The 56,827-nt window shown below is 66.2% G+C and carries 53 protein-coding genes, 1 tRNA gene and 1 pseudogene (2 of these 55 cut by a window edge); 23 read left to right on the top strand and 32 right to left on the bottom strand.

Annotation, left to right across the window (positions count from 1 at the left end; translation table 11 throughout):
- Positions 1-663 carry the 5' portion of a YncE family protein gene (locus tag ACJH6I_RS23205; protein ID WP_205848780.1) on the bottom strand. Its footprint begins 309 nt before the window's first position, so only the first 663 of its 972 coding nucleotides appear in the window; the start codon lies at positions 661-663; its stop codon lies off the left edge, out of view.
- A gap of 537 nt (positions 664-1,200) precedes the next feature.
- Positions 1,201-2,550, bottom strand: a complete 1,350-nt coding sequence (locus ACJH6I_RS23200; RefSeq protein ID WP_212812784.1) for a cation:dicarboxylate symporter family transporter — start codon at positions 2,548-2,550, stop codon at positions 1,201-1,203.
- A gap of 144 nt (positions 2,551-2,694) precedes the next feature.
- Here ACJH6I_RS23200 and ACJH6I_RS23195 point away from each other — a divergent pair, with 144 nt between their 5' ends.
- From ACJH6I_RS23195 to ACJH6I_RS23165, 7 genes are all read left to right on the top strand, one after another.
- Positions 2,695-4,257, top strand: a complete 1,563-nt coding sequence (locus ACJH6I_RS23195) for an ATP-binding protein (protein WP_406784549.1) — start codon at positions 2,695-2,697, stop codon at positions 4,255-4,257.
- Positions 4,254-4,943 carry a response regulator gene (locus ACJH6I_RS23190; protein ID WP_406776261.1) on the top strand — a complete coding sequence of 230 codons (690 nt, stop codon included), beginning with the start codon at positions 4,254-4,256 and terminating at the stop codon, positions 4,941-4,943. The genes ACJH6I_RS23195 and ACJH6I_RS23190 overlap by 4 nt, the downstream gene beginning before the upstream one ends.
- 27 nt (positions 4,944-4,970) lie before the next feature.
- Entirely contained in the window at positions 4,971-5,699 is a 729-nt protein-coding gene (locus ACJH6I_RS23185; protein WP_406784548.1) for a DUF3060 domain-containing protein, read from the top strand.
- Between the two features lie 68 nt (positions 5,700-5,767).
- On the top strand, positions 5,768-6,331 hold the full coding sequence (locus ACJH6I_RS23180) for a hypothetical protein (RefSeq protein WP_061004407.1): 564 nt from the start codon (positions 5,768-5,770) through the stop codon (positions 6,329-6,331).
- 32 nt (positions 6,332-6,363) lie between these two features.
- Positions 6,364-7,665, top strand: a complete 1,302-nt coding sequence (locus ACJH6I_RS23175; RefSeq protein WP_133425677.1) for a peroxidase — start codon at positions 6,364-6,366, stop codon at positions 7,663-7,665.
- Positions 7,662-8,666 (top strand): hypothetical protein, encoded by a 1,005-nt coding sequence (locus ACJH6I_RS23170; protein WP_212812812.1) that lies wholly within the window; start codon positions 7,662-7,664, stop codon positions 8,664-8,666. The genes ACJH6I_RS23175 and ACJH6I_RS23170 overlap by 4 nt, the downstream gene beginning before the upstream one ends.
- Complete coding sequence (locus ACJH6I_RS23165; RefSeq protein ID WP_212812814.1) at positions 8,663-9,505, top strand: bile acid:sodium symporter family protein; 843 nt, start codon at positions 8,663-8,665, stop codon at positions 9,503-9,505. The genes ACJH6I_RS23170 and ACJH6I_RS23165 overlap by 4 nt, the downstream gene beginning before the upstream one ends.
- A gap of 4 nt (positions 9,506-9,509) precedes the next feature.
- Here the strand turns inward: ACJH6I_RS23165 and ACJH6I_RS23160 are convergent, their stop codons facing one another.
- Positions 9,510-11,720 (bottom strand): AAA family ATPase, encoded by a 2,211-nt coding sequence (locus ACJH6I_RS23160; protein ID WP_244872652.1) that lies wholly within the window; start codon positions 11,718-11,720, stop codon positions 9,510-9,512.
- Positions 11,721-11,820: 100 nt separating this feature from the next.
- Here ACJH6I_RS23160 and ACJH6I_RS23155 point away from each other — a divergent pair, with 100 nt between their 5' ends.
- On the top strand, positions 11,821-12,297 hold the full coding sequence (locus ACJH6I_RS23155) for a hypothetical protein (RefSeq protein WP_406784547.1): 477 nt from the start codon (positions 11,821-11,823) through the stop codon (positions 12,295-12,297).
- Positions 12,298-12,373: 76 nt separating this feature from the next.
- Here the strand turns inward: ACJH6I_RS23155 and ACJH6I_RS23150 are convergent, their stop codons facing one another.
- A complete protein-coding gene (locus ACJH6I_RS23150) occupies positions 12,374-13,795 on the bottom strand; it encodes a DUF1254 domain-containing protein (RefSeq protein ID WP_406784546.1) in 1,422 nt (473 codons plus the stop codon).
- A 223-nt stretch (positions 13,796-14,018) separates the two neighbouring features.
- Here ACJH6I_RS23150 and ACJH6I_RS23145 point away from each other — a divergent pair, with 223 nt between their 5' ends.
- Genes ACJH6I_RS23145 through ACJH6I_RS23135 form a run of 3 tightly spaced genes read left to right on the top strand, consistent with a single transcriptional unit; the run spans position 14,019 to position 17,645 of the window.
- The gene (locus ACJH6I_RS23145; RefSeq protein WP_406784545.1) at positions 14,019-15,005 is read left to right on the top strand and encodes a chemotaxis protein CheB; all 987 of its coding nucleotides are present in this window, start codon (positions 14,019-14,021) and stop codon (positions 15,003-15,005) included.
- Entirely contained in the window at positions 15,002-15,757 is a 756-nt protein-coding gene (locus ACJH6I_RS23140; RefSeq protein ID WP_244872653.1) for an STAS domain-containing protein, read from the top strand. The genes ACJH6I_RS23145 and ACJH6I_RS23140 overlap by 4 nt, the downstream gene beginning before the upstream one ends.
- Before the next feature lie 46 nt (positions 15,758-15,803).
- Complete coding sequence (locus ACJH6I_RS23135) at positions 15,804-17,645, top strand: CheR family methyltransferase (protein ID WP_212814955.1); 1,842 nt, start codon at positions 15,804-15,806, stop codon at positions 17,643-17,645.
- Here ACJH6I_RS23135 and ACJH6I_RS23130 read toward each other — a convergent pair.
- Together ACJH6I_RS23130 and ACJH6I_RS23125 are read right to left on the bottom strand one after the other, a co-directional pair.
- A complete protein-coding gene (locus ACJH6I_RS23130) occupies positions 17,642-17,809 on the bottom strand; it encodes an ANTAR domain-containing protein (RefSeq protein ID WP_406784556.1) in 168 nt (55 codons plus the stop codon). The two genes, ACJH6I_RS23135 and ACJH6I_RS23130, sit on opposite strands and share 4 nt — an antisense overlap.
- A 45-nt stretch (positions 17,810-17,854) precedes the next feature.
- Positions 17,855-18,061: pseudogene (locus ACJH6I_RS23125) on the bottom strand (GAF domain-containing protein); the annotation flags it as partial.
- A 31-nt stretch (positions 18,062-18,092) separates the two neighbouring features.
- On the opposite strand from ACJH6I_RS23125, the gene ACJH6I_RS23120 reads away from it, so the two are divergent.
- On the top strand, positions 18,093-18,278 hold the full coding sequence (locus ACJH6I_RS23120; protein ID WP_406784544.1) for a hypothetical protein: 186 nt from the start codon (positions 18,093-18,095) through the stop codon (positions 18,276-18,278).
- A 116-nt stretch (positions 18,279-18,394) separates the two neighbouring features.
- Here the strand turns inward: ACJH6I_RS23120 and ACJH6I_RS23115 are convergent, their stop codons facing one another.
- From ACJH6I_RS23115 to ACJH6I_RS23050, 14 genes are all read right to left on the bottom strand, one after another.
- Entirely contained in the window at positions 18,395-19,660 is a 1,266-nt protein-coding gene (locus tag ACJH6I_RS23115) for an MCE family protein (RefSeq protein ID WP_406784543.1), read from the bottom strand.
- A 234-nt stretch (positions 19,661-19,894) separates the two neighbouring features.
- Positions 19,895-20,734, bottom strand: a complete 840-nt coding sequence (locus ACJH6I_RS23110; RefSeq protein WP_406784542.1) for a glycosyltransferase family 2 protein — start codon at positions 20,732-20,734, stop codon at positions 19,895-19,897.
- A 68-nt stretch (positions 20,735-20,802) separates the two neighbouring features.
- A complete protein-coding gene (locus ACJH6I_RS23105; RefSeq protein ID WP_406784541.1) occupies positions 20,803-21,945 on the bottom strand; it encodes a zinc-binding dehydrogenase in 1,143 nt (380 codons plus the stop codon).
- Between the two features lie 128 nt (positions 21,946-22,073).
- Complete coding sequence (locus ACJH6I_RS23100) at positions 22,074-22,559, bottom strand: MarR family transcriptional regulator (protein WP_318986689.1); 486 nt, start codon at positions 22,557-22,559, stop codon at positions 22,074-22,076.
- A 327-nt stretch (positions 22,560-22,886) separates the two neighbouring features.
- Entirely contained in the window at positions 22,887-23,309 is a 423-nt protein-coding gene (locus tag ACJH6I_RS23095; RefSeq protein WP_406784540.1) for a hypothetical protein, read from the bottom strand.
- A gap of 552 nt (positions 23,310-23,861) precedes the next feature.
- The gene (locus ACJH6I_RS23090; protein ID WP_318986691.1) at positions 23,862-25,298 is read right to left on the bottom strand and encodes a hypothetical protein; all 1,437 of its coding nucleotides are present in this window, start codon (positions 25,296-25,298) and stop codon (positions 23,862-23,864) included.
- 319 nt (positions 25,299-25,617) lie between these two features.
- Entirely contained in the window at positions 25,618-26,247 is a 630-nt protein-coding gene (locus tag ACJH6I_RS23085) for a cutinase family protein (protein WP_406784539.1), read from the bottom strand.
- 536 nt (positions 26,248-26,783) lie between these two features.
- Complete coding sequence (locus tag ACJH6I_RS23080; RefSeq protein ID WP_406784538.1) at positions 26,784-27,599, bottom strand: mycofactocin-coupled SDR family oxidoreductase; 816 nt, start codon at positions 27,597-27,599, stop codon at positions 26,784-26,786.
- A gap of 147 nt (positions 27,600-27,746) precedes the next feature.
- Positions 27,747-28,322, bottom strand: a complete 576-nt coding sequence (locus ACJH6I_RS23075) for a hypothetical protein (RefSeq protein WP_406784537.1) — start codon at positions 28,320-28,322, stop codon at positions 27,747-27,749.
- Position 28,323: 1 nt separating this feature from the next.
- Positions 28,324-29,439, bottom strand: coding sequence for a hypothetical protein (locus tag ACJH6I_RS23070; RefSeq protein WP_406784536.1), 1,116 nt, complete (start codon positions 29,437-29,439; stop codon positions 28,324-28,326).
- Positions 29,440-29,520: 81 nt separating this feature from the next.
- Positions 29,521-29,829, bottom strand: coding sequence for a WXG100 family type VII secretion target (locus ACJH6I_RS23065; RefSeq protein ID WP_406784535.1), 309 nt, complete (start codon positions 29,827-29,829; stop codon positions 29,521-29,523).
- A 359-nt stretch (positions 29,830-30,188) separates the two neighbouring features.
- Positions 30,189-30,830, bottom strand: coding sequence for a hypothetical protein (locus tag ACJH6I_RS23060; protein WP_212812835.1), 642 nt, complete (start codon positions 30,828-30,830; stop codon positions 30,189-30,191).
- 4 nt (positions 30,831-30,834) lie between these two features.
- The gene (locus ACJH6I_RS23055) at positions 30,835-32,445 is read right to left on the bottom strand and encodes a hypothetical protein (protein WP_212812837.1); all 1,611 of its coding nucleotides are present in this window, start codon (positions 32,443-32,445) and stop codon (positions 30,835-30,837) included.
- A 131-nt stretch (positions 32,446-32,576) separates the two neighbouring features.
- A tRNA-Leu gene (locus tag ACJH6I_RS23050) sits at positions 32,577-32,650 on the bottom strand.
- A gap of 158 nt (positions 32,651-32,808) precedes the next feature.
- On the opposite strand from ACJH6I_RS23050, the gene ACJH6I_RS23045 reads away from it, so the two are divergent.
- From ACJH6I_RS23045 to ACJH6I_RS23035, 3 genes are read left to right on the top strand one after another with little or no spacing between them, the layout of a single operon-like run.
- Complete coding sequence (locus ACJH6I_RS23045; protein ID WP_212812839.1) at positions 32,809-33,285, top strand: XRE family transcriptional regulator; 477 nt, start codon at positions 32,809-32,811, stop codon at positions 33,283-33,285.
- A 2-nt stretch (positions 33,286-33,287) separates the two neighbouring features.
- A complete protein-coding gene (locus ACJH6I_RS23040; RefSeq protein ID WP_212812841.1) occupies positions 33,288-33,806 on the top strand; it encodes a hypothetical protein in 519 nt (172 codons plus the stop codon).
- A gap of 8 nt (positions 33,807-33,814) precedes the next feature.
- Positions 33,815-34,948: an MAB_1171c family putative transporter gene (locus tag ACJH6I_RS23035; RefSeq protein WP_244872981.1), complete on the top strand. Its 1,134-nt coding sequence runs from the start codon at positions 33,815-33,817 to the stop codon at positions 34,946-34,948.
- Position 34,949: 1 nt separating this feature from the next.
- Here ACJH6I_RS23035 and ACJH6I_RS23030 read toward each other — a convergent pair whose 3' ends face one another.
- The 7 genes from ACJH6I_RS23030 to ACJH6I_RS23000 form a co-directional block, all read right to left on the bottom strand.
- Positions 34,950-35,846 carry an alpha/beta hydrolase gene (locus tag ACJH6I_RS23030; protein WP_318986694.1) on the bottom strand — a complete coding sequence of 299 codons (897 nt, stop codon included), beginning with the start codon at positions 35,844-35,846 and terminating at the stop codon, positions 34,950-34,952.
- Positions 35,847-36,000: 154 nt separating this feature from the next.
- On the bottom strand, positions 36,001-36,912 hold the full coding sequence (locus ACJH6I_RS23025) for an EAL domain-containing protein (protein ID WP_318986695.1): 912 nt from the start codon (positions 36,910-36,912) through the stop codon (positions 36,001-36,003).
- A gap of 47 nt (positions 36,913-36,959) precedes the next feature.
- Positions 36,960-38,171: a sigma-70 family RNA polymerase sigma factor gene (locus ACJH6I_RS23020; protein ID WP_318986696.1), complete on the bottom strand. Its 1,212-nt coding sequence runs from the start codon at positions 38,169-38,171 to the stop codon at positions 36,960-36,962.
- 14 nt (positions 38,172-38,185) lie between these two features.
- Complete coding sequence (locus ACJH6I_RS23015; RefSeq protein WP_318986697.1) at positions 38,186-38,569, bottom strand: YciI family protein; 384 nt, start codon at positions 38,567-38,569, stop codon at positions 38,186-38,188.
- A 186-nt stretch (positions 38,570-38,755) separates the two neighbouring features.
- Complete coding sequence (locus tag ACJH6I_RS23010; RefSeq protein ID WP_406784534.1) at positions 38,756-39,772, bottom strand: diiron oxygenase; 1,017 nt, start codon at positions 39,770-39,772, stop codon at positions 38,756-38,758.
- A 178-nt stretch (positions 39,773-39,950) separates the two neighbouring features.
- Positions 39,951-41,270, bottom strand: a complete 1,320-nt coding sequence (locus tag ACJH6I_RS23005; protein ID WP_406784533.1) for an acetyl-CoA hydrolase/transferase family protein — start codon at positions 41,268-41,270, stop codon at positions 39,951-39,953.
- 7 nt (positions 41,271-41,277) lie between these two features.
- Entirely contained in the window at positions 41,278-42,924 is a 1,647-nt protein-coding gene (locus tag ACJH6I_RS23000) for an acyl-CoA synthetase (protein WP_318986700.1), read from the bottom strand.
- A gap of 333 nt (positions 42,925-43,257) precedes the next feature.
- Here ACJH6I_RS23000 and ACJH6I_RS22995 point away from each other — a divergent pair, with 333 nt between their 5' ends.
- From ACJH6I_RS22995 to ACJH6I_RS22965, 7 genes are read left to right on the top strand one after another with little or no spacing between them, the layout of a single operon-like run.
- Positions 43,258-43,353, top strand: a complete 96-nt coding sequence (locus ACJH6I_RS22995; RefSeq protein WP_318986701.1) for a potassium-transporting ATPase — start codon at positions 43,258-43,260, stop codon at positions 43,351-43,353.
- Positions 43,350-43,439, top strand: a complete 90-nt coding sequence (locus tag ACJH6I_RS22990) for a K+-transporting ATPase subunit F (protein ID WP_020099126.1) — start codon at positions 43,350-43,352, stop codon at positions 43,437-43,439. Before ACJH6I_RS22995 ends, ACJH6I_RS22990 begins: the two co-directional genes overlap by 4 nt.
- Positions 43,439-45,109 (top strand): potassium-transporting ATPase subunit KdpA, encoded by a 1,671-nt coding sequence (gene kdpA, locus ACJH6I_RS22985; protein ID WP_318986702.1) that lies wholly within the window; start codon positions 43,439-43,441, stop codon positions 45,107-45,109. Before ACJH6I_RS22990 ends, kdpA begins: the two co-directional genes overlap by 1 nt.
- Complete coding sequence (gene kdpB / locus ACJH6I_RS22980) at positions 45,109-47,223, top strand: potassium-transporting ATPase subunit KdpB (protein WP_318986703.1); 2,115 nt, start codon at positions 45,109-45,111, stop codon at positions 47,221-47,223. The genes kdpA and kdpB overlap by 1 nt, the downstream gene beginning before the upstream one ends.
- Positions 47,224-47,225: 2 nt before the next feature.
- Positions 47,226-48,113, top strand: a complete 888-nt coding sequence (locus ACJH6I_RS22975) for a potassium-transporting ATPase subunit C (RefSeq protein ID WP_318986704.1) — start codon at positions 47,226-47,228, stop codon at positions 48,111-48,113.
- Positions 48,113-50,641, top strand: coding sequence for a sensor histidine kinase KdpD (locus tag ACJH6I_RS22970; protein ID WP_318986705.1), 2,529 nt, complete (start codon positions 48,113-48,115; stop codon positions 50,639-50,641). The genes ACJH6I_RS22975 and ACJH6I_RS22970 overlap by 1 nt, the downstream gene beginning before the upstream one ends.
- Positions 50,638-51,318 carry a response regulator gene (locus ACJH6I_RS22965; protein ID WP_020099121.1) on the top strand — a complete coding sequence of 227 codons (681 nt, stop codon included), beginning with the start codon at positions 50,638-50,640 and terminating at the stop codon, positions 51,316-51,318. Before ACJH6I_RS22970 ends, ACJH6I_RS22965 begins: the two co-directional genes overlap by 4 nt.
- A 1-nt stretch (position 51,319) precedes the next feature.
- On the opposite strand, the gene ACJH6I_RS22960 is transcribed toward ACJH6I_RS22965, so the two are convergent.
- Positions 51,320-52,147 carry a methyltransferase domain-containing protein gene (locus tag ACJH6I_RS22960; RefSeq protein WP_318986706.1) on the bottom strand — a complete coding sequence of 276 codons (828 nt, stop codon included), beginning with the start codon at positions 52,145-52,147 and terminating at the stop codon, positions 51,320-51,322.
- Between the two features lie 257 nt (positions 52,148-52,404).
- Between ACJH6I_RS22960 and ACJH6I_RS22955 the strand changes: the two genes are divergently transcribed.
- Complete coding sequence (locus tag ACJH6I_RS22955; RefSeq protein WP_318986707.1) at positions 52,405-53,160, top strand: cutinase family protein; 756 nt, start codon at positions 52,405-52,407, stop codon at positions 53,158-53,160.
- Between the two features lie 345 nt (positions 53,161-53,505).
- On the opposite strand, the gene ACJH6I_RS22950 is transcribed toward ACJH6I_RS22955, so the two are convergent.
- The 4 genes in view from ACJH6I_RS22950 to eno are tightly spaced (at most 23 nt apart) and all read right to left on the bottom strand, a layout consistent with a single transcriptional unit that may run on beyond the window.
- Positions 53,506-54,486 carry a Ppx/GppA phosphatase family protein gene (locus tag ACJH6I_RS22950; protein WP_318986708.1) on the bottom strand — a complete coding sequence of 327 codons (981 nt, stop codon included), beginning with the start codon at positions 54,484-54,486 and terminating at the stop codon, positions 53,506-53,508.
- A complete protein-coding gene (locus tag ACJH6I_RS22945; RefSeq protein WP_020099117.1) occupies positions 54,483-54,974 on the bottom strand; it encodes a DUF501 domain-containing protein in 492 nt (163 codons plus the stop codon). The genes ACJH6I_RS22950 and ACJH6I_RS22945 overlap by 4 nt, the downstream gene beginning before the upstream one ends.
- Positions 54,967-55,662: a septum formation initiator family protein gene (locus tag ACJH6I_RS22940; RefSeq protein WP_318986709.1), complete on the bottom strand. Its 696-nt coding sequence runs from the start codon at positions 55,660-55,662 to the stop codon at positions 54,967-54,969. The genes ACJH6I_RS22945 and ACJH6I_RS22940 overlap by 8 nt, the downstream gene beginning before the upstream one ends.
- Positions 55,663-55,685: 23 nt before the next feature.
- On the bottom strand, positions 55,686-56,827 hold the 3' portion of the coding sequence (eno, locus tag ACJH6I_RS22935; protein WP_406784532.1) for a phosphopyruvate hydratase. Its footprint extends 148 nt past the window's final position; 1,142 of the gene's 1,290 nt are visible here — the last part of the coding sequence; its start codon lies off the right edge, out of view; the stop codon is at positions 55,686-55,688.

Genomic DNA, 56,827 nt, shown 5'->3' with positions numbered 1-56,827 from the left:
GAAGCGACCGGTCACGCGGCCGGCGGCCAGGTCGACTACGTGAACCTCACCGCGCGCGGTCAGGTCCGAGGTCAGCACGTAGGCGGTGTTGTCGGGGCCGAGCGCCAGGCTGCGGATCGGGGCACCGATGACGATGGTGTTCCGGATGCGCGCGGTCTCGGTGTCGACGACGACCAGCTGGCTGCCCATCTCGTCGGTGGTGGCGACGTACAGCCGGCGACCGGTGTGGTCGACCGCGAGGGCGTCGATGCTGATGGCGGCGCCGGTGGCGATCTCGATGGTGCCGACGCGGTCGGCGGTGATGTCGATGACGGCGACGTCGATGTAGGTGTCGCCGGCGCGGCCCGCGAACACGCGCTTGCCGTCGGGGCTGACGGCCAGGGCGCTCACGCCCGAGGCCAGCGGGTAGGCGGCCAGCTCGGCGCCGGTGGCGACGTCGATGACGGCGACGCCGTCGAACTCGGCACCGGACACGGCGACGTACGCCCGGTCAGCGGTGGCGACGACCGCGAACGGCTCACCGTCGACGGCGATGTCGCGGATGCTGCGGGTGCGCGGCTCGATCAGCGACACCATGTTGTCGGCGTAGCTGGTAGCGACCAACTGCCCCGCGCTCTCGGCGATGTCGGCGATGGTGCCGCGGCCAACCTGCGCGATGTCCATGGTTCCGCGCAGCGCCTGGGCGCCTGCCCGCTTCGCTTTTGCACGAGCGTTATTATTTGCCACGATCTTCGGTACCTCCGCCAGCGCGGCAACGCGCCGGTAGTCGATTGCCCGTCCGGGTGCGCCCGGATGAGCGCTGCTTTCAAGAAGTGTAGTGATCCCCACCGACATTCCGGACGGCTTCAGCGACGCCTCGTCACGAATTGATCAGAAGCTCTTAGGAGTTACTTATGTTGTGAATTGTTATGCACTTGTTATCAATGGCGATCGATGCTCCCACCTGCGTAAACAACGTCTGAATTCAAATTGAGCAAACATAGGCCCGCCTCATTCCTGAGGGTTTCCAAGCAGGGTTTCCCGGCATTCCCTGGCAAAGTGAGCGAAACATCACACCGCGACACGAACGCATAGAATCTCATCCGCCTCACCCGCACGATAGAACCCAGGTTCCACTTCTGTTCATCAAGATCGCAACAGCGTCGAGGCCCGCCTGAGCGGGCCTCGAGATTCGCTGTTATCGACGAATTCACATTTTGTTCATGATGTGAGGGCGGTCACACCGGCGTTGCCGGACGGGTGCTCGACACTCGAGTCGAGCATCGTCAGTTCGTCGAACGGATCGGCGCCGTGCAACACGGCCGCGGCCTTTGCCCGGTCGAGTGTCCCGGTCCACGATCCGATCAGCACCGTGGCGACGGCGTTACCCGAGAAGTTGGTGACGGCCCGCGCCTCCGACATGAACCGGTCGATGCCGACGATCAGCCCGACGCCGTCCAGCAGGTCCGGCCGGTGGCTCTGCAGGCCGCCGGCCAGCGTCGCCAGACCCGCGCCCGTGACGCCGGCAGCACCCTTGGAGGCGACGATCATGAAGGCCAGCAGCGCCAACTGCTCCCCGATCGCCATCGGCCGCCCCATGGCGTCGGCGATGAACAGCGCCGCCATGGTCAGGTAGATCGCGGTCCCGTCGAGGTTGAACGAGTAGCCGGTCGGCACCACGACGCCGACGGTGCTGCGGTCCACGCCCAGGTGCTCCATCTTGGCGATCAGCCGAGGCAGCGCCGACTCCGACGACGAGGTCGAGAAGATCAGCAGGTACTCGCGGGCCAGGTAGCGGACCAGCCGGAAGATCGACATCCGGGTCACCGACCACAGCAGCACCCCGAGCACACCGAAGACGAAGACGACGCAGGTCACGTAGAACCCGAGCATCAGGGTCAGCAGCTGGGTGACGGCGCGCCACCCCGTCTGGCCCACGACGCCGGCCATGGCACCGAACGCGCCGATCGGCGCCAGCCACAGGATCATGATCAGCACGCGGAACACCAGCTTCTGCAGGTGCTGGACGCCCCGCAGGATGGGTTCGCCGGCTGTACCCATGGCCTGGACCGCGAAGCCGACGAGCAGGGCGATGAACAGGGCCTGCAACACGTTTCCGCTGGTCAGTGCCGACAGCAGGGTCTCCGGGATGATGTGCGAGACGAAGTCCATGAGACCGCCGGCCTCGTGCGCCTTCTGGGCCAGTTTCGCGCCCTGACCGGTCGCCTGTGCCGACAGGTGCAGGCCCGATCCCGGGCTCAGCAGGTTGCCGACGACCAGGCCGATCGCCAGCGCCACCGTCGACATGGCGAGGAAGTAGCCGAGCGAGAGGCCGCCGATCTTGCCGACCGTCGCGGCTTTGCGCACCGACCCGATGCCCAGCACGATCGTGCAGAAGATGACCGGGGTGATCATCATCTTGATCAGGTTGACGAACAGGGTGCCGAGGACCGCGATGTCCTTGCCCACCCCGGGTGCGATCAGGCCGACGGCCACACCGCCGACGACGGCGACGAGCACGGCGATGTACAGCCAATGGGTGCGGTCGCGACGGGGCGCTTGATCAGTCATGTCGGGCAGTCCTCCGGCCTCGTTGTCGAAAACTTCTGCAAGGATGTTTGTCCAGAACGTGAGGCACGTCACGCATATGTTCATTTCGTTCACGGAAGTTCACGCGGGGACGCGGGAGCAGGCGGATTACAGAAGGACGCAGTGATGCGCAGTTGGCCGGCCGCGCCGCGCTGGTCCCTGGCCGGCCAGATCGTCGCGCTGCAGATCGCGATCATCATCGTGGTGGTGGCGGCCGGTAGCGCCCTGGCCGTGGTGCAGTCCCGCCGCACCAACGATGCCGCGGCCAAACAGCTGCTCACCGGCATCGTCACGGCACTGGCCGACGCGCCGTCGACGGCTGCCGCCATCCGGGCGGGCAACGCCACGGAAGTCCTGCAGCCGGTCACCGAAACCGTTCGGGCCCAGACCGGCATCGCCTTCATCACCGTCATGGCGCCCGACGGGACCCGGTTCACCCACACCGACCCGCGTCAGATCGGCGGCCACTACCTGGGCACCATGGAGCAGGCCCTGAAAGGCCGGACGCACACCGAGTTCTACACCGGGACCCTGGGCCGGTCGGTGCGCACCATCACCCCGGTGCGGGACAGCTCCGGGCAGGTGCTCGGTCTGGTCGCCGCCGGCATCACCGAGACCACGCTGACCGCGCAGTGGCGCCATCAGATCCCGATGATCGTGGCGATCGGCCTTGCCGCCCTTGCCCTTTCGCTACTCGGCGCGTGGCTCATCCGGCGCCGGCTGCTCCGTCAGACCCACGGGCTGCGGCCGGACCAGTTGCGGGTGATGTACGAACACCACGACGCCGTCCTGCATTCGGTGTCCGAAGGCCTGCTGGTGTTGGAGAACGGGCGCGTGGCGCTGGCCAACGACGAGGCGCGCCGGCTGCTCGCCCTGCCGCCGGGCGCGGTGTCGAGGTCCGATCTGCCGGACTTCCTGCGCGCGGCCGATCCCGGGGTGCGCGACGAGGTCCACGTAACCGACGACCGAGTGCTGGTGGTCAGCCGGTCACCGGTGTCCGGCGCCTCGGGTTCGGAAGTCGTGACGATCCGGGACCGCACCGAATTGCAAAGCACCCTGGGCGAACTCAGCTCGTTGAAGGTCCTCACCGACTCGCTGCGGGCACAGGCGCACGAAGCGGCGAACAAGCTGCACACGGTGATCACCATGGTCGAGATGGGCCGCCCGTCCGACGCCGTGACCTTCGCCACCGACGAACTGGAGCTGTCCCAGCGACTCGTCGACCGGCTGTCGAGCGAGGTCCGCGAACCCGCCCTCGTGGCACTGCTGCTGGGCAAGAACGCGCAGGCCCACGAACGCGGTATCGAGTTCACCGTCACCGCGGACTCGCAATTACCTTCCGACACTTCACAACTACCGTTGAGTGGTCCGGAAATGGTGACGGTGCTGGGCAACCTGATCGACAACGCGATGGACGCGTGCGATCGTGACGAGCCGTGGGTCGAGGTGACGGTGCGGTGGGAGCCGGGCGCCGACCTACTGATGCGCGTGGCCGACAGCGGCACCGGCATGGACCCGGCGACATTCGAAAACGCCATGCGCCGTGGCTATTCGACGAAATCGGCGCCCGGGCACGGACTCGGGCTCGCCTTGGTGGCGCAGGTGGTCAAGCGGCACGGGGGCACGCTGTCGTCCGATGTCAGCTACGGTTCGGTGGTGTCGGTGACGATCCCGGCGGCAGTCGCGTGACCACCGTACTGATCGTCGACGACGATCCCCTGATCGCCGAAGCCCACCGCACGTATGTCGAACGGCTGGAAGGTTTTTCCGTCGCGGCGGTGGCCCACACCGCGCGCGAGGCCATCCAGGCCGCGACGCGGGCGACCACGACCGACGCGCCCATCGACCTGGTCCTGCTGGACCTCGGACTGCCCGATGCCAGCGGCATCAGCCTGGCGTCGGCGCTGTCCGGGCTGCGGCCCGCTCCGGACATCATCGCCATCACCTCCGAGCGCGATCTGGAGATGGTGCGCGCGGCCGTCGCGCACGGGGCGTTGGCGTATCTGTTGAAGCCGTTCACCTTCGCGGCGTTCCGTGATCGGCTGGAGCGCTACGCACGGTACCGGACAGCGCTCCCGGCCGGAGTCGACGCGGCCAGTCAGGCCGAGGTGGACCGCGCCCTCGCCGAATTACGCACCGGCGCAGACAAATCCGCGGCCCCGAAAGGTGCGGCGACACTGACCAACGACGACATCGCCCGCGCCGTTCGGGACAGTCCCGACGGCCTGACGGCCGACGAGGCCGCCAAGGCGGTCGGGGTGGCCAGGGTGACCGCGTGGCGCTATCTGGAGCGCCTGGCCGACGACGGAACCGTCACGCGCCGAAGCGAATACGGCGGCACAGGCCGGCCCAAGACCCGCTACCTGTGGCGTTGACTTCGCCGGGTGTGACAGCATCGGATCATGAGTCGCGACGACGATCCAGAAGCCCGCATCCGCGAGCTCGAGCGCGCGATGAACGACCGGCCCCGGGCGTCGGAGTTGACCGAGCCCGGCCAGCAGTGGCACCCGCCCACACCGGTGGCAGGGCAGCCGTACGCCGCCCAGTACCACCGGCCCCAAAAGACCTGGCCGCCGCAACCGTTGCCGCCGGGGGTGCCGAGCACCGCGGCACGCCGCATGATCCTGGGCGTCGTCGTCCTCGCCGTCATCGTCGGCCCGGTGGTGGCCGCGATCATCTTCGTCACCAACTTGACCGGCAAGAAACACACGACGTTTCTCCCACCTTCCCCTGGCCGCCAGCCCAGCGTCTCGGTCGCCGTCCCGACCCCGCCGCAACCGGGCGACGAATCGTCGGTGGTCGTCAACGGCACCACGGTGATGTCGGGCCCCGGTCTCGTCGAATTGCCGCCGCAGTCCGACGATCCCAACCGGCCCATTCAGGTCGCGGGGGTGCGCGGCCACCGCACCGTGGCGTGCAACGACCGCAAGATCACCATCAGCGGGGTGTCCAACAGCGTCACCATCACCGGGCACTGCTCGACCGTCGAGGTCTCCGGCATAGAGAACACCGTGACCGTCGACTCCGCCGACAAGATCGTCACGTCTGGCATGGACAACCACGTGACGTACCACTCGGGAAATCCGGAAGTTCCTGATCCGGGTCGGTCCAACACCGTCAGCCGGGGCTGAACCGGCTGCGTCAATTTCCCCCGAATCGGGGGACGACGGGTGCCCGCCGCGTCCATAATCTCGTTGCCATGGCGCACAACGGAAATGACGATTGGACCCAACCCGCAGCTCTGGCCATCCCGAAGGAGGGCTACTTCGAGCTCACGCGCGGTCGCTACGGGCCGGTCTTCCCACGTACCCCGGCGTGCTACGGCTTCAACATCATCGCCAAGGTGCTCGACGGCCATGAGCAGGCGATCCGCGACTACGGCAAGCAGCTCGAGGCCGCGGTCGCGGCGCAGCCCGACGTGCTGGCCCCGCTGAAGCTGCACTACCTGCGGTGGAACCTGTTCGACGTCGGTTCGGGCCTGCACTTCCAGTACCAGGGCATCTTCGACACCGACTTCGACAAGTACACCGAGGACGCCGTCAAGCTGTTCAGCTCGACGGGCATCACCACGGCGTTCACCCATCTGGAGGGCTTCCCGGCGGACTGGAAGACCAACCCCGAGGCGTTCATCATGTTCGTCCGCGAGCACCAGGTGCCGAGCTTCCTGGAGTACGGCGAATACCCGTATGTGACGGCGGTGGAGATCAAAAAGGCCCTGCGGCTCAAGGCCGCGTTCTCTGACATGTTGGACCAGATGCAGTGACAGCACTCGAGTTCGACGATATTCAGCACATCATGCTGACCGGGACACCGCACCTCACCGGTCGGTACGAGTTCCTGTCGTTCGACACCCCCGAGGCCGGGCAGGCCTGGCTGGCCGAGATGGTCCCGCTCGTGCAGTCGGCCAGCGATGTCCGCGAGACGGTCAACGTATTCAAGCGGTGGGTGAACCTGGCGTTCACCTGGAACGGCTTGCGTGCGTTGGGACTTGACGCGCAGACGCTTGCCACTTTCCCGGCCGAGTTCCGCGAAGGCATGGCCGCCCGCGCCGACATCCTGGGTGATACCGGCGCGGCCGCGCCGGAGCACTGGGTGGGCGGGCTCGCGGGTGACGACCTGCACGCCATCGTCATCCTGTTCGCGCGGGACGAGGAGGAGCGGGTGCGGTGCGTCGGCGAGCACGACGCGCTGTTGGCCCGGTGCCCCGGCGTGCGGTCGCTGTCGCATCTCGATCTGGCGGCCACGGCGCCGTTCGAGTACGACCACGATCACTTCGGCTACCGCGATCCGGTGTCACAACCGCAGATGGCCGGTTCCGGCGAGACGATGATCCCCGGCGCCGGTGGAGCGCTGGCCGCGGGCGAGTTTCTCCTCGGATATCCGGACGAGGAAGGACTGGTGGCGAATCAGCCTGCCCTCGAAGTGCTTTCCCGCAACGGCAGCTACATGGCATACCGCCGGTTGGAGGAGCATGTCGGGACCTTCCGCGACTATCTGAAGCAGCATGCCGAGGACGCCGAGGGCCAGGAGCTGCTGGCCGCCAAGTTCATGGGCAGGTGGCGCAGCGGCGCACCGCTGGTCCTGGCGCCCGAGCACGACGATCCGGAACTCGGCGCAGACCCGATGCGCAACAACGATTTCGACTACGCGACGATGGATCCGCACGGCTACAAGTGCCCGGTCGGCTCGCACGCACGTCGGCTCAACCCGCGCGACACCGAACCGAATCCCAATCGACGCAGGATGATCCGGCGCAGCGGCACCTACGGCCCGGCACTCCCTGAAGGCGCCGCCGACGACGGTGTCGAGCGCGGTGTGGGGATGTTCCTGATCTGCGCCAGCCTGGTGCGGCAATTCGAGTTCGCCCAGAACGTGTGGATCAACGACACCGCGTTCCAAGAGCTCGGCAACGAACACGACCCCATCTGCGGAACCCAGGACGGCACGCTCGACTTCACGATCCCGAAGCGACCGATCCGCAAGGTACACAAAGGATTACCGGCATTCACCACGCTGCGCGGCGGGGCATACTTCTTCCTGCCCGGCCTGACCGCACTGCGTTACCTGTCAACACTCGGACAGCAAGGAGCATCATGAGTTCATACGCCCGCACCTACAACCAGGCCCACATCACCCGTCCCCACAACGGCAACCGCCGCGTCAGCATCTACTGGTCGTGGAGCTACCCGTGGGAGGCCCAGCGGGACCCGGCGCTGCTGTACAACCGGTTCTCCACCATGACCGAGGTGCGCGCGGCGACGTGGCCGGCGTACGAAGGCGCCGAATACAGCGCGCGGGAGTTCCTGCAGGGCGTCGACGGCACGCTGGAGTTGTTCCACCGCTCCTCCCTGTCCTTTCAGGATGTGGCCGGTGCGGCGACCGGCCATCCCGTGGCGGTGTTCCAGCGTGTCGATCAGGCCGGCTACCGGCTGCCGATCGACGAACGCATCCTGAACGACACCGACACCCTGATGATCTTCGGACTGGACCACCTGCTCGGCGACGAGGAAGCCACCCCGGAAGAGGTGGCCGCGATCCAGCAGTGGCTGAAGCGCGAAGGCACGTGCCTGATGCTGGCCCCGCACCACGACGTCGGCTTCACCGACGACAAAGAGCAGCAGCAGATGGAGTACCTGCATCACGGTGACCCGCTGACGCCGCGCGTCCAGAATTTCAGCGGATTCGCGCGGTCGTTGCTGAAGGGGCTGAACATCCCGGTGCACAACACGTGGGGTCTGCGCCCGGCGACGGTCGAGGGCACCAAACAGATTGTGCCGCTCACCGCTTTCCGCGATCTGGATTCGGCAGGCCTGCTGCGCGACGTGACCACCCTGGCGCTGCACCCGCACCTGCCGCACTACCAGCTCACCGCCCCGGAGAGTGCCGATCTTCGGGTGCTGGGCCGCCAGTTGATCGACCAGACCCGGCCGCACCCGTTCACCCTGGCGGGCAACACCGAGTTCAACGCGCTGATCCACATGCCGCCGACCGGTGAGCGCGCCGGCGACATCGTGCTGGTCGACTCGACGCACTTCACCACCCTGTTCGGTGCCAGCGACAGCCTGAAGTCGTTCTGGCGCAACCTGGTGACGATGTGACGCTGACCGATCTGGCGGCGCGCGGTTCCAACATCGCCGTCGTCCTGTTCGTGGTGTCCAGCACCCTGGGTGTGGGGCTGAGCCTGACCCCGGCCCAGATTCTGGCGCCACTCAAGGACATTCGGGTGGTGAGCCTGACCCTGGTCGCCAATTTCGTTGCGGCGCCATTGGTTGCGCTCGCGCTGTGGCGGCTGCTCGACCTCGACGAGCCGCTGGGCGTGGGCCTGCTGCTGTGCGGCCTGGCCGCGGGCGCACCGTTCCTGATCAAGCTCGCCGAGTTCGCCAAGGCCGACACCGGGTTGAGTGTCGGCCTGATGGTGCTGCTGATGATCACGACAGTGGTCTATGTGCCGATCGTGCTGCCGATCTTCCTCAAGGGGTCGGCGGTCGATCCGCTCGCGATCGCGTCCTCGCTGGTGATTCTCATGCTGATCCCCTTGGCGATCGGGCTGTTCTGGCGCAAGCAGGCTGAGGCGTCGGCAGCGCGCGTCAGGCCGGCCATCGGGCTGCTGAGCACCGTCAGCATGGTGCTGGTGGTCGTCCTGACCATCGTCGCCAATTTCCGGGAGGTGCTGTCGGTGTACGGCACGCGGGGCATCCTGGCGGCCATCGTCTACACCGCAATCTGCGCCGGAATCGGCTGGGCCCTGGTGTTTTTCAGCTCGGCCGCGCGGCCCGTACTCGCGTTGGGTACCGCGCAACGCAATGCGGCGGCCGCCTTCGTGGTGGCCGGCCAGAACTTCGGCGATCCGCGCGTCACGGTGATGATCACGGTGGTGCTGATCGCCGAGTTCACGATGCTGATCCCGTTCGCCCGCTTCCTGGCCCGGAAGGCCTGACGGGTCAGGGCTGGTCGAGCAGACCGAGGCGCGCCGCCTCGGCGACGGCCTCGGCGCGCGACGACACCGACAGCTTGCGGTAGATCGCCTTGGCCTGACTCTTCACGGTCTCCCGCCCCAGGTGCAGTTCGCCGGCGATCTTCTGCAGCGACAGGTGGGTCGCCAGGTGCGGGAGCAGACGCAGCTCGGCCGCGGTCAGCGATGGCCGCGGCCCGTGCTGCGCGTGTGCGGCGAGCAATTCCCGAACGCGCGCCAACCGTAGGTGCACCGACGCCGCATCGGGCTCCCGCCGGGCGGCCAACAGCCCTGCGTCGAGATGCCGCCGGCAGAGTTCCGGGTCGTCGATCTCGAGGGCGGTGGCCGCCGTCAGCGCATGTCCCAGTGCCGCCGTGCGCGCCGCCAGGTCGCCCAGCCGGTCCAGCAGCCGTTCGGTGCCCCGCACCGCATCTCGCGCCCCGGCGACGTCGCCGCGGTGGCTGCGCACCAACCCGTCCACGGCGTACACCAAGATGATGGGCACCAGGTCGCACAGGTCGCGGGAGTCGACGATGCTGCGGGCCTGGGCGCTGCGCCGCGCCGCGGACTGCAGGGCCCCGTCGTCGAGGTCCAGCAGAGCCAGATGTGCCAGCGCCACGGCCCGGAAGCCGGGAAGGTCGTCGAGCACCGGGAGCGACGATTCCAGTGTCGTCCTGGCACTTTCGGCGTCCCCGGCCATCGACAGTGCACCGCCTTTGACGGAGGCGGCCGCACCCCACCACGGGTTCACGAGGTGGTTGCCCGCGGCGCAGACCGTGTCGGCATGCCGGACCACCTCGAGCACCCCGCCGATGCCGACGAGTGAACCGACCAGGGCGGCAGCAACTTTCACTGACGGGGCACCATCCGCCAAGGCCGCACCACCGTCCGCGGCAGCGGCCAGCAGCAGGGACCGCTGGATCAGGTCGGCGTCCCCCAGCGTCAGCCCGAACCAGGCCCGGGCGATCGCGGCATCAGGATGGTCGGCGAAGACGTGCTCGTCGAGCAGGCTCAGCCGGCGCTCCAAGATGCCTGCGCGGCCATCGAATCCGAGACGCACCGCATCGCGTTCCACCAGCGCCGCGGCGTGTGCCGGGTCATCGGCCGCCAGCGCCTGCAAGAGGGCGCCGTCGATATCGCCGGACCGCTCGAGATGCGCCGCCGCGCGGGACGCCAGGGCGCGGAACCGCTCCGGATCGCGATTGCGCAGCCGCGCACGGAGCAGGTCGGCGAACAGTCGGTGGTACCGGTACTCGATGCCCTGCTCATCGAGTGAGACCAGGAACAGGTTGCCGGAGGCATGGATCGCACTCAGCATGTCAGCTGAATCTTCGCGCTGGAGAACGCTGTTCAGGTCGTCGGCGGTGAAGTGGTCGAGCACCGCGGATTCCACGAGGAACACCTCGACGGCCGGGTCCAGCCGGCCCAGTACTTCTTCGACCAGATAGTCCGCGACCAGGCGGTGCCGTCCGGTGATCGCCTCGGCAGACGAACCGTCACGCAAGGCCATGGCCGCCATCACCACGCCTGCTGCCCAACCCTCGCAGCGGTCGACCACCAGGGCGGCCGTCGGGCCGGCCGGACCGCCGACCGAGCCGAGAGCCGATTCTGCCTCTGCCACCGAGAGTTTCAGCTGCTCGGTACTGACCTCGAGCACGCCGCCCTGCAGCCGGCGCCGCGCCAGATCGAGCGGCGGAGCGGTGCGGCCGATCAACGTCAGCGTCGTCGACTCCGGGGCGAGCTGGACCAGGGCACGCAGGGCCGACACCGCCGCCTCGTGCGTCAGCTCGTGAACATCGTCCAGCACCAACACGATCGGACCGGCGGACTCCAGCGCCGCGATCGCGGCGGGAACCAGTTGGGTATCGACAGCGCGGCCGGCGCCACGCAGGTACTGAAACGTCGCGGCATCGACCGAGGCGACCTGGTCCACCGCCGTCACCAGGTGCAGCAGCAGGTGGGCAGGGTCGTTGTCGAGATGGTCCAGCCGCACCCAGGCGAACCGCCGGGTATCGGCGTCGTCCCAGAGCGCCACCGCCGTGGTCTTGCCGTATCCGGCGGGCGCGGTGACCACCACCAGTTCGGCATCCGAACCGGACAGCAATCCGGTGATCGCCGGCCGCGCGATGACCGCACCACCCAGCCGGGGCGGGCCGTAGGTGGCCGTCGGGATCTGCGCTACCCAGCCGTCCCCTGCCACCCTGGCATCGTAGGTGCGTCGCCCGCGTCCACCCAACCACGCCATTTTTGACCACAGCGTCGAATACGTTGATACGGTGCGCTCGAGGATGGGAGCGACCATGGGCAACGCAATCCGCGCCGTGGCGGCAGTGATCGGCCTCGTGGCGGGCTGCGGGGGCAAGGCCGATTCCGGCGCCAAAGGATCGTCGAGCTCCGCACCGACCGGCACCTCGGCCGCGGCGCCGGCCAGTCCCGCTCAACTGCAGGCGCTGGTCCCCACACCCGGTGGCACCGCCCAGACCTGGGGCCCAGACCCGATCGGGGACAATGGGATTCACCTCAGCTTCAAGGTGACGGGCGCACCCACCGAGGTCGTCACGGCGTACAAGGCCGCACTTGAGGGCAAGGGCTGGGCCGTCACCACCATCGTGTCGTCCGACGGCGGACCGGGGGGTGGCGGCGGCGCCACCTACACCGGCACGCACGGCGACAGCTACGGTGTGTTCGACGGCGGCGGGATGGGCACCGAGACATACCTCAACGTGTGCGCCTGGCCGGCGAAGCCGGCCCAGCCGAACTGCGGCCGCAAGCGCTGACCGCGCTGAAAATGGGCTTTATGACCGGGCGGTCTGCAATTTTCCGGTCATACAGCCCACTGTCGGCGCAATCCAACTAACTCTTGACCGCCTTCGGCGCCTGCCAGGTGCCGTTGAGCGCTTCTTCCTTGGGCCAGTACAGCCGCATGATGACCTGGAACGGGCCCTCCGGTGCCGGCAGCCAGTTGGCTTCCTTGTCCGCTCCCGGTGACTGGTTCTGTACATAGATGGTGATGCCGCCGTCGGCGTCCTTGATCAGATTGGGCAGCATCGGCGAGTTGATCAGGTAGCGGTTGATCGGGTTGGCGACCAGCAGGCTCTGCGGCATCTTGTACATGGTCAGCGACCAGAACGAGTTCACCGGCGGCAGCTGCCCCGGCGCGAAGCGCAGCGTGTACTTGTCGGCACCGGTCAGCGGGGCGCCGGTCGAATCGACCGACACCACCGGGTAGATGGCCTCGGCGGCCGTGTTGCCGTAGATGCCGAGCACCGCGGCGGCCATCCGGTAGAGGTAGTTGCCGTTGAGGAATTCACGCGTGCCGAACAGCTGAGCCGACGTCACCTGTCCGGTGGCGAGCTTGTCCTTCTTGAAGGCATCGGCTTCGGCCCATGCGTCGGCGATACCCGCCTTCACCGCCTCCAGCTTTTCCTTGCTCAACTTGTCGGCATTGAAGTCGCCGTCGGGGCCGATGCCGATCTTGGCGAAGCGCGCACGCACGTCCTGCTCGCCCGGCAGCACCGGCGCGTACTTCAGCACGAAGTTGAGGGTCTCGAAGAACTTGGGCGAGGTCTTCTCATCCTCGGCCGACAGCGGCACGGCGAAATCGACTGGCGGAGCGGTCTTTGCGGGCTGGTGTTCGAAGGCCGACAGCGGCTCGACGGTGTAAGCGGCCTGAATCTTCTTGACGTTCTCCAGGTCTGCCGGGTCGAACAACTGGGTGCGGTAGATGACCTGCGCGAACTGGGTGTCCGAGCGGATCACCTCGTTGATACCGGCCGGCTTTTCGCCCTTCCAATCCGGGCCTGCCAGAAGGTATTTCCCGCCGCCATTACCGGTGGTCCGGCTGCCGACGTAGGCGAAGTTGAATGTGTAGCCGTCAATGAACTGCAGCGAGAAGTACCGGTTCGCCTCGATGGGCGGGACGGTCAGGACCAGCGGTTCGGCGCGCAGGTCGGCACCGAGCATGGTGTACGGCGTGTCGGAGTTGGGCGTCTGGATCGCCGTGTCCTCGGGCGTGAACACCCGGGCGATGCTCTGGGGCTTGTTCCACTCGCCCTTGTACTGCGGGTTGGCCTTGTCGACGAAGTACGCGTATTGGATACGGTAGGAGTCGACCATCGGAAAGCCGTAGATGTAGGCGTCTTTCGCGATCGCGCGGACGTCGTCCTGGCCGGCGGCGGCTGTCGACGAGCTGCTGCCCGGCGATTCCGTCCCCTGCCCACAGCCGGTCATCGCGCCCATCAGCACGACGGCCAATCCCGCAACCCAGAACTTCATCCACAACTCCCGCTCTTCGACTCTTCGTGGCACCACAGGCGTCACACAGCAAACCCGTTTCTACCACGCGTCGAACGAAAGTGACGGCACCGTCAACGACTGTTTCACTCCGCCACCATCGGGTAGCCCACTACCCGGGGTCGAGATGTCCGTGGCTGGTTCTCATCGAAATCCCCTGAAAGAACTAGACTGAACGCACCGATGCTGGAAGTGGGTGGGCGTAATGGCCGACCGGAACGGATTGCGCGGCGTCGTCGCCGTCGGCGCGTCCGCCGGAGGCGTCGAGGCTCTCACCCAGATGGCTGCTGAACTGCCTGCGGATCTTCCGATGGCGGTTCTGGTCGTCCTGCACATGCCCATCGACGCACCCAGTGTCCTGGCCCGCATCCTGGATCGCGCCGGATCCCTCCCTGCCGCCGCCGCCACGAATGGCGAGGAGCTCGAGCCCGGGAGGCTGTACGTCTGCGTCCCGAACCGTCATCTCATGATCGACGACCATCGCACGCTGGTGACCCGCGGGCCCACCGAGAACGGACACCGTCCCGCCATCAACGCGCTGTTCCGCTCTGCCGCCATCACGTTCGGGCCACGCGCCATTGGCGTGCTGCTGTCCGGGGTACTCGACGACGGTGTCTCGGGTTTGAAGGCGATTCAATCGCGCGGCGGCGCCACGATCGCCCAAACACCCGACGATGCCCTGTTCCCGGGCCTCCCATCGGCCGCGCTCGAATCCGGAGTAGCCGATTACGAAGTGCGAGCGACGGATGTCGGTGTACTGCTCAAACAGTTATCCGAGCACGTCAGCGAGGAACCCATCATGGAACCCGACCCCGGCCTTCTGCTTGAAAATCGCATCGCCATGGCCGAACCCTTCGCGACAGATTTCGAGATCGAATCCCTTGGACCACCGTCGGGATACACGTGTCCGGACTGCAACGGTTCGCTACAAACGATTGGCGAGGGCAACTACCGGTGCCATGTTGGCCACGCCTGGTCGGCGGAATCTCTACTGCGCGCTCGCGATGACGAGGTGAATGGCGCGCTGTGGGTCGCGGTTCGCAGCCTGCAGGAGAAGGCCCAACTTGCCCGGCGGATGGCGAGTAACGTCAGCTCCGGCATGCTTCAGCAACGTTTCAGCAGCCAAGCCGACGAAGCCGAACATGCGCTGCGGATACTGACCGAACGACTCACGGCCGCGGGAACTGAATGACTGACCCGGTGCACATCAGCGCACCCGTCTACGGCGGGGGCGGTGAATACACCTTGCGCTGCACGGGTGTGCTCGACGGCCTGTCCTATCGCACGGTGCGTGACAGCGTGGTCAAGGCGGCGCTCGACGAACCCCGAATGGTGATCGTCGATGTCAACGAGCTCCGGGTACCGGATGCCTCTGCGTGGTCGGTCTTCACCAGTGCCCGTTGGCATGTCAGCACCTGGCCTGATGTGCCGATAATGCTCGTCAGGGCCGACGCCGACACCTGCGCTGTCATCCGCAGCCGCGGCATCACGCGTTACGTACCGGTCTTCCCCACCTTGCAGGAAGCATTGCAATCAGAGGGCAGCGCACGCCACCGGCGACGTCACCGGGCGCGCGCGGAGCTGCCGTCCCACGTCAGCAGCATCGTCGATGCCCAGCGGTTGGTCGGCGGCTGGTTGTCCGGTTGGTCGTGTCCGGCCATGATCCCGGTAACGGCGGTGATCGCCACAGCGTTGGTCGAAAACGTCCTGCGGCACACCGATTCTTCGCCCACATTGCGGTTGGAGTACGACGGCGAATTGGTCACCGTCGCCGTCGAGGACAGCAGTTCGGCGCCGGCACAGCGCAAAGAGGACGCCATGCACGGCACCAGTCGGGTGTCCGGCCTGGCGGTGGTGACCGCACTGACTCGAGTGTGGGGCAGCCTGCCGACGTCGGCGGGTAAGACCGTCTGGGCGGTCGTGGGTCCGGAGAACGTGCTGTAGCCACGAGTAATGTTCCGGGCATCGCATGACCTACGAACAGGACACCATGGACGCCGGTACCGACGACTCCTTTGAGGCTTTGCTGCGCTATCTGCGGGACTCTCGCGGATTCGACTTCACCGGCTACAAGCGCACGTCGCTGATGCGGCGGGTCAAGCACCGCATGGATCACGCCGGCTACACGACTTTCGATGAGTATCTCGATGTGCTGCAAGCGAGTTCCGACGAATTCGCGGCGCTCTTCAACACGATCCTGATCAATGTGACGGCATTCTTCCGCGACCCCGAAGCCTGGGAGTCGATCCAGAACGAGGTGATCCCGTCGATCCTCGCCGAGCGCGGGCCCGAGGACCCGATCCGGGTGTGGAGCGCAGGTTGCGCCTCCGGGCAGGAGGCGTACACGCTCGCGATCCTGCTGGCCGAAGCGCTCGGCTTCGAGGCGTTCCGGCAACGGGTGAAGATCTACGCCACCGACGTCGACGACCTTGCACTGAACGAGGCGCGCGCCGCATCGTACGACGCGCGTGCTGTCGAATCGGTTCCGCCCGAACTGCTGCCGATCTACTTCGAGCAGATCAACGGACGCTACGTCTTCAACAAGGATCTGCGCCGCGGGGTGATCTTCGGGCGCAACGACCTGGTGCGTGACGCGCCGATTTCGCGGGTCGACCTGCTGGTGTGCCGCAACACGTTGATGTATCTCAACGCCGAGACCCAGCGCGGTGTCTTGAATCGGTTGCATTTCGCGCTCGCGCCGAAAGGTGCGCTGTTCCTCGGCCACGCCGAGATGCTGTTGAGCCACGGCGACCGGTTCACCCCACTGGATCTGAAAAACCGCATCTTCCGGAAAGCCATCGGCACTCACACCTCACTCGATCGTTATGATCCGGCGGCAGCACTATATGAGCGTCATGGCGAACTCAACGGGTTGACGACGGTCCGCGACCTGGCTTTCCGCGCCAGCCCGGTGGCCCAGATCGTCGTCACCGGCGATGACACCGTCGCCATGATCAACCAGCAGGCCGAAACCAGCTTCGGATTGTCGGCGCGCGACATCGGCCGCCTCCTGCGCGACCTCGAAATCTCCTATCGCCCAGTCGAATTGCGCTCCTACATCGAGCAAGCAAAGGTCGAACGCCGCTCGGCGCGGATTCAGGACGTGCAGTGGCAGCGCGCCGGCGCCGAGGCCGTGTGGTTCGAGATCCACATCAACCCGCTCGTCGACGCCGACAACGGGTTGCTCGGCGTCTCGATCGTCTTCTTCGACGTCACCGCGATGCGGGCACTGCTGGACAAGGTCGTGCAGACCAACCGGCAGCTCGAGACGGCATACGAGGAACTGCAGTCCACCAACGAGGAACTCGAAACCACCAACGAGGAACTGCAGTCGACGGTGGAGGAGCTCGAGACCACCAACGAAGAGCTCCAGTCCACCAACGAAGAGCTCGAGACCATGAACGAGGAGCTGCAGTCCACCAACGACGAACTGCACACCATCAACGACGCACTGCGGGAGCGCAGCGCCGAACTCGACGATTCCCGCACCTTCATCAGCGCCCTGGTCAACTCGATCCGTCTGGGCGTCGTGGTGGTGGACCGGGAGATGCGGGTCGTCATGTGGAACCGCGGTTCGGAGGAACTATGGGGCCTGCGCGCCGACGAGACGCAGGGTGTGGCCATCACGTCGCTCGACATCGGGCTGCCACTCGATGACGTCCGTCCGTTGATCGGTCACGCATTCGTCGATCCCCAGAGTTCTGGGCAAGTGATCGTCAACGCGGTGAACCGGCGGGGCCGGACGGCGCGGGTGCGGGTCGCATGTTCGTCGTTCACCTCACCGGACGACAGTCTTCGGGGCGCGCTGCTGCTGATGGAAGTGGTCGACTAGAGCTGCTTGGCCTTGTCGATCACCCGTTGCGAGAGTCCGAGCAGGTCGGTGCTACTACTCAGCGACAGGCGTTTCAGCATTTGGAAGGCTTCGGAAGCGCCAACCTGAAACCGTTCCATCAGAATCGATTTCGCCTCGCTGACCACATCCCAGTTGTCCAGCACGTGTCGAACCAGATCGAGCGGTTGTGCGCCGCCGACCGCCAGCGCGGTATGAGTCGCCACCACGTAGCCGATCTCCTCGGCGTGCCTGTCGAACGCGTGGGGTTCGTTCGCGTAGATCATCAGGGCGCCGACCGACCGGGCCGTGGTGAACAAGCGGAACGACAGCACCGCACGAATGGGCGTCGACCTGAGCACATCCCGTCGATAGGCCGGCCAGCGGTCATCGGACTCGAGATCGTTCACCCGTAGGACATCGCGCTTCCACGCCGCTCAGGAATGGGCCTTGACGCTGGAACTGCTGGATGGCATCTACCAATGCGGCGTACGGATGCGTCATCACGACCGTATCCAACTGGGCGGGAAAGCCCGCGGTCGTCACACCCGCGTACTTCGCGCCGGGTATCTCGCGGACGGCATGGTCCACCATCCGCTGCAATATCGCCGCGTGGGTGCCGGCACATATGCCTGAACCACCGGCGGCATCAACGAGCCGCTGGCCGCGCCCACTGCTGGAACCGGATGTCGTTCCTGTCACGCCGCACACCTCTTGGAACAAGAGTACGCCGCAGCGGTACCCATCGGCGGTCACGGATTGATGGTGTTCTCGCCGTCCTGACGGCCCCAGACGTACTCGGATGCGAACGGCGATCCGAGCCCGAAATGGTTGTACGGCGCGATCGACGCGCCGGTGTCCATCACCATGTACGGCATGGGCCAGATGTCCCGGGTGACGGTCCAGCAACCGGGCCGGCCCATGGGACCGCCGCGGGCGTTGATCCGGGGCAGATTGTCCGGGTAGACGTACTGGTTCGCCGAGCCGACGAGCGCCGTGTGCGATATCAGCGAATATCCATTGCCGCCGACAGCGAAGGAGGTGGCCTCTACTGCGCGCGGGAGAGCCCTTATCCCGCAATCGATCTCGGGGCTGTACCGGTCCAGCACCTGGGCCGTCGGAATCAGATCTTGTGCGCCCCGCACCAGGTACGGCCCGCCGCGCTCGAAGATGTCACCGCCGGTATTGCCGAACCCGACCGATGCCATCAACGCCTGGTCGATGTTGCCGCGCTGATCATTCAGTGCGCGCTCGGTGGTCACCGCGTTCTTGAGGCCGTCCCACAGATCCGGGGACGCGTTGGCGTAGACCTCGGCCAGATCGGCCAGCGCGCGGTTGTCATGCCGGATGGACGGCATCCGCTGGTTGAGATCGGCCAGGATGACGTTGCCGTCGACCAGCGACCGACCGAACTTGTCGCCCAAGCCGTCGAGGGCCTGGGCCGCAGCGGACAGCGTCGCGTTCAGCTTTATCGGATCGACCTGCTCGGAAATCGCGGTGATCGTTTCGAACAGCGTGTTGAATTCCGTGGTGACACTGACAGCGTTCACGGTGTCGCCGGCCTTGAGCCGCTGCGGCGTCGGGTCCGGCGGCGACGTCATGGAGATGTACTTGTTGCCGAATACCGTTGTGGCAAGCAGCTTCACATCCACATTGCGCGGCAGCACACTGAGGTAGCGCGGATCGACGTTGAGGATCAGTTTGGCTTGCGCCTTCTCACCGGGTGCGGCCACCACTTCGCTACCCGTGAGCCGCCCGATCGGTACGCCGTTGTAGGTGACCTTCGAGCCGTTGTCCATCGACAGCCCGGCCCGGCTGGCCAGCACGTACAGCTGAGCCTTGGTGTCGAAGGCGCCGCGGAACTGGAGCCAGGTGAGCGTCATTCCGGCGGCGACGACCAGTGCCGCGATCAGGCCGACGATCTTGTAGGGCGGCGTGCGATCTCGGTTGAGCGGAGCATGGACTTGGCCCGCAGCGACGGGTGGCAACGGCTGCAGTGGCGGCCGTGGTTTCGTCATGGCACTCCAGCGTCAGATCGAGGTGTGGCCGGGCGCCGTTGTCCGGCCTTGATCGAGACTGAAATGCAGGGTACGACTGCCCCCACCCCGGCGGCACGCAAATGACAAACCTCTAGCAAACCGTAAATTGACGGGCCGGCCACTCACCGGCCACTTTCTCGCCATCACAAGGCGGCTGTTGCCGATGTGATGACGGCCGTCAGCAAATGGGCTGCGCGTGGAGCCGGCCCTGACCTACGCTCGGCCGGTAGCGCGTACGCGCAGCAGCTGTACTGCTTCCTGCAGCGCGCCGACGTTCCACGCCAGCGCGCACGTCGTCTTTCGGCGGCCGACACCGGACAACCACGCCGCACCCCATACGAGCGACTGAAACGCAGCCCCCACTACGGCGGGCCCCAGCCACCACGGACGGAACTTGTCGAGGACGCGTGCTTCACCGCGGCCGAAATTCCGATACTGAACGAAGGCCGCCTTCAGATCGGTGCGCTGCACCTTGCTCACCACAGCGTCCGGCACCAACTCCAACATGAACCCGGCTTCGGCTGCCCGCCAGAAGAAGTCGACTTCGTCAGCGCCACCTTTGAACCATTCGTCGAAGCCGTGCACCCGGTAGAACAACTCGCGCGTGAACCCGCAGTTCGTGCCGTTCGCGAACACATCTTTGCGGCCCAGCGCCGGATACAGCCGACGTTCCCGAGCCAGCACGGTGCCGTCTGCGAGGATTCGATCGAGTCCACCGCCGACGGCCTGCGCTCCTCCCATGAAGGCCCGGTGATACGCCTCGATCCATCCCGCGTGGACGACGTCGTCGGCATCGGTGAGCAGTACGTACTCACCCTTGGACGCGATAATCCCAACGTTGCGAGCGACATTGGCGCCGGGTGCCCGACTGGCATCCACGACGCGCACACGCGGATCCGAGTAGGAGCGCACCAGGTCGGCGGTGCCGTCCGTCGACCCGTTGTCGGCGACGACGATCTCAAACTCGGTACTGGTCTCCTGCGCCAGTACGGCATCCAGTTGTTTGGCGAGCACGCCGGCACCGTCCCGGCACGGGATGACGACGGAGATCATGCGCCGAAACGTAGCTGAGATTCATTTGGTACGCGCGTCTTGCGGCGCGCCTGACAGGGATTTGCCAGCTATGAGACCGATTGCGGCGCCACGAGGAACTTCTCGCCCGTTGCCTTCTTGAGATAGCTGTTGAACGCCTCGGGTTTGAGTAGACCGGCAAGTGAGACTTCCTGCGTGTAATTGCTCGCGAAAGTAGTGGTGAGCTCTGCGGCCACGCGCGCCCGCAGCCTGCCGATGACCTCGGCCCCCGCACTGGCGAGGAACGGCGTGAGCAGCCAGCCGCCGATGCCCCACGCCATACCGAAGCTTCGGTTGAGGATCGTCGGGCCGGTGTCGAGGCTGCCGTAGATATACACCTGCTTGTGAACCGACGAGCCGTAGCGCGAGTACTGCGTCGCGGTCGCATTGGCCGCCTGCTCCATGCCATTGAGAACCTGGCTGGCGAGCGTGCCACCACCGGTGGCGTCGAAGGCGAGCGTCGCGGAGGTGGCCTTGAGCGCCTCGAGCAGATCGTGCTCGAATGTCGGTGCGGCCGAGTTACATACGTATTCGGCGCCCAGGTCCCGCAGGATCTGTTCCTGCTCCGACTTGCGCACGATGTTGACCAGCGGCACTCCGTCGGCGAGGCAGATCTTGACCAGCATCTGCCCCAGGTTCGACGCCGCCGCCGTGTGCACCAAAGCCGAATGTCCTTCGCGGCGCATGGTTTCCACCATGCCCAGCGCCGTCAGCGGGTTGACGAACGACGATGCCCCGTCCTTCGCCGTCGCGCCGTCGGGTAGCACCAGACAGGCCGCAGCTTTCACGACACGGTACTGCGAATACATGGCGCCGCCGGCGATACCCACCACCTTGCCCAAAAGCGCCTGCGCCGCGGCCGACTCCCCTGCCGCCACGACGGTGCCGGAACCTTCGTTGCCGACGGGAAGCGATTGCCCGACGCGGACGGCCAGGTGTGCCAGCGCTCCGTCCGGCAAGGGCGCGGTGACGACGGGACGCTCCGGGGTGCCCCTGATTGTCGCGGCGGACATGTCGGCGCCGGGGATCAGCAGGCCCAGGTCCGACGGGTTCACCGGCGACGCCTCGACGCGGACGACGACTTCGTCCGCGGCCGGGGCGGGGATGTCGACGTCCTGCAGCGAGAGTTCGAGCGTGCCGTCCGGAGTTACCAGGGACCGCAATTCCAACGCGGTTTCGGGTACTTCGCTCATCGGTGTGCCTCCACTCGTCGAACCGTCGACTGAAGAGTACGCCCGGGCAATTGGCGGCCGCGAAATCGGCTGCCTGCGTGCCTTTTCCGGCCCGCACCAACCGCGGTCCTGTCGATCGACGACGACTTCTAGTGTGGGTACGGTTCCAATTCACGCATCCGCTTGAGATGCGCTTGCTGTATCTCGTCCGTGCGGGTGAGGAACCCGACAATCAGGTCGATCTCCGCCGCGCTGTAATGGCGCGACAACATCTTGCCGCCCTGATCCAGCAGCGGGGAGACGAGTTCCGTGAGACGGCCGGCAGCGAGATCCGTGGCCACCACGGTTACTCGGCGGTGGTCGGTCGGATGTAGCGATCGTCTGATGTAGCCCAGCTTCTCCAGACGGTTGAGCACAATCGTGGTTCCCGCGGCGGTGAGACCGAGCCGCTCGGCCAGGAGTCCGGGCGTCGTAACCGTCTCGCCCTCAAACAGAATGAGTTCCAGGGCACGTCGATCCGTGTGATTGACGCCGAGCACCCGCACCAACTCACGCGCCAAGTCGTCGACGGTTCCGTGTAGAGAATCCATCGTTCTCTTCAGCACTGGTGCGATCCGTGCCAGTTCAGTTGCCATCGGACGAAGACCTCCCCCAAGGTTTCCTTTGACTGGGCCTGATCATAGCGACGGCCGAGTGGTTCCGGATGGAATTATTGACGCTTCGGCTAGAACTTTGCGGGCCATCTGTGTCACCGCCGTGACCGCGATACCTACCCGGTCGCGGAACCTAACTTCTCAGCCTGGCACGACTGGAGAATCGCGATGACCCCCGACTGGGCTGTCCATCCAGCCCAGTCGAGGGCCATTCCACCGCTGCACTTCCCCAGGCGTTGCGCTGAATCTGTCCCTTATCCCACCAGCGCCGCCCATGTACAGCCGGCTACTCCTTGCGCGCCGTCAGGGTTACGTGACGGTCGTGGTGGTGAGCGTCGGAGAGGGATTCGGGTAGCACGCGGTTGCGGTATTGAAGTTGGAACCAATCAATGGTTTCAAGGTAGTGGTGAAGGTCATGCCGGGGTTGGAATAGCCGGTGCCGGCATATTTGGTGGTAATCGAGCCAGGAGCGTTGGCCGTCACATTGATGGTGACCGCAGGCGGGGTATACGTCGAGCCACCGGGAATTGGACCGGGAACAGTGAGTTCGACATTACTGCCCACGAGGGCTGTCGTGCCCGGGACGGATCCACCGGACGCGCTGGAAGAGACATACGTCGAGTTCGTTGGGACCGGGATAATCATCTTCATTGCGCTGATGCTCACGACCGTAAAGCCGGGGACCGGGTTAAGCGGAACCGTCGATGAACCGGGCGCAATGGTAATGGCCACGGGTGAACCCGCAGTTACCGAGCCCGGCGCGGTGGTGGTAACCGACGTTGTCATGCTCGACGTCTGAGTGCCCGCCCCGACTGTTGCCTGACAACTCCAATTCACCGAGACGGCTGCGTGTGCCGTCCCGGCCAGACAAAGTGCAGCAACGAGCGCCATCGGAGTAATGGCGCCGGCACGACGCAACGTGGACGTATTCGATCGCATTGTTATCTCCAAGAGGTGAAGGTAACGACGTGGCGAGAATGCCGCGCCGCTTTAGAGCGAAGAAAACATAACTCGCCCCCAGTCAAATTCCGTGCACATATTGAATACGTTTCGATTGCCGTGTCGAATTCATTATTTGTTATTAGTTTTTCGGTATTGAGAGTTGAACGTTGGATAGTCTTTTCTGCATAGATATTGCCTGCAGAAATGGCTCGGACATGCATAGGCAACGGCGATGCGACAGCCGAAAACCGCACCTTGGCCTGACGCAGTGGCCCTGCCTAACGGCAGCAATCGGCCCCTCCCTGGTCGTTAAGGGAGGGGCCGATTGATCGATTGATGCGGTTACTTGCTGCCGCCTGCGCTGTTTGCATCTGCACCGCTCGCGCCCGCGCTGCTACTGCCGCTACCACTCTTGCTGGGCTTGGCGGGCTTGCCGAAACCGTTCTTGAGGCCGGCGCCGAACTTATTCAACGACGACTTCAGGTTCTCCCCGGCGGAGTTGATCGCCTTCGTCAGGCCGTCTCCGCTCTTGCCAGGTGTACCGGCCTTCGTGCCGCTGGTCGTGCCACCGTTTGACGTGGTGGTGCCGCCTGAGCCCGTCTCGCTCCCGGTCGACCCGCTGGGCTTTGCGGGCTCACCGGCCGTGCCAGGTGTACCGGTTTTGGTGCCGCTGGTCGTGTCGGTGCCACCGCTCGGTGTGGTGGTACTGCCCGTGGCCGTACCCGGATCAGGCTTCGTTTCGGTTGCGGTGGAAGGTGTTTCGGACGAATTCGAGGCGGGTTCCCCTGCGTCTGGTTTCGCGGCGGCTGGCGCCGTCGCCGCAGGTTCCGCCGGGGAGACCTGCGTCGCGGTGGTCTTCGTCGCCGTAACCTTCGCGGCATCAGGCGTCACCTTCTCGGCGCCCAACGTGACCGTCGCAGCCGACACGACGGCCGACGGAACTGCGGCCGGTCCGACATCGGCCACCTTCGCCGCGACGGGCACCGGTGCGCCCAGTGCTTGCGCGATGACGTCGCGAAGGCCGATGACTGTGGCGACAAGACCCGGGACTCCGATGCCGGTCGGGCTCAGAATCCCCGGGAGCATCAACGGTGCGTTCCCGTTGAGGAAGGCGTTGGTGAGCACGGCGGGGGCGTTCACGATCGCGTTGACAGCCGCTCCCAAGTTGCCGGCGCGCACCCCGTCGTACACGGCTTGCGCGGCATCCCCAAACGCCTTCTCGACGGCGCTAACCGTGCCAAGCAGAGAAAAGCCCACGCTGACAAGAACAGCGGGACCTAGCTTGACGACGTTGGTGATGTTCTGCATCACCTTGCCAGGGATGTCCAATACCCCACTTGCCAACAGTGCGAAGCCGGGGTTTACCACCAAGTTGAGCATGCCTTGAAATGCGAGGTCCAGGCCGTTGCTGATATGGCCGGCGGCCAGTTGTTGAGCTGCCTGGCGGAAGGAGTCTGGAAGCGCTTGCACAGCCGTGACGAAGCTGTTGCCGGCGGCGCCCAGCGCTGCAGCGGTGATGTTCGCGTAGCCAATCTGGTTGGCGATGATCTGCTTCAGAATGGGAGCGGGGTCGGCCCACACCTGCTGGCCGAGGGCCGAAATGTTGTTGAACGATGTCGCGAGGACCTTCCCCCATTCGCTGATGGGATTGACCGACGCGGTCAACGTCGTCGCGAGGCTCGACACCGGGACCGCCGGCAGGTGCACCTGCTGCGGTGCCACCACTATCGGTGACAGCGCAATGGCACTCGCTCCGATCAGCGCCACGCCGCTGGTCATACCGGTCCGGACACACGTTTGCATAACTCCCCCTCAGTAATCGGTAACCTGCACCCGCAAATTACTTCACACTGATCGACGCGTGGGGCGAATTGCGCCGGAAATATTCATTATTCGATATTGAAATTTGACGACAGAAAGTTAATCTCAGAAAGTAATCAACTACATAAAGCTATTGCCGCAAAGATATTGCACTAACGAATATCACCCATCCTGGAAATCCGCGAGACGCCAGACCTCGGAAACGAGGATGCAGGCATGCCGAACCGGCCTCGAAAGCAAGCCCACCAGCCGCTCGTGGCACTGGGATATCTCTGATCTAGAGTCGGCCGGCCGCGAAATCAGCTGCCTGCGTGACCTTTCCGGACTGCACATAAGAACCGTGGGCGCCGACGTCGAAGCCGCCGCCCACCCAGCAGATCGGGTCGCCTTCGGCGCACTGGTCAATGGAATTGGCGACGTACTGCGGCGCCAGCTCCGGCAGCGGACCGCCGGCGAGCATGCCCGCGAAACCGGTCCGCGGCGCACCGAACAGTGCGGTGGCGGCGACCCGACTGGCAGTCTGCGGCGACGTCGAGTTGGTGGCGCCTTCGATGACCGCCGCCCCCTGCGAATAGCCGCCGAGCACCATCTTGGTCTTCGGGCAGTTGGCCGCGGTGGACTCGATGACCGACCGCGCGGCGTCGATGCCGGCGGGGGTGCTAACGGCGAAGTCGTTGCTCGCCGGGTAGTCGACCGGCGTCGCTTCAACGGTGCGCGGCGCCACCCGCGCACGCAGGTCCTCGACGAAGGGACGACCGACACTGCCCAGGCCCGGCGGCTCGGTGGTGCCGCGGGCGAACACGACCTGGACGTCGGGGCACGGTGCGGCTGTTGCCGCTGGTGCGTAGGCCGGGATGACGGGGGCCAAGGCGGCGACGGCGGAGAGCAACGCGAGCTTGCGGGTCATACCGACCGATCGTAGGACGGTGGCGCGGCTTCGCAATGGGTTTGGTCCGTCATCAGAGTGGCCGCGAGGTGATCTCCAGCCAGGCTTCGAATTCCATCTTTACGCGGCGCCGTTCCATCCGCCGGGCATGCGAACGCTCCATGGCCAGTCGCAGTCCGTTTGACAGGGGCGAATCGCCGGTCCGGTAAACCGTTGGTACCGAACGGGTTCCATGAGCTTTCGATAACGGCGGCGCCGCTTTTCGATCCGGCAACCGAGCGGGGTGGGCGCGGCGCAGGTGGGTCGCAGTCACCTCGCACGCGGCGCCAACGAGTAGCACCAACACTGCCGCCACTTCGTACTCCGCGTACATCATGATGGCGCCTTCTCTCCCGTGCTCACCGCACCGGCGCACGGCCTGGGCCTTCGTCGGCTGAGAATTCGAACTGTTGACGCTCTCTACGATTGTCCGTCAAACCGCACCGCGATATAGCCCGAAGAGCGATCTTTAGTGCGAGATAGATCGAGTACCAGCGCGCCGCACCGATGAGGGGTGATCAGACCTTCGTGGCACCCATATCGACGGTCAACTGCGTTGCCGTGACCGCTCGTGACAAATCCGACGCCAGGTAGATGACCGCATCGGAGATGTCGTCGACGCTCGCAGGGAACGGGTCGCTGAGCATGCAGCCGAAGGACATCAGATAGCTCGGGTGATCCGTGAGCAACGTGCCGACCGTGGGATCCGCGGCCAGCACGGTGTCGACGCCCCAAGGGTGGATGGAGTTGACCCGGATCTTGAACTCCGCGAGCTCGATCGCCGCCGACTTCGTCAGCCCGACCACGCCGTGCTTGGCGGCGCTGTAGTGAGCCTGGCCCGGCAATGACTTGATCCCGGCCACCGAGCTGATGTTGATGACCGAGCCCCCATTGCCCGCCGCGATCATATGCGGGACAGCAGCTTTCATCGTGCGCCAGACGCCGGTGAGGTTGACGTCGATCATCGTCTGCCACTGGTCGTCCGGCATCTCCCAGAAGCGCGCCCAGGTGCTGATGCCCGCGTTGGCGACGACGACATCGAGGCGTCCGCCGAACCTGTCGACACCGTCCTTGAGCACCGCGTCCATGGCCGGAGAGTCCCGGACGTCGGCGACCGCCATGAGGCACTTGCCGCCCGCGGCCTCGACGAGGCGCACCGTCTCGTGCAGGTCCGCCTCACGAGGCCCCGGACACCCGCTGTGCGGCGTGACGTCGGCCGCGACGTCGATCCCGATCACCGATGCTCCCTCGCGAGCGAGTCGCACTGCGTGATTTCGCCCCATGCCGCGCGCAGTCCCGGTCACGAATGCGACCTTGCCGTCGAGAAGGCCCATGGCAACCTCCGGGTCTTGCTGATGCCACCGAAACGCCGTGGGATCAGTAAACGCGCGGTGGTGGAGATTTGCTAGAGGTACCGGTGCATGGGCCCGGGATATGCAGATCGCCAAACTCGCAGTCGCTCAGAAACGGCTGCAGCCAGCCTAGGCGATCGTGGTGCCGATGAGGACAGTCAATTCGCCGGAGTCGGCGGCGTTGCCGGCCGGCTGCGCGAAGATGTGTCCCGCGGATCGAGCGGTGTCACTGAATTCAGTCGACGAGATAGTCCAAGATTCAATCGGCGTGCAGCGCTGGAAGATTCCGCGGTCATACCAATCCTTCAGCACCGGGGCGGGTGGGGCGTATGCCACCTGCGCCGGATGTGGGCTGCTGTCAGGTGGGCAGGTACCCGAGCTGTCCTTCATCCACGTCGGATCGCCCTGGATTCTGATGGTTTTCATGAACTGATCGAAGTCGGGTCGCGGGGCAATGAAAGCGGCTTTGACGGTTCGGGCCTCCGAGCCCCACGTGGTCGTGCTGACGGTAGCGGCCAGCGGTGCGAAACTCGCCGGGACGCGAGCGTGGACGAAAGTGGCGTTGAGCTGTTGAGCAGCCTGGTCTTTCGGGATGTCCTTGGTTTTATCGAGTTGATCGGTTGCGCATGCGGCGGTTGCCAGCACCACGAAAGCGGTCATGGCTGTGGCTGCGATCCGGTGGGTGATATCGGTGGTGGTGCTCATGTCATGGCATCCTTCCCTGGACGCGCTGCACACTGCCGGATCCGGTGACGAGAAAATCTTGGGCGATCCCGACAGCTTGCAAGTCGTGCGCCATGTTGGAGATGTTGTGGCTGAGGTCCGACGGCATCGGGGATGTTGTCGCGAAGTTGTACCAGTCCATGACGTCGTTGCGGTAGTTGGCGGTGTAGGTGCCGTCGGGGTTCATCGTGATCGTGTACGCGGTGGAGACCGAGTAGTGACCAAGCGTACGAACCTCGTCGCCGTCGCTGCCGGCCACTACGGCCCAGGGAGTAGTTCCGGACAAGGTGACCGGCTTTCCTGTGCTCCGTGCTTGAGCAAGTGCATCGCGGGTGATCGACTGCAGATTCGTGTTGACCTGCGCTGCAGGCGTCGCCGCGAGGTCGTTGTAGCCGTTGGCGCTGTCGCTGAGCCACCGGTCGACGACATCCGCAGGTAGCGCCTTCGGCGTCCCGGTGTTGTCCAGGTAATGGTCCAGAAATGCGGCAGCATTGGTCTGGTTGTTGCGGAGCATCTCCAGTTCGGCTGCGGCGACTGCTTTTTGTTTGAGGCCTTCGGTTGCCACCGATGTCCACCGGCGATCCCCTCCATGCTGCCAGGGGTCATCATTGGCGACCGGGGTTCGTGGCGGAGGCAACGCGGGATCGGGACCGGGTGCAGCAGGACTTGGAGTGCCTTGGGGCAGTTCGAGACTGAGTGCCCGAGTAAGGTCGTCGTCGATTGTATTCGCCTCTGCGAGCGCTCCGGCGACGCGTCGCTGTAGGTCGGCCATCTGCTGCTGGTAGGCCATCGAAGATGCCAGCCGATCAGGGTCGGTGGGGGCAACTTCTCCTGTGGCGCGATTGATGGTGAATCCCTCGGCGCGCGCGTCGCGGTCGATCGCTGCAACTGTGGCTTTGAGGCCCTCCACATCGTCGGCGAGCTTCCCGCACGCTGCAGCGGCCGCCTGCATCAGTTCGGAATGGCTGCCCAGCTGCGAACTCAAGCGGTCGAGCGATACACGTGCAGAATCGCTGGCCTGCCCGGTCCAACTGGCGACGATCGGCAGGATCGCCAATCCAGCCATGACCTGCTCGGCCGACGATCCGCGGCCAGCCATGGCGTCGGCGACCTCGTGGATCGCCCACGGGCTCCACTTGTCGACGTCGGAGAGGGAGACAGTCATGCTCGACTCGTGATGTCAGCGGGGCGCCGGCCGAATCGCCGGTCCCATCTCACGGGCCAGAGCATCGGCGGAGCTCGCGTCCGATTGACTGTAACGCTGCGAGGCGATGCGGAAGTGCTCGCCCATCGTCTCAATGTGCCGGCATAGATCGTCGGTGACGGCCTGCATTTCGGCGAGCCGGGCTTGCAGCACCAAGGCCGATGTTCCGACCCATCCGGCCCCGGCGCTGTCGATCGCGGCGTTCGCCGCGGCGTGCGCTACCTGCAGATCACGGCCGTGCATATCCATATGATCGGCGGACAACGCCAAATCAACAGGGTCCACACGCAAATCAGACACAGTCCCCCCGGACAAGTTGTGCCGACGCTGAATCACCGGCTGAAGAAATGCTACCTGGCATTCAGATCGCGTTCCGGCATCAAAACCTGGCGCGGCCCGCCTGGTCGAGACACCGAGGGCTGCGCGGGCCGTTTACGCGATCACGCTACTCACAAGACTCAGCAAGGCTGAGCCGAATACCGATTCGCGACAACTTTGTGCCGAGAGTTGCCGGCCTATCGAAGTCCACCTCATATCCGCTAACTGCCAATACTCTCGACCGCCCAAGCACAACATCTACCTGCAGCACATCGAACCGTGGCCAAGAGTTGGTGCATCCAATCGGCCGACTCCAGGGCGAAAAGCTAGCGGTGTACGGGATAGCGGTACCCGTTCGCCGTCGGTGGTTGCGCATTGACGAGGCCAGCGGGCTGAGCCGGCACGCCGTGTGCGCCGGGTCCGGCCAGAATCAGGCCATGGCCGAAGGAGATTCGCAGGCGCAAGTCGAACCGGGCCTGGCGTTTGATGACTTCGATCCGTGCGATCTCCAACGCCGCGGTGATGGTGCAACGCCCGGATTCGACGGCCGCGATCCGACCTTGCTGAACGACCAGAACCACCAGGTCCATGTCGAAGCAGACGGTCAACTCCACCTCGACGGTGCCGGCCGGCTTGCCATTGACGAAAACCTGGACGGTCCACGGGTGGCTGCATTCGATCTTGTGCGTCACCAACTTCACGGTCTCCCGGGCCGCCGCATTTTCGTGCGTCCGGCGGGCAGCCGCCACGAGCTCGTCGAACTTCTTCCATCCGTCGACGGCCAGATCGAGCAGGCTCAGCGAGAGTTGTTCATCAGTCTGTCTGGCCACCTCGCCCTCGACGAGCGGCGTCACCCCGGGGAACCGCGCAACGAGGTTGTTGATCGTGCCGCTCTGGTGCAGCGATTCGGTCAGCGCCCGAGTCGGTTCGACCACCGCATCGCAGTACAGGAGGTCTCGAACGGTCACCGTCTCAGTCAACGCGGATGCGATCATCATCCACCCCTCTCAAGGTCACGACATCAGGCTTGGAATGCACCGCCACGCGGATGGCGAGCGTCGTCTCGCCGGCCGCCGGCGTCGCACGCAATGTGACAGTGGCAGGACCACCGGGTCGCGTGACCACCTGGACCCGCGGGGGCCGAAGTGCGCGCCGGCCGAAGTGGACGGCCGCGGCCAGCAGCAACACCGCAAGGACCGCGGCGACCAGGACGAGCGGCCACCACTCATGCGTCTGCGACGGGATAATCGGAGGCGGTGGCACCGTCGGGGGCGTGGCTGGCGGTGGCACCGGAAGACCTACGGCCACAATGGCGAAATCCCCAGTGTCCCAGGCCGATCCATCCGCGCACGAGGCACGCACTGTGTGACTGCCCACTGCGGCATCGGATGGGACGGCAAACCATGTCGCGAAGTGGCCGTTCCCGTCGAGAGCCACCTCAAATCGGGGCGGGGCGCCATCCCACGACAGCGTCACCGTCCGCTCGTGGTCGGCACAGAGGAACTGCGAGCCGACGATGAGCACCGCATCTCCCCCATGCCCTTGCGTGGGGTCGAGCGAGATCGACGCCGCCGCGGCTCCCTGGTTCGTCACCGGGCTGACGACGGTGAACTGCTGACTGGCCGCGACGTCGGGATCGTCGGCGCAGGCGGCCAGCACCGTGTACTCGCCAACGGACGCTGACGCGGGAACGGTGAACGGGACACGGAAAGTGAAAGGCGTGGCTTTGGTCGACGGTGACTTGTCCCCGTCCCAGAACAACTGCACGTCGCCGCTGTCCGGGCAGGCGAAACCCGTACCCGTCGCCGTCACTTGTGATCCTGCCGTTCCCTTCGGGGTGCTCAAAGTCAAAGTGGGCTTCGGGGTTTCGACCACTGTGAAGGGCGCAGATGCCGACACTGGCAATTTGCGCAGGGACCCGCATACCGCTGTGACGGTGTGTCCGGTTGCCGGGCCATCCGGAACCGTGAACGCCAGACTGCCGACGGCGGGGTCTACGGCCTTGGCAGTCAAAGGCTGGCCGTCCCACTGGAGACGCGGAGCGTCGACACACATCCCGAAGCCTTTGGGAGTAGCCGTCACCTGCGAGCCGGCGGGCCCTTTGCCGGGTTCCAGTGTGAGGGTGGGCTTCTCGGTCACATCGATCGTGAACGACGCCGGGGCGACCGTGCGGGCCCCATCCAGGAGTCTGCACACTGCGGTCACCCGGTGCGCACCGGCCGGACTGTCCGGCACCGTGAACGTCAGATCGCTGCCGGCGGACAGCGGCCCGCCGTCCCAGAGCAGGTGTGGGGAGTCCAGGCAGTAACCGAAGCCTGTGATGGTGGCCGTGACCTGAGTTCCCGAGCCGCCGTGCGATGGCGCAAGCGTGAGGGTGGCTGAGTCGGCGGCCGGCGCGGGTGCCGCGATCACCGGAGGTAACGCCTTCAGCGGGGGCGAAGCGGTCGTTGTGGGCGCGGCCGGTGTCGGTGTCGACCCCGTGTCGGCGAACACCACGCCGACGCCCCCGAACAGGATCGCCAACGCGATCGCGCAGCCGAGGGCCGGCACACTCGCGTGGCGGCGCGGAAGTAGCGCACCCATGGCGGCCCACCTCCTCTCACGAGGAAGCATCACGCGACAGCGCGCGGCCATCACGAGTACCGCGCTACTCGTTTCTGAGGTAGGTCGCTCAGGGAGGTGGAGTGATGCAACCAGGGCAGGCAATGTGTGGGTGCCCCCAGTCGGACTCGAACCGACACTTGGCGGATTTTAAGTCCGCTGCCTCTGCCAATTGGGCTATGGGGGCGGGCACCGAGTCAACCGGCGCCGCCATGACGGTAGCGCCCGCCAGTCCGACCGTACGCAGCGGTCCGGCCGAGATCGCGAGATCAACCACAAGTTGAATTGCACGAGAACACTCGTCTACGAGTTGAGGCCTGCTGATATCGATGCTTCACTGGGGAGATGGCGACTTCGCCGACCACACCGAACCGGCAGCCCGATGCACACGACGCGGGCGACAGCCTCGCTGAGCGCATCAACGCGCTCTTCGACGCCCATCGGCGTCCCGACGGCCGGATGTGGACCAACGAAGAAGTCGCGACCGCCCTCAAGAAGGCCCATCCCGAAATCAAGGTCGGCGGCGCTTATCTCTCCGCGCTGCGCACCGGCAAGCGGGCGCGCCCCGGCATCGACCTGCTCGGTGCGTTGGCCGACTTCTTTCAGGTGCCGTTGTCGACCATCACCGACCCGGTGCGGTCGCATTCACTCGACGAGCGGCTCGGCGCACTCGATGAATCCGTGCGCGACGATGTCGAACTGATTGCGTTGCGCGCCATCGGCCTCAACAAGGAGAGCCTGGAAACCGTTGCCGCCGTGCTGGATCACGTGCGCGCGCTGCAGGGCCTGCCGACCATAGCCCCCACGAAAGCCGAACGGTAGTCATGGACGCGTCGTGCGGCGCAGCAACAGTTCCGCGATCGACGCGCGAGCTCAAGGCGATCCACCGTGACTGCACACGCAAGCTGGTGGCTTTGGGGCTGGACAAGCTCACCACGGTCGACGACATCCGCGTGATCGCCAGCACGATCAGCGGACGTGACATCCAGCTGCTGCCGTATCGCTTGTCGGGCAGCGGTGTGCACGGCATGTTGGTGCGCACCGGCCCCACCGACTACGTGGTCTTCGACAGCGAGACCACCACGATGCACCGCGAGCACATCATCCTGCACGAGCTCAGCCACGTGCTGTGCGGCCACTCCGCCGCCGGCCCAACCGGCCCGGCCGAAGTGCTGCGCCGCGAGAACTACCTGGACCGCCAGGAGATCGAGGCCGAAACACTCGCCTCCATCATGGGGCAACGGGTCAGACGCGGTGCACCGCAAACCGTCTCGCTATCGAACGCCAACTTGGGACGCGTTCTCGCGTCGCTGAGACTCGAGGGCAATTCAGCGAGGCCGTGATGTCTTCGGTGGCCCAAATGCTCGAGAACACGGCCTTCAGTTATGCAGTCTCCGCAGCGTTCATGTGGGGCGCCGTCGTCGTGGTGGCCCTGGCCATCAGCCGGTCCCCCGTGCGGCCGCCCGCGTCCATAGCGCTGCTGATGTCGTTCCTGTTCAAAGGAATTGCGGTCACACTTTCCATTCCGAGCGTGTCGGCATGGCTGGACCGGGCGATCGGGGTGCACAACATCTGCCGACTCATCCTGAGCCTGACCGGGGGCATGGCGTGGACTGCGTGTGTCCTCGCGGTCATCACGTTCTGGGGCGAGTCCGGCCGCCGCGCCTATCGCCGATTGCGCCTGTGGATCGTCCTGGCCTGCCTGGCGGCGGTCGCGTTGATCATCTGCTGGATCGCCGCACCGGAGGCCGAACTCCCCGTAGATTTCTACGCCGCGCACGGAGGCGAACCCGTCTGGGTCACCTACATGCTGCTGTACCTGGGCACGTATGCCCTTGGCGCAGTGATCATTATCGTGCGGTGCCTGCAGTACGCCCGCTACCACGAGGTGGCCTGGCTGCGGCGCAGTCTGCTGCTCACCGCCGCCGGAGCCGCGCTGTGTCTCGTCTTCTGCCTGCTGCGTGCGGATTCGGCCATCTACGGCCTGCTCACCAACCGCAGTATGTCCTGGCAGCACCTGGCACCATTCGTCGCCGCGGTGGGGCAGGTGCTGATCGCCATAGGTCTTGCGGGACCGTCCTTTTCCCAACTGGCCCGCGCAGCAGTCCGCCGCGTACAGACCTACCGGTGGCACCGGCAACTGGAGCCGCTGTGGACCGCGCTCTACGAAGGCAATTCACACATCGCTCTCGCGCCGCCTCGGGCCCCAATCGGCGATCACGACTATCGGCTGTACCGCCGCATCGTCGAAATCCGCGACGGACTCAGCGCCATCCGTCCTTATGTCTGCAATGACCCCGCAAAAACCTCAGCGGCGCAACAAATCCGCACCGCCATTGAACATCAGCGCACCAGGCAGATTCCGGTCGGCGATTCGCATGGCCAGATCGCCGGTGAACCGTGGGGAACCGAGCCGACCAACGAACTCAGCTGGCTCCTCGAGGTCTCGCGCGAGCTGCGGGCACCGGCGATCTCGCGGCAGTGAATCAACCGACGGCGCTGAGCTTCTCGATATCCGGGAATTCTGCCAAGCGGAAGAATGCCTCGGCCCGGTCTAGAATGCGGTCACGCATCGCGATGGTCTGCCCGTGGTCGGCGCCCTCGAGCAGCGTGAAATAGGCGCGCGGCATCAGTGCCGCGGCATGGCGGGAATCAGCCAATCGCAACATGTCTCGGGAACCAGCGAAGAACAGCGACGGCGTCTGGACCTGTGCCAGCACGTCCTCAGCAACCCCGGGTTCGGCATCCCACTGCCGCATCAAGGCGACGAGCCCCCGCGCGCCGAGGGCATCGACCGTGGCGCGAAATCCCGAGCCCATCGTCGTACCGCGATGCTCCTGCCAGCCCCGCACGAATCCCTCGACGCCCCACTTCTCCGTCACCGCAATGGCATCGGGGAACATCACCACGTTGACCGCACCGCATTGCGGCCGGGACGACGAGCCGGCGACCACCAGAGACGCGAGCCGTTCCGGCGCGACCGCCGCCAGGGTCAAACCGATGCGACCTCCCAGCGAGTACCCCAGGTAATGCGTCTGAGTGATCCCGAGGTGGTCGAGCAGTGCGCACACGTCGCGCACCGACGCCTGAATGTCGTACCCGGCGGGGTGTTCGGGCTTGTCGCTGCGCCCGTGGCCGCGCACGTCGATGGTGATGACCCGGTAGCGCTGCGCCAACTGCGCTACGTAGCCGTGCTTGGACCACACTTTCGAGGACTGCAACGATCCGTGCACGAGCAGCACGTCGCCGCATGCCGCACCGGGACGTCGCCGGCCCCAGGTCTGATATGCAACTCGGGCGCCATCGGGACCGTTGCGCCGCAGGAAACCTGTTTCGGTGGCCGTCATTTCGACGGGAACGGCTGTGGATGTGAGCGTGGACATGAGTGAGGGCGCCTTCCCAACACAGTGAGCACTGCCGGACGTAACCGCGCGCGACGCTGCGCATCACTCAACTGACCGTTACCAGATTGAGTAACTAATCAACTGTCCGTTGAATTCGCTCCTACGTCAAGTCGAGAGCCGCAAAAATGCCGTTTCAGAACGTGGCCCGGGCGCCGGCACTGACCACACCGAGCACTTCGGACGCCTGGAGGGGAGGGCTGAGGTAGAACCCCTGCAACACATCGCATCCGAAATCCCGCAACTGAGCCGCAGATTCGGCGCTCTCGATGCCCTCGGCGACGATCCCGAAACCGAGCTTGTGCGCGAGGTCGATGATGGTGCGCACCACCAGCGCGGCACGATCGTCGACCGTGACTCGGGCGATGAAGTCGTGGTCCAGCTTGATCTCGTCGACCGGCAGATCGGACAGGTACGTCAGGGCGGAGTAACCGGTGCCGAAATCGTCGAGGGCGATCCTGATGCCGCGATCGAGCAGGCCCGTCAGCACCGTTCGGGTGTCTTCCATGTTGTCGACGAACAGGTCTTCGGTGATCTCGACCGCAAGGGCCGACGACGGCAGCCCACGGTCGTCCAGCGCCTGACACAGGTGGTCCGGCAGGTTCAAATCGCTCAGCAACGGCGCGAAAAGGTTAACGGCCACAGGCACTTCCGCCCCGGCGGCGTACCACCGGAGCGCATCATCGAGTGCCATGTTGACGACCAGCCCCGTGGCCTGTTCCATCAGACCGTGCTCACGCACCAACGGCAGGAAATCCGCGGGCCGCAATAAGCCGCGGTCCAGATGACGCCACCGCAGCAATGCCTCGACCCCAACGACAGCGGCCGTGTGCGCATCGAATTTGGGTTGATAAACCAGAGAGAGTTCGTCTCGCTCGATCGCCTGGCGAAGGTCCATGAGGAGTTCAGAGATGGCTCGCTCACCCCCGCCCCGCATCGAAGCACGCGACCGCATCAGGCAGTGTCGCTTGAGGCAATCCTGACCCAATGTCTCGCGCGGGTCAATCATTGCGCTCTGGGTAAAGCGGACCGCGCCGCCTCGCCTCACCGGCCCTGACGTGTAGTTGTTCCGTCTGATCGTCGTGCACGTCCGCGTCATTCGGCCCGACGGAGCAGCAGCGACCGTTCGGCCTCGTTGGTGCTGAGTTCGGCGGCACGCGTGAATGCCGCCGACGCCTCGGCGGTTCGACCCAAGCGCTCCAACAGATCTCCGCGCACCGCGTGCGGCAGCGGCGATCGTGGCAGCGGATCCGGCCCGAGCGCGTCGAGCACCGCCAGTCCCGCTTCGGCCCCATACGCACGTCCGTGCGCCACCGCGCGGTTCACCTCGACGACGGGACCCGGCGCGGCGAGCGCCAGCACGTCGTACAGGTCCGCGATCCGCTGCCAATCGGTGTCCTCGGCCCGCATCGCCCGCGCATGACACGCGGCGATGGCCGCCTGCAAGAAGTAGGTCCCGACGGGCGCACCCGTCTCGGCGAGCTGCTCGGCCCGGGTCAGGACCTGGAGACCACGGCGCCGCAGCAGGTGATCCCACCGAGCCCGGTCCTGATCGTCCAGCAGCACCGGCGCACCGTCGCGGTCCACGCGAGCGGGAATTCGCGACGCCTGAAGCTCAAGAAGTGCTTGCAGCCCAAGCGAATCCGGGATATCCGGCACCATGGCAGCCACCATGCGCGCCAGCCGGATGGCTTCGAAACAGAGGTCCGGGCGCGTCCAATCAGCGCCGGTCGTCGCCACATACCCCTCGTTGAAGGTGAGGTAGATGGCGGCCAGCACGTCATCAAGGCGGGCGACGCGCTCGGCCCCCACCGGCAGCTCCATGTCCGCGCCGACGAGGGTCTTCTTCGCGCGGCTGATCCGTTGTGCCATGGTCGGTTCGGGCACCAGGAAGGCACGGGCGATCTCAGCGGTGCTCAGCCCCGACACCAGCCGCAGCGTCAGCGCCGCACGCGACGCCGGGGCCAGGCCCGGGTGACACGTCAGGAACATCAGCCGGAGCACGTCGTCTTCGATGAAGTCGACCTGCCCTGCGAAATCGGGCATGTCGACCTCCTCCAGGCGGTGTCCGATCTCCTCGGTCTTGCGGCGCAGCGTCTCGGCGCGACGGATGTGATCGATCGCGCGGCGCTTCGCCGCCGTCATCAGCCATGCGGCGGGGTTGGCGGGAATTCCACTCGCGGGCCATTCCTCCAGCGCCGCGACCAGCGCGTCCTGCGCGACGTCCTCCGCGAGTTCGATATCGCGGGTCATGCGGGTCAGCGCCGCCACGAGGCGCGCCGATTCGGCGCGCCAGGCGGCGGTCACTGCCTCGGTTGTGGTTACCGGGGACAAGCACCCGGTTCCTGGTCGGGGGCGCCTTCGATCAGATGCATCTCGACGCGGCCTTCCCACTCGGGCCAGTGCTCCCGGTGCAGTTCAGTGAAGGAACGGGCCCCCTCGACGGCCTCGGCGTGGTTGCGGTACTCCAGCATGGCGAACCCGCCGATGATCTCTTTGCCCTCGGTGAAAGGTCCATCGGTCGCGCTCATCTGGCCGGAACGGACCTGGTAGCCGATACGGTTCTCGCCCTGCCCCAGCCCCCCGCCGTCGAGGTAGATGCCGTCCGCGGCGTTCTTACCGACGTAGACCTCCATCGCATCCATCAGGGCCTGCGGAGGCGGACCCTGGTTGGGATCCATGATGACCAAACCCATGTAGCGCATTGCCTGACCTTTCGTCGTTGTGTCAATCCTTCACACACACGTCGAACGGCGGGGGCGGATTTCGACACGGCGCACGAAAAAGATTTTGGCGACACAACGTGCCCCTGAGAGCGTCGCTGGGGATATATAGGCGCAGCGACGCTGTCAGCGGCACGTTGTGTCAGCGCCGAGCAGTGACGGCCTCGGTCAGGCCACGGGGATGACGGCCTGGCGCACCGGCTCGCTGCGGTAACGCGAGGCCGGACCGTCGATCCGGAACAGCCGCCACAACACCTTGGCAACCGGGTTCATCAGGCCGGTGTCTTCGGCGAGCATGCGCACGTCACCGTAGAACTCGCGCAGCATCGTCCTGGATTCCGGCGACCGCCAGAAGATCTCTTTCTTCACCGACTTGGGAATGTCGAATTCACGCCAGAAGACGCGGGGCGGCTTGGCGATGAGCGAGGCCGCGACCCGGAAGCCCAGCGGATAGAACAGCGACAGCACAAAGCGGTTGAACGGCCGCATCTCCGGGATTCGCCGGCGCAGGAACTCGTGGGCGAACGAGATGTGCCGCGCTTCCTCGGCGACGTGGATCGCCATGACGCGCTCCATGATCGGGTGTATCGAACTGCCCTCGCGCAGAATGGATTTCTGCATGTGGTCGATGGGCTCCTCGCCGCAGAGCACCATCATGAAGAAGAACGCCGGCATGGGGCTCGCGAACAGCGGGAAGAGCCAGTTGATCCATTTGACCCAGCGCGGCAGGCCCGGGACGTCCACGCCGACGTGATTGACCATCTCCTGGAACATCAGGGTGTGGTTGCCCTCTTCGTTCGCTTCGTGCAGGCAATACCGGTATTCGGGGCTGCCGTTGGGCACCCAGAAGGTGTAGGCGAGCAACCCGCGGATCAGCATGCTCTCGAACTGTTGGCCCGCCTTGGCGACGTTGGCCTGGCGCCACATGCCGATCGCGATCTGCTTGTCCAGCGGTTGCGCCTGATACCAGGCGCTCATACCGATGGGGTCGCTCTTGGCGAGCACCCAGCGCGGGTCGTTCTCCGTCACCCGGAACTCGGGCGAATCCCACGAAACGTCCAGGTAGGGGTTGAAGTTCCGGCGCACCGAACCCGCGGAAAGCGTCTCCAGATTCGCGCAGTAGTCGACGTCGTCGCGCACGTCCATACCGGCGCGCCACCGGCGGATCGTCTTCGTAGCTGCCATGACATCAACCTCCCACGCGGGCACCGTTGCCCGCCCAGTTATATGGGACCCCCGGTCCCATATGATTGTCAAGGGTCGCTTCGCCGCCGGGCGTGAAGAAGTCGCCGGATGGTGACCATCAAGTTCACGTTCGGCTAGTGGTCTCCCAGCCCGAGATGCTGCCGAACGTGAGCCGGGACTAGCCGACCGGCGAACGCCCCTTCGCGGCGCGCAGGGCCGCCGCCAGCAGGGCATCACGGAACTGCGGGTGCGCGATCGCCGCCAGCGCCTCACCGCGTTCCCGCACTGTCCTACCCTCCAGCTCCGCGGCCCCGTATTCGGTGACGATGACATCGACCTGCTGCCGCGGCGTCGTGATCACCGCGCCGGGCCCGAACCACGGCACGATCCGCGACCGCAACTCGCCGTCCTTCACGAACGTCGCCGGCAGACAGATCAGCGAACGGTCCGACAACTCCAGCCCCGCCCCGGCCACGAAGTCCTCCGCGCCGCCGATCCCGCTGAACTGTCCACCGTCGATTGTGTCGGCGATCACCTGCCCTTGAATGTCCACTGCGAGTGCGCCATTGATGGAGATCATGTCCGTGTTCGCGGCGATCACCTCCGGAGCGTTGACGATGTCGACAGGCAGGAACGCGACATCACGGTTGCCGTCGAGCCACGAATACAGCTCCTGCGACCCGAACGCGAACGTCGTGACGCTGACGCCGTCGTACTGGCCCTTGCCGGTGTTGGTGATCTTGCCCGCGCGGTGCAGGTGCATGCAGCCGTCGGTGAACATCTCGGTGTGCAGGCCGTAACCGGAGCCGTCGCCCTCGGCCAGCAGCGTGGCAATCTGGTTGGGAATAGCACCGATTCCGGTCTGTAGCGTCGCCCCCGAACCGATGAAGCCGACGGCGTGCCGCGCGATCGACCGCTCGATTTCGGTCGGCGGCACGTCGCCACCGGGCAGGGCCAGCGGCGCGTCGGTCGAGCGCACGAGGATGTCGATTTCGTCGACGTGCAGGGCGTGACGCTGCGAGCCATATCCGAAAGTCCTTGGGTAGGAGTCGGATACCTCGACGATGAGGAGCCGCTGCGGGTCCGCCCCGGCCCGGCGCAACTCGCCGACCGTGCCGCCGGCATGCAGCGACAGCGAGCACCAGCCGTCGGCATCGGGTGGCGTGGCCACGGTCGTCATCACCCGCGGCGCCTGCCGTTCCAGCAACGGCGCGAACCGGCGGAAGTCCGCGGCGGCGAACTCGATGTCGGCGCCCATGTCCCGCAGCGCCCGCTCGATCGGCCCGTAGAAGCCAGAGACATACTGCACACCCGGCCGCGAAAACAGTTCGGTACCAACGGCCAACAGCGCCCCGAACACCCGCAGATTCGACCAGTCCTGGCGTGCGCCGAGCGCCCGCAGCATTGCCGGCGGCTGGCCGGGGCCGAGAGTGATGCCCAAGGTATCGACGGACCCCAGCCGGGCAGCAGCCTGCTCGGCACTGAGTTCGGTTGGCATTGCCGCCCTAGACGTCCATCTCGATCAGCACCCGGCGCAGCAACTTGCCGGTGGTGTTGCGCGGCAGCTCGTCTACGAACACCACGTCGCGCGGCACCTTGTGCCGGGCCAGATTGTTCTTGACGAACGCCTTGATCTCATCGGCGTCCTGCGCCGCGCCCGGTTTAGGAACGATGAAGGCGCGCAACCGCTTTCCCCATTCGACGTCATCGACGCCGACCACCGCCGCGTCATAGATGTCGTCCCGCTCGGCCAGCAGTTCTTCGATCTCCTGCGGGAACACGTTCTCGCCACCGGAGACGATCATGTCGTCGTCACGGCCGTCGACGAACAACAGCCCGTTCTCGTCGAAGTGCCCCATGTCGCCGCTGGACATGTAGCCGTCGATGATCTGCTTGGTCCGGCCGTCGGTGTAACCGCTGAACGGCGCGCCGTTACGGACGAAGATGCGGCCGCGCTTGTTCCTCCCGGTGATGCGCCGGTCGTTCTCGTCGTACAGCACCACCTCGCACGTCACCGGCGCGCGCCCGGCCGTGCCCGGGGCGAGACGCAGTTCGGCGGGAGTGGCGACGCTGGCGATGGCGCATTCGGTTGAGCCGTAAAGGTTGTGGAGCACATCGCCGAAGGTGTCCTGGACCCGGTTGGACAGTTCCGGACTCAACGCCGACCCCGCGATCAGGATGGTCTTCAGCGACGACGTGTCGTACTTGCCGATGACCTCGGGCCCCAGTTCGACGATCCGGTGCAGCATCGTCGGCACCGCGACGAGCATGTCGGCCTTATGCTCGGCGATGAGCTGGAGGGTCCGCTCGGCGTTGAACCGCCGGGCGGTCACCACCTTGTTCCCCAGCGCGGCGCCGACGGTGTAGGTGGCCCAGCCGGTGCTGTGGAAGATCGGCGAGACGATCACCATGGTTCCCTTGCGGGGGAAGGGAATTCGGTCGATGATCTGCGCCGAGGCCAGTGGCGACACCGAGCTTCGGGGCGCACCCTTCGGCAGGCCCGTCGTGCCGCTGGTGAGGATCACCGAGCCACCCGCCTTGCTCGGCGGGGGCAGCGGCTCGGTGGAGTTGGCCGCGACGATCGCGTCGAGGGTCTGTGCCGACTCGGGAACCTCATGGCCCTCGTCCACCCAGGTCAGCACGCGCGGCATGTCCGCGGGCAGGGCGTCGAGCAGACCGAGGAACTCGCTGTCGTGCAGCACCACCTTGACGCCTTCGCGCTCACAGACCTGAGCGAACTGCGGTTTGGCGAAACCGGTGTTCATCAGCACCAGCCGGGCCCCGAGCTTTCCGCACGCCACCATGGCCAGGATCAGGCCACGATGGTCGCGGCAGAGCAGCCCGACCACGGAGCCTTCGGTCACGCCCAGGCCCTGCAGGCCGCGGGCCAGCGCCCACGACTGGTCGTTCACCTGCCGGTAGGTCAACGTGCCCCGTTCATCCACCAGCGCCGGCAGGCCCGCGTACTTGCGTGCGCCCTGGATCGCCATGGTCGCCTGCGGGCCGAAAATCGGAGCGTTCTTCGCGGTCTCGATCATGACCCCGGGGTTGGCGAGGTCCAGGAAGCCGGTCTCGAACAGCCTGCGTAGCGCGGTTGCGGATTCCGCTATGCGGCCCAGCTTCTGCTGCACTCCACCGACGACGTCCAACACCACATGCCTCCCGAGGTTTGAGGGGTGATCGGCCCCACACTGGATGGCACGTTAGCCGGTTGAGCGCCCACGCGACATCAACTGCTTACGACTCCCACCGGCCGGGCCGCCCGTAAATGCCCCGGCGCCGGCCGCCGATGGTGTGCAAAACATCACATGACCAGGCATTTGTCGCGCCGCGCGCGCCCTGGGTCCGGCACTCGACGCGGAATTCCGTAAAGGAAGCCGGGCAGGCCGTAAAGAAGGCGTCAAGATCGCCGGAAGCCCTCTCCGGCGGGTCGATGCTGGCGAGGTCGCCGAGGGCCGGCGACCCGTTTACGTGTGGGAGAACCCATGTCTGTAGTGGTGTTCGTGGTGCTGACGGTGGCGATCTTCGCCCTGCTCGGCGTGATCCAGAAGAGCGTCGAGAAGGGTGTAGGGCGCTCATGAACTACGCCAACGCCATCGGCCTGGTGCTGTGTCTGGTGATCGCACTGTTCCTGGTCGCCGCACTGCTCTTTCCGGAGCGGTTCTAGTGAGCCCCACCGCCGCGGGAATTGCGTTCCTGCTCTCGCTGATCGTCGCGCTCGCCGCGGTGCATGTGCCGTTGGGCGACTATATGTTCCGCGTATATGCGTCCGAAAAGCACTCGCGCGCTGAACGTCTCATCTACAAAGTGATCGGCGCCGACCCGGAGGCCGAGCAGAACTGGGGCGCCTACGCCCGCAGCGCGCTCGCCTTCTCGGCCGTCTCGCTGCTGTTCCTCTTCTTCTTCCAGCTGGTGCAGGGTGTCCTGCCGCTACACCTGAACGACCCGGCCACCCCGATGACGGCCGACCTGGCGTGGAACACCGCCGTCAGCTTCGTCACCAACACCAACTGGCAGGCCTACTCAGGTGAGACCACCCAGGGCCACCTGGTGCAGATGGCCGGTCTGTCGGTGCAGAACTTCGTGTCGGCTGCGGTCGGCATGGCCGTCGCGGTCGCACTCGTGCGCGGGTTCGCCCGCCGGCACGCCACCGAACTGGGCAACTTCTGGGTCGACCTCGTGCGTGGCACCATCCGAATCCTGTTGCCGCTGGCCGTCATTGCCGCGCTGATCCTCATCGCCGGCGGGGCCATCCAGAACTTCCACCTGCACGACCAGGTCGCCAACACTCTCGCCGGTGCGCAGCAGACCCCCACCGGTGGTCCCGTGGCCAGCCAGGAAGTGATCAAGGAGCTGGGTACCAACGGTGGCGGTTTCTTCAACGCCAACTCGGCCCACCCGTTCGAGAACCCGACGGCCTGGACAGACTGGGTGGAGATCTTTCTGTTGCTGGTGATCTCGTTCTCGCTGCCGCGCACGTTCGGCCGGATGGTCGACAGCCGCAAGCAGGGCTACGCGATCGTCGCGGTCATGGCGGTCCTCGCCATCATCAGTGCCAGCCTCATGCTGGTGTTCCAGAGCCAGCACCACGGCACCGTGCCCACCGCCATCGGAGCGTCGATGGAGGGCGTGGAACAGCGTTTCGGCGTGGCCAATTCGGCGGTGTTCGCCAGCGCCACCACGCTGACCTCCACCGGTGCGGTGAACTCGTTCCACGACTCGTACACGTCCCTCGGCGGCCTGATGACGATGTTCAACATGCAACTGGGTGAGGTCGCGCCGGGCGGTACCGGGTCGGGCCTGTACGGCATGCTGATCCTCGCGGTGATCACGGTGTTCGTGGCCGGCCTGATGGTCGGGCGCACGCCGGAATACCTGGGCAAGAAGATCACGCCGCGGGAGATCAAGCTGGCCGCAAGCTATTTCCTGGTCACGCCGCTGATCGTGTTGACCGGCACCGCTTTTGCGATGGCGCTGCCGGGTGAGCGTGCGGCGATGCTGAACTCGGGCCCGCACGGCCTGTCCGAAGTGCTGTACGCCTTCACGTCGGCCGCCAACAACAACGGCTCGGCGTTCGCCGGCCTGTCGGTCAATACGGTTTGGTACAACATGGCTTTGGGCCTGGCGATGCTGATCGGCCGCTTCCTGCCGATGATCCTGGTTCTCGCTCTGGCGGGCTCGCTGGCCAAACAGGGCAGCACTCCCCCGTCGATCGGCACGCTGCCGACGCACCGTCCGCAGTTCGTCGGCATGGTCGCCGGCGTGACGCTGATCCTCGTCGCCCTGACCTTCCTGCCGGCGCTGGCGCTCGGCCCCCTTGCTGAAGGAATCCACTGATGTCCGATACCGCTGTAAAGGGCGGCCTGCTCGACCCGAAGATGCTGTGGAAGTCCATGCCGGACGCCCTGCGCAAACTGGACCCCCGCACGCTGTGGCGCAACCCGGTGATGTTCATCGTCGAGGTCGGCGCCGTCTGGTCGACGGTCCTGGCCGTGCTGAACTCCAGCTGGTTCGCCTGGCTGATCGTGTTCTGGCTGTGGCTGACAGTCGTTTTCGCCAACCTCGCCGAAGCGGTCGCCGAGGGCCGCGGCAAGGCCCAGGCAGCCAGCCTGCGAAAGACCAAGTCCGACACCATGGCCCGCAAGCTGGTCGGCTGGGCGCCGGGCAGTGCCGGTACCGAAGAGGAGATCACCGCTCCCCTGCTGCAGCAGGGCGACATCGTCGTCGTCGAGGCCGGGCAGGTCATCCCCGGCGACGGTGACGTCGTGGAAGGCATTGCCTCCGTGGATGAATCGGCGATCACCGGCGAATCGGCGCCCGTCATCCGGGAGTCCGGCGGCGACCGATCCGCTGTCACCGGCGGCACCACGGTGCTGTCCGACCGCATCGTCGTACAGATCACCCAGAAGCCGGGCGAGAGCTTCGTCGACCGCATGATCGCTCTGGTCGAGGGCGCCAACCGGCAGAAGACCCCCAACGAGATCGCGCTCAACATCCTGCTGGCCGCGCTGACGATCATCTTCGTGTTCGCCGTCGCGACGCTGCAGCCGCTGGCCATCTACTCGAAGGCCAACAACCCGGGCGTGCCCGACACCGAGGCGCTCGACGGCTTCGGCGTCACCGGCATCGTGATGGTCTCACTACTGGTCTGTTTGATTCCCACCACGATCGGCGCGCTGCTGTCGGCCATCGGCATCGCCGGCATGGACCGGCTGGTGCAGCGCAACGTGCTCGCCATGTCGGGCCGTGCCGTGGAAGCCGCCGGTGACGTCAACACCCTGCTGCTCGACAAGACCGGCACCATCACGCTCGGCAACCGGCAGGCCGCGGGCTTCATCCCGGTGCCCGGCGTCACCGACGACCAGCTCGCCGACGCGGCGCAGCTGTCGAGCCTCGCCGACGAGACACCTGAGGGCCGGTCAATCGTGGTGTATGCCAAGGAGGCTCACGGACTGCGGGCACGTACCCCGGGCGAGCTGACCGATGCCACGTGGGTCGAGTTCACCGCGCTGACCCGGATGTCCGGTGTCGATCTGCACGACGGCCAGAAGCTGCGCAAGGGCGCGGCCAATTCCGTCGCGGAGTGGATTCGGGGTCAGGGCGGCACCGTGCCCATCGAATTGGGCGACATCGTCGACGGCATCTCCGCAGCCGGTGGTACCCCGCTGGTGGTCGGGCGGGTCAACAACGACGGGGCCGGCAAGGCCGCTGAGGTCTTGGGCGTCATCCATCTCAAGGACGTCGTCAAGCAGGGTATGCGTGAGCGGTTCGACGAGATGCGCAAGATGGGCATCCGCACCGTGATGATCACCGGCGATAACCCGTTGACCGCCAAGGCGATTGCCGACGAGGCCGGGGTCGACGACTTCCTGGCCGAGGCCACGCCCGAGGACAAGCTGGCGCTGATCAAGAAGGAGCAGGCCGGCGGCAAGCTCGTCGCGATGACCGGCGACGGCACCAACGACGCCCCCGCGCTGGCGCAGGCCGACGTCGGCGTCGCGATGAACACCGGCACCTCGGCGGCCAAAGAGGCCGGCAACATGGTCGACCTCGACTCGGACCCGACCAAGCTCATCGAGATCGTCGAGATCGGCAAGCAGCTGCTCATCACCCGCGGCGCCTTGACCACGTTCTCCATCGCCAACGACATCGCGAAGTACTTCGCGATCATCCCGGCGATGTTCGTGGCCCTGTTCCCCGGCCTGGATCTGCTGAACATCATGCGGCTGCACAGCCCCCAGTCGGCGATCCTGTCGGCGGTGATCTTCAACGCCCTCGTCATCATCGCGCTGATCCCGCTGTCGCTGCGGGGTGTGAGGTACACGCCCAGCAGTGCGTCAAAGCTCTTGAGCCGCAACCTGTACGTCTATGGTCTGGGCGGCATCATCGCCCCGTTCATCGGCATCAAACTCATCGACCTGCTCATCCAGTTCATCCCGGGGATGTCTTAATCATGAACATCGGCAACCTGATTCGCGTACACAGCGCCGCGCTGCGCGCGCTGCTCGTCCTGACCGTCATCACCGGTCTGGCCTACCCGGTCCTCGTCTGGGCCATCGCCCAGCTGCCCGGACTCAAGGACAAGGCCGACGGCTCGCTCGTCACGGTCAATGGCAAGGTCGTCGGCAGCTCCCTGATCGGCCAGCTGTTCACCGATGCCAAAGGCAATGCGCTACCGCAGTATTTCCAGAGCCGTCCGTCCAACGCCGGCACCGGGTACGACCCGATGGCCAGCGGCGCGGGCAATCTCGGCCCCGAGAGCATCGTCGATGCGCCCAACAAGCCGAGCCTGCTGACCCAGGTGTGCACCCGCAGCTACGCCGTCGCCGACGCCGAGGGCTTGGATCACGCGGCCGGCGCCCGCCCGTTCTGCACCGCCGACGGTGTGGGTGCGGTGCTGTCGGTGATCGGCCCCCGGGACGCCACCGGCAACGTCAGCCACCCCACCCAGGTGGTCAGCGTCAACCAGCCGTGCGCCACCACCAAGGTGCCGTTCCTGGCGGCGTATGAGGGCGTGCGCGTCGAATGCGCCACGGACGGCGCAGATTACACCGCCGGGCAGATCGTCGCCATCCGCGGCGCCGCGCCCGCCGATCCGCAGGTGCCGGCCGACGCCGTCACCGCCAGCGGCAGCGGCCTGGATCCCGACATCTCGACCGACTACGCCGACCTGCAGGTGGACCGGGTCGCGAAAGCGCGGCACCTTTCCGCCGACCAGGTCCGGGCGCTGGTGCGCGACAACACCACCGGCCGCGCCCTGGGCTTCATGGGTGAGCCGCGGGTCAACGTCCTGCAGCTGAATCTCGCGTTGGACCAGAAGTACCCAGCCCGTATTGGATGATGGGAGACATGGGAACGCCGGACAAGCGGGGCGAGCTACGCATCTACCTGGGTGCGGCCCCCGGCGTGGGCAAGACCTTCTCGATGCTCGGCGAGGCGCACCGCCGTCTCGAACGCGGCACCGACGTCGTCGCCGCCGTGGTCGAGACGCACGGTCGCAAGAAGACGGCCGAGGCGATGGAGGGCATCGAACGGATCCCGCCGCGGTTCATCGACTACCGCGGCGGGACGTTCGCCGAGTTGGACGTCCCTGCCGTGCTGGCGCGCCACCCCGAGGTGGTGCTGGTCGACGAACTGGCGCACAGCAATACGCCCGGCAGCAAGAACGCCAAACGCTGGCAGGACGTCGAGGAACTGCTCGACGCCGGCATCACCGTCATCTCCACCGTGAACGTCCAGCACCTGGAAAGCCTCAACGACGTCGTCGCCCAGATCACCGGCATCGAGCAGCAGGAGACAGTGCCGGACTCCGTGGTCCGCAGTGCCGCCCAGATCGAACTGGTCGACATCACCCCGGAAGCCCTGCGCCGCAGGCTCTCCCACGGCAACGTGTATGCACCCGAACGCGTCGACGCGGCGCTGTCCAACTACTTCCGGCAGGGCAACCTGACCGCCCTGCGCGAACTGGCACTGCTGTGGCTGGCCGACCAGGTCGACGCCGCGCTCGCGAAATACCGCGCCGAGCACAATATTTCGGACACCTGGGAGGCCCGCGAACGCGTGGTCGTGGCGGTCACCGGCGGCCCCGAATCCGAGACCCTGGTGCGGCGCGCGTCGCGCATCGCCTCCAAATCCAGCGCCGAACTGATGGTGGTGCACGTCGTTCGCGGCGACGGCCTGACGGGCGTGTCCGCCCCGCAGATGGGCAAGGTGCGTGAGCTGACGGCCAGCCTCGGCGCCACGCTGCACACCGTCGTCGGCGGCAGTGACGGTGACGTCCCCAGTGCCCTATTGGATTTCGCGCGCGAGATGAACGCCACCCAGCTGGTGCTCGGCACCTCGCGGCGGTCACGGTGGGCCCGGCTCTTCGACGAGGGCATCGGCGCCAAGACCGTCCAGAACTCCGGCAAGATCGACGTGCACATGGTCACCCATGAGCAGTCCCGGCCCGGCTGGTCGTGGTCGACGGCGACCCGCGGGCAGCGGCACCTGGCGTCGTGGCTCGCCGCGATCGTCGTGCCCGCCGTCATCACCGCCGTCACCGCACTACTGGATCCGTTCCTGCACATCGGCGGCGAGAGCGCGGTGTTCTTCATCGGCGTGCTGGTCGTCGCGCTGCTCGGCGGCGTCGCCCCGGCGGCCTTGTCGGCCGTGCTGTCGGGCCTGCTGCTCAACTACTTCTTCGTCGCCCCGCGGTACAGCTTCACCATCGCCGACCCCGACAGCGCCCTGACGGTCGTGGTGCTGCTGGCCGTCGCGGTCGCCGTCGCCGCGCTGGTCGACGGTGCCGCCAAACGATCCCGGGAAGCCCGGCATGCGTCGCAGGAGGCCGAGCTGCTGGCCCTGTTCGCCGGCAGCGTGCTGCGCGGCGCCGACCTGACCACACTGCTCGAGCGCGTCCGGGAGACGTACGCGCAGCGGGCCGTCAGCCTGTTGCACGAGGAGGACGGCATCGTCGCCTGCGTCGGCAAAGAACCCTGTGTGACAGTCGATTCCGCCGACACCGCCATCGAGGTCAGCGACGACCAATACTGGCTGCTGATGGCCGGCCGCAAGACCGAGGCCCGCGATCGCCGGGTGCTCGGCGCCGTCGCGCGGCAGGCGGCGGGGCTGGTGCGCCAGCGCGCCCTGGCCGAGGAAGCCGGCCGTGCCGAAGCCCTGGCCAAGGCCGACGAGCTGCGCCGCTCCCTGCTGAGCGCCGTCAGCCACGACCTACGCACCCCACTGGCCGCGGCCAAGGCGGCGGTGTCGAGCTTGCGCAGCGAGGACGTCGGATTCTCGCCCGAGGACACCGCCGAACTGTTGGCCACCATCGAGGAATCGGTCGATCAACTGACCGCATTGGTGGGCAACCTGCTCGACTCGTCGCGACTGGCCGCCGGGGTGGTGAAGCCGGAGCTGCGGCGGGTGTACATGGAAGAGGTCGTGCAGCGGGCGCTGCTCGGAATCAGCCGCGGAGCAACCGGTTACGCGAACCGCGGGCTCGACCGGGTCAAGATCGAAGTGGGCGACGCCGTCGCGCTGGCCGATGCGGGCCTGCTCGAGCGGGTGCTGGTCAACCTCATCGACAACGCGCTGCGTTACTCCGCGGGCAGCGTGGTGCGGGTGAATGCCGGGCAGGTCGGCGAGCGGGTGCTCATCACCATCGTCGACGAGGGGCCGGGCATCCCCCGCGGCACCGAAGAGCAACTGTTCGCGCCGTTCCAGCGCCTCGGCGATCATGACAACAGCACCGGTGTGGGGCTTGGCCTTTCGGTGGCGCGCGGTTTTGTCGAAGCGATGGGTGGCACCATTTCTGCCACCGACACCCCCGGCGGCGGCCTGACCGTCGTGGTTGATCTGGCAGCCGCCGGAAAGGATCGGGCGTGACACGGGTTCTGGTCATCGACGACGAACCACAGATTCTGCGGGCCCTGCGCATCAACCTGTCGGTGCGCGGCTACGACGTCTCTGTCGCCGCCACCGGCGCCGAGGCGCTGAAGTCGGCCGCCGAGCACAAGCCCGACGTGGTGATCCTGGACCTCGGCCTGCCCGACATGTCCGGCATCGACGTCCTGGCCGGGCTGCGCGGCTGGCTCACCGCGCCCGTCATCGTGCTGTCGGCGCGCACCGATTCGATGGACAAGGTCGAGGCCCTCGACGCCGGCGCCGACGACTACGTCACCAAACCGTTCGGCATGGACGAGTTCCTGGCCCGGCTGCGCGCCGCGGTGCGCCGTGGGGCGGCAGCGTCCGAGACGGACGAGCCCGTCGTCGAGACATCGTCGTTCACAGTCGATCTGGCGGCCAAGCGGGTGACGCGCAGCGGCAACGAGGTGCACCTGACGCCCACCGAGTGGGGCATGTTGGAGATGCTGGTGCGCAACCGCGGCAAGTTGGTCGGCCGCGAGGAACTGCTCAAAGAAGTGTGGGGGCCGGCCTATGCCAAGGAGACCCACTACCTCCGGGTGTATCTCGCGCAGCTGCGCCGCAAGCTCGAAGTCGACCCGTCACACCCCAAGCACCTGCTGACCGAGGCCGGGATGGGGTATCGCTTCCAGGAGTAGGTCAGCGTTTCACCGCTTGGAGGGTGTAGGTCATCGGCATCCGGTCACGACCCACGGCGAGGACGTACTCCTCCTCGTAATCAGGGCTGAGGACCATGGACTCGCCCAACGGATTCCACGGCACCTCGCGATGTTCCTCCAGCGCGGTCACCGTGAGGCCGGCGTCGGTGAGAGCGGTGAAGATCTCCCCGAGACCGTGATTGAAGCTGACCGACTCGGGCGCGCTGAGGACACCCGTGCCCGCGTAGCTTTCGTGTTCGACGAAAACCGTGCCCGCCGTCTCGAAGTAGGGATATTCCAGCACCAGCAGACCGTCCGGCCGAGGATCGCACATCGCCCACAACACCGGATGACCCTCACGCATGAACAGCCGACCGCCTGGCCTCAGCAGCTCGGCGACGATGGCCGCCCATCGGCGAATGTCGGGCAACCAGCACAGGGCACCGATGCCGGTATAGACCACGTCGCAGCACGCCGCACCGAGGGCCCGGACCGCCCCGTCCACATCTGATTCGACGAAGCGCACGTCCGCATCGGCCCGACGGCTCAGCGCGCGGCCCGCGTCGAGTGCGGCGGGTGAGAAGTCCAGGCCGGTGACCGACCGGGCGCCGAGCCGGGCCAGCGACACCGTGTCGGTACCGATGTGGCATTGCAGGTGCACCACGTCGCTGCCGTCCAGCCGCCCGAGCCGCGGCAGGTCGTAACGCACTACGGCCGAAAGGTATTCGGGGTCGTCGAAGGCGGCCAGGTCGTAGCCATCGGGCGCCGTGTGCAGGGGTACGCGCGCCTCCCAATTCGCCAGGTTCATGCTGCGCCAGTCGTCGATCACGGCTTCATCCTCACAATTCGACAGGCACAGTTCGACTGATTTTTATTCGGCACACGGTCGACCACTCGCGCTCTCCATGACGCGAACGACGACACCCTGATTTGCGGGGCCCCAACCCAACGCAGGAGAGCCCGCAGTTCATCCCTGATGCTTAGTTGCCCTACGTATGCGGTACGTCACACCGCGCGGCGGAATCGCAGCTCCCCCGTTCGGCTTATACCAGGCAACTGGTACTTCCAAGGGACGGGGAAAACAACATGAGCGCCATTCGTAACGCGGCCGGCAAGGTGGCACTGACCGCCGTGGCCGCCTTCACGATCATCGCCGGCGCCATCGCCGGCCCGGTCGCCACGGCCAACGCCGCCGACGACTCCTGTGCCAACGTCGAAGTGGTCTTCGCCCGCGGCACTTTCGAAAGCCCTGGCGTCGGTGCCACCGGCCAAGCCTTCGTCGACGCACTGAACGCCCGGATGCCCGGACGCAACATCGACGCCTACGGCGTGAACTACCCGGCCTCTCTGGACTTCGGCGCAGCCGCCGACGGCGTCGCCGACGCCACCAACCGCATCGAGTCCATCGCCGCCTCGTGCCCCGCCACCAAGATCGTCATCGGTGGTTACTCGCAGGGCGCGGCCGTCGCCGGCTACAGCACGATGAGCAGCGTCCCCGCCGGATTCGTCCTGCCCGCCGGCATCTCCGGCCCGATGCCCGCCTCGGTCGCCTCGCACGTCGCCGCCGTCGTCCTGTTCGGCACCCCGAGCCCGTTCGTGCTGAGCGTCGCCGACCGCAGCGCCCCCGCCATCAACATCGGCAGCGCCTACGCCGGCAAGACCATCCAGCTGTGCGCCCCCGGCGACCCGATCTGCGGTGGCGGCATGGACCGTTCGGCCCACAGCGCCTACAAGTTCAACGGCATGGCCAACCAGGCCGCGGACTTCGTCGCCCGCCAGCTGGGTGCGCCCGCTGCTCCGGCCGCGCCGATGGTCCAGGCGTCGGACGACACAGCCAACTGAATCACCCCCCTGCCGACGGCCGGAAGTCAGTCTCACGAGGACTGGTTCCGGCCGTCGGTCTGTCATGACACCGTTCGGGCTCCTCTGCGACCTTCACTCCGCCCCGTGATCGAACTATGGTGAGGTAGTCATATCTCGATAAGCCGAGACAATCAGGGGTGATCAGTAATGAAGGTTTCCACCAAGAACGTGTCGACCTGTGGCTGTCAGTGCAACGCCTGCCGCGACGGACACCACTGCCACAACCGCCCGAACTGCAAGGTCTAGCCAGAAATCTCGACCGCCGACCGTGGGGGTTGGCGAGGGATTTTCTGCGATTTTCCGCGTGAACCCCCACGCTCGAGGTCAGACCGACAGCGCGATGCCGTCCAGGATGTCGTGCTCGCTGACCACCAATTCCGTGATCCCCGCCCGCTGACCGAATTCGCGGGCCAATTCCTCGACGACGACCGATCCGCCACCGATCACCGGAACCCGGCCCGGGTGCATGGGGCCGAGTTCGGCGCGTTGCGCCCGCGGCATCGCGATCAGCTCGTCGCACACCTTGACCACATCCGGAATTCCGATGCGGGACAGATGAATCACCTCGGAGTCGTACTCCGGTAGCCCCAGCGCCAGGGCGGCAACCGTGGTGAACGTGCCGGCCACACCGACCCACGTCCGGGCACCCTCAATGGGCACGACGCTCAAAGCCTCGGCCAGCTTCTCGCGCACCACGGCACGCGCGGCCGCGACCTCATCGGCAGTGGGCGGGTCGGTCTGCAGGCAGCGCTCGGTGAGTCGGACGCAGCCGATGTTGGCCGAGAAGCTCGCGACCACATCCGCAACCGCGGCACCGGAACCGCCGAGCACCACCTCGGTCGAGCCGCCACCCAGGTCGACGACAACGAAAGGCCCTGTGGCCGGGTCCAATTCGCCGACGGCGCCGCGAAACGACAACGCGGCTTCCTCGGTCCCGGTGATGACTTCCGCGACGGCACCCGGCATCACGCGGCCCAGTTGCCTTGCCGTCATGGCGAAGAACTCGTCGCGGTTGCCGGCGTCGCGGGCCGCAGAGGTCGCGACCATCCGCACCTTGGACACGTCGTGCGCGAGCATCACCTCGACGTAGTCGGCCAACGCAGCTTCGGTCCGGGCGAGCGCGGCGGGCGCGAATTCGCCTGTGGCGTCGACACCTTCACCGAGGGTGACGATCCGCATCTCGCGGTGCACGTCCTGCAACCGGCCGTCGACGACGTCCGCGATGAGAAGTCTGACGGAATTGGTGCCACAGTCCACCGCGGCGACCCGCCGCACGCCGTCAACAGCAGCGACGCGCGAACTCACACCCACACCTTCGGATCCAGAATTCCGGCCATCGCCGGTTCAACTGCCAACAACGCCAATGCCTCGTCACCGAAGGGGTTGAGGCCCGGGCCTTTTGCGAGCGAATGCGCCATCACGACGTGCAGGCACTTGACCCGGTCGGGCATCCCGCCGCCGGAGAACGTCGTGCCCAGCGACTCGATGGCGTCCCGCTCGGCCAGGAACGACTCGTGCGCGCGCCGATACGCCGCCGCCAGCTCCTCGGAGGCCTGCAGCCGTTCGGTCATCTCGCGCATGAGACCCGACGACTCGAGCCGGCTGGCCGCGGCCGTCAGCGCCGGATGGGTCAGGTAATACAAAGTGGGAAAAGGGGTTCCGTCGGGCAGTCGCGGCGCGGTCTTCACCACACCGGGCTCGCCGTTGGGGCAGCGGTAGGCGATCTCCAGGACACCACGCGGCTCCCGCCCCAGCTGGGCCGCAACGGCTTCGAGATCAGCAGCGTCAACCACCGGGCGGCGCCTGAGGTGCGGGCAGATCGGTCGGAGGCACGTCACCATCGGGGGTGACCCCGTCGGGACCGGGCGCGACGACGGCAGGCGCCGGCGTGAGCCCGTGCGGCTGATCGGCGATGGTGTGCCACAGCGCGGTGTACCAGGGCTGGTTGCTCTTGGCGGTGGGCGACGGCGCGGGCGCGACGGGGGTCGTGACGGCGCCGGGAGGCAGTTGCACCTGATACGGGATGTCACCCGGCATCACGAAGCCCAACCGCTCACGAGCCTGCGCGGCGATGTACACCGGGTCGGCCAGCTTCACCTTCTGCTGCTCCAAATTGGCTATCTGCGAACGTAATTGGGACTCGGCGGTGGCCAGCTGCTGCATCTCGGTGCGCTGCGCGAAGAACGTCCGCACCGGCCCGGCGATGGTCAGGGTCAGCACGCACACCACGACGGCGAGGATCGCCGCGCGCCGCGCCGCCGACCCCAGCCGCTGCTCGGCATGGTGCTCGACCGACTCCGCATAGGCCTGCCGGATGGGCTCGGTGACCGGAGCCGGCAGGTTCTCCGGAACGCGCCGCGGCTCCGCCTTGGGGCGGTTACCCGCCTTGGCCGCCGACGTGCCGGCCCCGGCACGCCCCCGCTTCGCCTCGCCGGGTTTGGCGGGGCGAGAGGCGGGGGAACGCCGTTTGGGATCGGGCATGTCGGTAGGTCAGACCCGCGAAACTACTTGGCTTCCAACGCGAAACGCGGGAACGCCAGGTCGCCGGCGTAGCGCGCGGCGTCACCCAGGGTCTCCTCGATGCGGAGCAGCTGGTTGTACTTGGCGACGCGCTCGCTGCGGGCCGGGGCACCGGTCTTGATCTGGCCACAGCTGCACGCGACGGCCAGGTCGGCGATGGTGGTGTCCTCGGTCTCGCCACTGCGGTGGCTCATCATCGACTTGTAGCCGGCGGCGTGCGCCAGGGCGACGGCGTCCAAGGTCTCGGTGAGCGTGCCGATCTGGTTGACCTTCACCAGCAGCGCGTTGGCGGCGCCCTTCTCGATGCCCTCTTCCAGACGCTCCGGGTTGGTGACGAACAGGTCGTCGCCGACGAGCTGCACGCGGTCACCGATGGCGGTGGTCAGCGCGACCCAGCCGTCCCAGTCGTCCTCGGACAGCGGGTCTTCGATGGACACCAGCGGGAACGCATCGAGCAGTGAGGCGTAGAACTCGGCCATCTGCTCGGCGGTGCGGGTCTGCTTCTCGAAGGCGTAACCCGTTCCGTCCGTGTAGAACTCGGTGGCCGCGACGTCCAGGGCCAGCGCCACGTCACTGCCCAGCTTGAGGCCGGTGGCGTCGATGGCGGTGCTGATCAGTTCGAGCGCGGCGTGCGTGCCGGCGACGTCGGGAGCGAAACCGCCCTCGTCACCCAGACCCGTCGACAGCCCCTGCTTCTTGAGCACCGACTTGAGCGAGTGGTAGACCTCGGCGCCCCAGCGCAGCGACTCCTTGAAGGTCGGCGCACCGATGGGGGCGACCATGAACTCCTGGACGTCGACGCCGGTGTCGGCGTGCGCGCCACCGTTGAGGATGTTCATCATCGGCACCGGCAGGATGTGGGCGTTCGGGCCACCGATGTAGCGGAACAGCGGCAGGCCGGCGGAGTCGGCAGCGGCCTTGGCCACGGCCAGCGAGATGCCGAGGATGGCGTTGGCGCCCAGGCGCGACTTGTCCGGGGTGCCGTCCAGGTCCAGCAACGCCTGGTCGATGATGCGCTGGTCGTCGGCCGCCTGGCCGATGACCGCGGGCGCGATCTCGTCGAGCACGGCCTCGACAGCCTTCTCGACACCCTTGCCGAGGTAACGGGCGCCGCCGTCGCGCAGCT

Source organism: Mycobacterium sp. SMC-13 (assembly GCF_045311035.1).
GTDB lineage: Bacteria > Actinomycetota > Actinomycetes > Mycobacteriales > Mycobacteriaceae > Mycobacterium.
Note: the sequence above shows the minus strand (reverse complement) of the source record. Positions and strands in the feature narration are given on the sequence as shown.

Coding starts and splice junctions, on each gene's coding strand:
- ACJH6I_RS23200 (WP_212812784.1), bottom strand. CDS start 2,550: ATGACTGATCAAGCGCCCCGTCGCGACCGCACCCATTGGCTGTACATC.
- ACJH6I_RS23195 (WP_406784549.1), top strand. CDS start 2,695: ATGCGCAGTTGGCCGGCCGCGCCGCGCTGGTCCCTGGCCGGCCAGATC.
- ACJH6I_RS23185 (WP_406784548.1), top strand. CDS start 4,971: ATGAGTCGCGACGACGATCCAGAAGCCCGCATCCGCGAGCTCGAGCGC.
- ACJH6I_RS23180 (WP_061004407.1), top strand. CDS start 5,768: ATGGCGCACAACGGAAATGACGATTGGACCCAACCCGCAGCTCTGGCC.
- ACJH6I_RS23175 (WP_133425677.1), top strand. CDS start 6,364: ATGCTGACCGGGACACCGCACCTCACCGGTCGGTACGAGTTCCTGTCG.
- ACJH6I_RS23170 (WP_212812812.1), top strand. CDS start 7,662: ATGAGTTCATACGCCCGCACCTACAACCAGGCCCACATCACCCGTCCC.
- ACJH6I_RS23155 (WP_406784547.1), top strand. CDS start 11,821: ATGGGCAACGCAATCCGCGCCGTGGCGGCAGTGATCGGCCTCGTGGCG.
- ACJH6I_RS23150 (WP_406784546.1), bottom strand. CDS start 13,795: ATGAAGTTCTGGGTTGCGGGATTGGCCGTCGTGCTGATGGGCGCGATG.
- ACJH6I_RS23145 (WP_406784545.1), top strand. CDS start 14,019: ATGGCCGACCGGAACGGATTGCGCGGCGTCGTCGCCGTCGGCGCGTCC.
- ACJH6I_RS23140 (WP_244872653.1), top strand. CDS start 15,002: ATGACTGACCCGGTGCACATCAGCGCACCCGTCTACGGCGGGGGCGGT.
- ACJH6I_RS23135 (WP_212814955.1), top strand. CDS start 15,804: ATGGACGCCGGTACCGACGACTCCTTTGAGGCTTTGCTGCGCTATCTG.
- ACJH6I_RS23115 (WP_406784543.1), bottom strand. CDS start 19,660: ATGACGAAACCACGGCCGCCACTGCAGCCGTTGCCACCCGTCGCTGCG.
- ACJH6I_RS23110 (WP_406784542.1), bottom strand. CDS start 20,734: ATGATCTCCGTCGTCATCCCGTGCCGGGACGGTGCCGGCGTGCTCGCC.
- ACJH6I_RS23105 (WP_406784541.1), bottom strand. CDS start 21,945: ATGAGCGAAGTACCCGAAACCGCGTTGGAATTGCGGTCCCTGGTAACT.
- ACJH6I_RS23100 (WP_318986689.1), bottom strand. CDS start 22,559: ATGGCAACTGAACTGGCACGGATCGCACCAGTGCTGAAGAGAACGATG.
- ACJH6I_RS23090 (WP_318986691.1), bottom strand. CDS start 25,298: ATGACCAGCGGCGTGGCGCTGATCGGAGCGAGTGCCATTGCGCTGTCA.
- ACJH6I_RS23085 (WP_406784539.1), bottom strand. CDS start 26,247: ATGACCCGCAAGCTCGCGTTGCTCTCCGCCGTCGCCGCCTTGGCCCCC.
- ACJH6I_RS23080 (WP_406784538.1), bottom strand. CDS start 27,599: ATGGGCCTTCTCGACGGCAAGGTCGCATTCGTGACCGGGACTGCGCGC.
- ACJH6I_RS23075 (WP_406784537.1), bottom strand. CDS start 28,322: ATGAGCACCACCACCGATATCACCCACCGGATCGCAGCCACAGCCATG.
- ACJH6I_RS23070 (WP_406784536.1), bottom strand. CDS start 29,439: ATGGCTGGCCGCGGATCGTCGGCCGAGCAGGTCATGGCTGGATTGGCG.
- ACJH6I_RS23055 (WP_212812837.1), bottom strand. CDS start 32,445: ATGGGTGCGCTACTTCCGCGCCGCCACGCGAGTGTGCCGGCCCTCGGC.
- ACJH6I_RS23045 (WP_212812839.1), top strand. CDS start 32,809: ATGGCGACTTCGCCGACCACACCGAACCGGCAGCCCGATGCACACGAC.
- ACJH6I_RS23040 (WP_212812841.1), top strand. CDS start 33,288: ATGGACGCGTCGTGCGGCGCAGCAACAGTTCCGCGATCGACGCGCGAG.
- ACJH6I_RS23030 (WP_318986694.1), bottom strand. CDS start 35,846: ATGTCCACGCTCACATCCACAGCCGTTCCCGTCGAAATGACGGCCACC.
- ACJH6I_RS23015 (WP_318986697.1), bottom strand. CDS start 38,569: ATGCGCTACATGGGTTTGGTCATCATGGATCCCAACCAGGGTCCGCCT.
- ACJH6I_RS23010 (WP_406784534.1), bottom strand. CDS start 39,772: ATGGCAGCTACGAAGACGATCCGCCGGTGGCGCGCCGGTATGGACGTG.
- ACJH6I_RS23005 (WP_406784533.1), bottom strand. CDS start 41,270: ATGCCAACCGAACTCAGTGCCGAGCAGGCTGCTGCCCGGCTGGGGTCC.
- ACJH6I_RS22995 (WP_318986701.1), top strand. CDS start 43,258: ATGTCTGTAGTGGTGTTCGTGGTGCTGACGGTGGCGATCTTCGCCCTG.
- ACJH6I_RS22990 (WP_020099126.1), top strand. CDS start 43,350: ATGAACTACGCCAACGCCATCGGCCTGGTGCTGTGTCTGGTGATCGCA.
- kdpB (WP_318986703.1), top strand. CDS start 45,109: ATGTCCGATACCGCTGTAAAGGGCGGCCTGCTCGACCCGAAGATGCTG.
- ACJH6I_RS22975 (WP_318986704.1), top strand. CDS start 47,226: ATGAACATCGGCAACCTGATTCGCGTACACAGCGCCGCGCTGCGCGCG.
- ACJH6I_RS22970 (WP_318986705.1), top strand. CDS start 48,113: ATGGGAGACATGGGAACGCCGGACAAGCGGGGCGAGCTACGCATCTAC.
- ACJH6I_RS22955 (WP_318986707.1), top strand. CDS start 52,405: ATGAGCGCCATTCGTAACGCGGCCGGCAAGGTGGCACTGACCGCCGTG.
- ACJH6I_RS22940 (WP_318986709.1), bottom strand. CDS start 55,662: ATGCCCGATCCCAAACGGCGTTCCCCCGCCTCTCGCCCCGCCAAACCC.